At 51.2% G+C, this 57,671-nt stretch carries 44 protein-coding genes and 2 pseudogenes (2 of these 46 running past the window's edge); 22 read left to right on the top strand and 24 right to left on the bottom strand.

Annotated elements, in window-relative coordinates; genetic code table 11:
* On the top strand, positions 1-1,387 hold the 3' portion of the coding sequence (locus OGX99_RS10000; protein WP_151217782.1) for a metal-dependent hydrolase family protein. Its footprint begins 65 nt before the window's first position; 1,387 of the gene's 1,452 nt are visible here — the last part of the coding sequence; its start codon lies off the left edge, out of view; its stop codon occupies positions 1,385-1,387.
* A gap of 334 nt (positions 1,388-1,721) precedes the next feature.
* Here the strand turns inward: OGX99_RS10000 and OGX99_RS09995 are convergent, their stop codons facing one another.
* From OGX99_RS09995 to evgA, 8 genes are all read right to left on the bottom strand, one after another.
* A complete protein-coding gene (locus OGX99_RS09995) occupies positions 1,722-3,242 on the bottom strand; it encodes an EAL domain-containing protein (protein WP_286543388.1) in 1,521 nt (506 codons plus the stop codon).
* A 204-nt stretch (positions 3,243-3,446) separates the two neighbouring features.
* The gene (locus tag OGX99_RS09990) at positions 3,447-4,460 is read right to left on the bottom strand and encodes a fimbrial protein (protein WP_151217784.1); all 1,014 of its coding nucleotides are present in this window, start codon (positions 4,458-4,460) and stop codon (positions 3,447-3,449) included.
* 17 nt (positions 4,461-4,477) lie between these two features.
* On the bottom strand, positions 4,478-6,979 hold the full coding sequence (locus OGX99_RS09985) for a fimbria/pilus outer membrane usher protein (RefSeq protein WP_286543386.1): 2,502 nt from the start codon (positions 6,977-6,979) through the stop codon (positions 4,478-4,480).
* An 11-nt stretch (positions 6,980-6,990) separates the two neighbouring features.
* Entirely contained in the window at positions 6,991-7,668 is a 678-nt protein-coding gene (locus tag OGX99_RS09980) for a fimbrial biogenesis chaperone (RefSeq protein ID WP_151217785.1), read from the bottom strand.
* A gap of 45 nt (positions 7,669-7,713) precedes the next feature.
* Positions 7,714-8,232: a fimbrial protein gene (locus OGX99_RS09975; protein ID WP_151217786.1), complete on the bottom strand. Its 519-nt coding sequence runs from the start codon at positions 8,230-8,232 to the stop codon at positions 7,714-7,716.
* Positions 8,233-8,336: 104 nt separating this feature from the next.
* A complete protein-coding gene (locus tag OGX99_RS09970) occupies positions 8,337-8,855 on the bottom strand; it encodes a response regulator transcription factor (protein WP_151217787.1) in 519 nt (172 codons plus the stop codon).
* A gap of 457 nt (positions 8,856-9,312) precedes the next feature.
* Positions 9,313-12,495, bottom strand: coding sequence for a response regulator (locus OGX99_RS09965; protein WP_286543382.1), 3,183 nt, complete (start codon positions 12,493-12,495; stop codon positions 9,313-9,315).
* 2 nt (positions 12,496-12,497) lie between these two features.
* On the bottom strand, positions 12,498-13,127 hold the full coding sequence (gene evgA / locus OGX99_RS09960) for an acid-sensing system DNA-binding response regulator EvgA (RefSeq protein ID WP_151217788.1): 630 nt from the start codon (positions 13,125-13,127) through the stop codon (positions 12,498-12,500).
* 389 nt (positions 13,128-13,516) lie between these two features.
* On the opposite strand from evgA, the pseudogene OGX99_RS09955 reads away from it, so the two are divergent.
* Positions 13,517-13,661 (top strand): annotated as a pseudogene (locus OGX99_RS09955) (IS3 family transposase); the annotation flags it as partial.
* 2 nt (positions 13,662-13,663) lie between these two features.
* Here OGX99_RS09955 and OGX99_RS09950 read toward each other — a convergent pair.
* The 6 genes and pseudogenes from OGX99_RS09950 to OGX99_RS09925 form a co-directional block, all read right to left on the bottom strand.
* Positions 13,664-13,994, bottom strand: a pseudogene (locus OGX99_RS09950) (phage tail sheath subtilisin-like domain-containing protein); the annotation flags it as partial.
* Between the two features lie 109 nt (positions 13,995-14,103).
* Positions 14,104-14,427, bottom strand: a complete 324-nt coding sequence (locus OGX99_RS09945) for a DUF1889 family protein (RefSeq protein ID WP_001573898.1) — start codon at positions 14,425-14,427, stop codon at positions 14,104-14,106.
* 112 nt (positions 14,428-14,539) lie between these two features.
* Positions 14,540-16,351: a diol dehydratase reactivase subunit alpha gene (locus OGX99_RS09940; protein ID WP_286543379.1), complete on the bottom strand. Its 1,812-nt coding sequence runs from the start codon at positions 16,349-16,351 to the stop codon at positions 14,540-14,542.
* A gap of 10 nt (positions 16,352-16,361) precedes the next feature.
* The gene (locus tag OGX99_RS09935) at positions 16,362-16,790 is read right to left on the bottom strand and encodes a diol dehydratase small subunit (protein ID WP_151217790.1); all 429 of its coding nucleotides are present in this window, start codon (positions 16,788-16,790) and stop codon (positions 16,362-16,364) included.
* 2 nt (positions 16,791-16,792) lie between these two features.
* Complete coding sequence (locus tag OGX99_RS09930; RefSeq protein ID WP_151217791.1) at positions 16,793-17,377, bottom strand: propanediol/glycerol family dehydratase medium subunit; 585 nt, start codon at positions 17,375-17,377, stop codon at positions 16,793-16,795.
* Positions 17,378-17,388: 11 nt separating this feature from the next.
* Positions 17,389-19,056: a propanediol/glycerol family dehydratase large subunit gene (locus OGX99_RS09925; protein ID WP_151217792.1), complete on the bottom strand. Its 1,668-nt coding sequence runs from the start codon at positions 19,054-19,056 to the stop codon at positions 17,389-17,391.
* Between the two features lie 392 nt (positions 19,057-19,448).
* Here OGX99_RS09925 and OGX99_RS09920 point away from each other — a divergent pair, with 392 nt between their 5' ends.
* The 4 genes from OGX99_RS09920 to OGX99_RS09905 are packed head-to-tail and all read left to right on the top strand — an operon-like array spanning position 19,449 to position 21,964.
* On the top strand, positions 19,449-19,877 hold the full coding sequence (locus OGX99_RS09920) for a GlcG/HbpS family heme-binding protein (RefSeq protein WP_151217793.1): 429 nt from the start codon (positions 19,449-19,451) through the stop codon (positions 19,875-19,877).
* A gap of 22 nt (positions 19,878-19,899) precedes the next feature.
* Positions 19,900-21,063 (top strand): 1,3-propanediol dehydrogenase, encoded by a 1,164-nt coding sequence (gene dhaT, locus OGX99_RS09915; RefSeq protein ID WP_286543376.1) that lies wholly within the window; start codon positions 19,900-19,902, stop codon positions 21,061-21,063.
* 16 nt (positions 21,064-21,079) lie between these two features.
* Positions 21,080-21,433 carry a glycerol dehydratase reactivase beta/small subunit family protein gene (locus OGX99_RS09910; protein WP_286543373.1) on the top strand — a complete coding sequence of 118 codons (354 nt, stop codon included), beginning with the start codon at positions 21,080-21,082 and terminating at the stop codon, positions 21,431-21,433.
* Positions 21,434-21,964, top strand: a complete 531-nt coding sequence (locus tag OGX99_RS09905; protein ID WP_151217796.1) for a cob(I)yrinic acid a,c-diamide adenosyltransferase — start codon at positions 21,434-21,436, stop codon at positions 21,962-21,964.
* Here the strand turns inward: OGX99_RS09905 and dhaR are convergent.
* Together dhaR and OGX99_RS09895 are read right to left on the bottom strand one after the other, a co-directional pair.
* Entirely contained in the window at positions 21,942-23,867 is a 1,926-nt protein-coding gene (gene dhaR, locus OGX99_RS09900; RefSeq protein WP_151224381.1) for a dihydroxyacetone kinase operon transcriptional regulator DhaR, read from the bottom strand. The genes OGX99_RS09905 and dhaR overlap by 23 nt on opposite strands.
* 91 nt (positions 23,868-23,958) lie before the next feature.
* Positions 23,959-25,056: a glycerol dehydrogenase gene (locus OGX99_RS09895; protein WP_032940746.1), complete on the bottom strand. Its 1,098-nt coding sequence runs from the start codon at positions 25,054-25,056 to the stop codon at positions 23,959-23,961.
* A 562-nt stretch (positions 25,057-25,618) separates the two neighbouring features.
* On the opposite strand from OGX99_RS09895, the gene OGX99_RS09890 reads away from it, so the two are divergent.
* Positions 25,619-27,277: a glycerone kinase gene (locus OGX99_RS09890; RefSeq protein WP_286543370.1), complete on the top strand. Its 1,659-nt coding sequence runs from the start codon at positions 25,619-25,621 to the stop codon at positions 27,275-27,277.
* Positions 27,278-27,321: 44 nt separating this feature from the next.
* Here OGX99_RS09890 and cfa read toward each other — a convergent pair whose 3' ends face one another.
* The gene (cfa, locus tag OGX99_RS09885; protein WP_151224383.1) at positions 27,322-28,476 is read right to left on the bottom strand and encodes a cyclopropane fatty acyl phospholipid synthase; all 1,155 of its coding nucleotides are present in this window, start codon (positions 28,474-28,476) and stop codon (positions 27,322-27,324) included.
* A gap of 67 nt (positions 28,477-28,543) precedes the next feature.
* On the opposite strand from cfa, the gene OGX99_RS09880 reads away from it, so the two are divergent.
* A complete protein-coding gene (locus tag OGX99_RS09880) occupies positions 28,544-29,392 on the top strand; it encodes a helix-turn-helix domain-containing protein (RefSeq protein ID WP_210905416.1) in 849 nt (282 codons plus the stop codon).
* On the opposite strand, the gene OGX99_RS09875 is transcribed toward OGX99_RS09880, so the two are convergent.
* Complete coding sequence (locus OGX99_RS09875; protein ID WP_286543368.1) at positions 29,389-30,171, bottom strand: siderophore-interacting protein; 783 nt, start codon at positions 30,169-30,171, stop codon at positions 29,389-29,391. The genes OGX99_RS09880 and OGX99_RS09875 overlap by 4 nt on opposite strands.
* 236 nt (positions 30,172-30,407) lie before the next feature.
* Here OGX99_RS09875 and OGX99_RS09870 point away from each other — a divergent pair, with 236 nt between their 5' ends.
* Complete coding sequence (locus OGX99_RS09870; RefSeq protein WP_210905418.1) at positions 30,408-31,082, top strand: PadR family transcriptional regulator; 675 nt, start codon at positions 30,408-30,410, stop codon at positions 31,080-31,082.
* A 52-nt stretch (positions 31,083-31,134) separates the two neighbouring features.
* Here the strand turns inward: OGX99_RS09870 and OGX99_RS09865 are convergent, their stop codons facing one another.
* Positions 31,135-32,655 (bottom strand): methyl-accepting chemotaxis protein, encoded by a 1,521-nt coding sequence (locus OGX99_RS09865; RefSeq protein ID WP_286543365.1) that lies wholly within the window; start codon positions 32,653-32,655, stop codon positions 31,135-31,137.
* A 430-nt stretch (positions 32,656-33,085) separates the two neighbouring features.
* On the opposite strand from OGX99_RS09865, the gene ygjG reads away from it, so the two are divergent.
* Complete coding sequence (gene ygjG / locus OGX99_RS09860; protein ID WP_187253292.1) at positions 33,086-34,465, top strand: putrescine aminotransferase; 1,380 nt, start codon at positions 33,086-33,088, stop codon at positions 34,463-34,465.
* Between the two features lie 54 nt (positions 34,466-34,519).
* Here the strand turns inward: ygjG and OGX99_RS09855 are convergent, their stop codons facing one another.
* Entirely contained in the window at positions 34,520-34,852 is a 333-nt protein-coding gene (locus OGX99_RS09855) for a tRNA-binding protein (RefSeq protein ID WP_187253293.1), read from the bottom strand.
* Between the two features lie 209 nt (positions 34,853-35,061).
* Here OGX99_RS09855 and ebgR point away from each other — a divergent pair, with 209 nt between their 5' ends.
* From ebgR to OGX99_RS09820, 7 genes are all read left to right on the top strand, one after another.
* Positions 35,062-36,045: a transcriptional regulator EbgR gene (gene ebgR, locus OGX99_RS09850; protein WP_151217803.1), complete on the top strand. Its 984-nt coding sequence runs from the start codon at positions 35,062-35,064 to the stop codon at positions 36,043-36,045.
* 207 nt (positions 36,046-36,252) lie between these two features.
* Positions 36,253-39,345, top strand: a complete 3,093-nt coding sequence (gene ebgA / locus OGX99_RS09845) for a beta-galactosidase subunit alpha (RefSeq protein ID WP_286543363.1) — start codon at positions 36,253-36,255, stop codon at positions 39,343-39,345.
* Positions 39,342-39,791: a beta-galactosidase subunit beta gene (locus tag OGX99_RS09840; protein ID WP_286543361.1), complete on the top strand. Its 450-nt coding sequence runs from the start codon at positions 39,342-39,344 to the stop codon at positions 39,789-39,791. Before ebgA ends, OGX99_RS09840 begins: the two co-directional genes overlap by 4 nt.
* A gap of 66 nt (positions 39,792-39,857) precedes the next feature.
* Positions 39,858-41,291 (top strand): amino acid permease, encoded by a 1,434-nt coding sequence (locus OGX99_RS09835; RefSeq protein ID WP_286543359.1) that lies wholly within the window; start codon positions 39,858-39,860, stop codon positions 41,289-41,291.
* Between the two features lie 82 nt (positions 41,292-41,373).
* Positions 41,374-42,435 (top strand): protein YgjJ, encoded by a 1,062-nt coding sequence (ygjJ, locus tag OGX99_RS09830; RefSeq protein ID WP_286543357.1) that lies wholly within the window; start codon positions 41,374-41,376, stop codon positions 42,433-42,435.
* Positions 42,436-42,450: 15 nt separating this feature from the next.
* Entirely contained in the window at positions 42,451-44,802 is a 2,352-nt protein-coding gene (ygjK, locus tag OGX99_RS09825) for an alpha-glucosidase (RefSeq protein WP_286543355.1), read from the top strand.
* Between the two features lie 144 nt (positions 44,803-44,946).
* Complete coding sequence (locus tag OGX99_RS09820) at positions 44,947-46,965, top strand: oxidoreductase (RefSeq protein ID WP_286543351.1); 2,019 nt, start codon at positions 44,947-44,949, stop codon at positions 46,963-46,965.
* A 54-nt stretch (positions 46,966-47,019) separates the two neighbouring features.
* Here OGX99_RS09820 and rlmG read toward each other — a convergent pair whose 3' ends face one another.
* Positions 47,020-48,156: a 23S rRNA (guanine(1835)-N(2))-methyltransferase RlmG gene (rlmG, locus tag OGX99_RS09815; protein ID WP_151217808.1), complete on the bottom strand. Its 1,137-nt coding sequence runs from the start codon at positions 48,154-48,156 to the stop codon at positions 47,020-47,022.
* A gap of 201 nt (positions 48,157-48,357) precedes the next feature.
* Between rlmG and OGX99_RS09810 the strand changes: the two genes are divergently transcribed.
* The 4 genes from OGX99_RS09810 (at position 48,358) to sstT (ending at position 52,656) form a co-directional block, all read left to right on the top strand.
* Positions 48,358-48,861, top strand: a complete 504-nt coding sequence (locus OGX99_RS09810) for a M48 metallopeptidase family protein (protein WP_151217809.1) — start codon at positions 48,358-48,360, stop codon at positions 48,859-48,861.
* 69 nt (positions 48,862-48,930) lie between these two features.
* Entirely contained in the window at positions 48,931-49,929 is a 999-nt protein-coding gene (locus OGX99_RS09805; protein WP_286543348.1) for a Gfo/Idh/MocA family protein, read from the top strand.
* Positions 49,930-50,200: 271 nt separating this feature from the next.
* Positions 50,201-51,169 carry a TerC family protein gene (locus OGX99_RS09800; protein WP_151217811.1) on the top strand — a complete coding sequence of 323 codons (969 nt, stop codon included), beginning with the start codon at positions 50,201-50,203 and terminating at the stop codon, positions 51,167-51,169.
* A 242-nt stretch (positions 51,170-51,411) separates the two neighbouring features.
* Positions 51,412-52,656 (top strand): serine/threonine transporter SstT, encoded by a 1,245-nt coding sequence (gene sstT, locus OGX99_RS09795; RefSeq protein WP_151217812.1) that lies wholly within the window; start codon positions 51,412-51,414, stop codon positions 52,654-52,656.
* Positions 52,657-52,672: 16 nt separating this feature from the next.
* On the opposite strand, the gene OGX99_RS09790 is transcribed toward sstT, so the two are convergent.
* The 3 genes from OGX99_RS09790 to uxaC all read right to left on the bottom strand — a co-directional run bounded on the left by OGX99_RS09790 (position 52,673) and on the right by uxaC (position 56,349).
* Entirely contained in the window at positions 52,673-53,227 is a 555-nt protein-coding gene (locus tag OGX99_RS09790; RefSeq protein ID WP_210905423.1) for a YgjV family protein, read from the bottom strand.
* Between the two features lie 206 nt (positions 53,228-53,433).
* Positions 53,434-54,921 (bottom strand): UxaA family hydrolase, encoded by a 1,488-nt coding sequence (locus tag OGX99_RS09785; RefSeq protein WP_286543345.1) that lies wholly within the window; start codon positions 54,919-54,921, stop codon positions 53,434-53,436.
* A gap of 15 nt (positions 54,922-54,936) precedes the next feature.
* Positions 54,937-56,349: a glucuronate isomerase gene (gene uxaC, locus OGX99_RS09780; protein WP_151224388.1), complete on the bottom strand. Its 1,413-nt coding sequence runs from the start codon at positions 56,347-56,349 to the stop codon at positions 54,937-54,939.
* Between the two features lie 472 nt (positions 56,350-56,821).
* Between uxaC and OGX99_RS09775 the strand changes: the two genes are divergently transcribed.
* Positions 56,822-57,671 carry the 5' portion of an MFS transporter gene (locus OGX99_RS09775; RefSeq protein ID WP_151217815.1) on the top strand. The gene runs 452 nt beyond the window's last position, so only the first 850 of its 1,302 coding nucleotides appear in the window; the start codon lies at positions 56,822-56,824; its stop codon lies beyond the right edge, outside the window.

Raw genomic sequence — 57,671 nt, 5'->3', positions numbered from 1 at the left:
GGCATTCATCCGAATAAATACCATCCTGACACGTGAGGCTCGCCAGGCCCCACCGGTTTCAGCGCAGACAGTTAAAGAAGCACTTTCTATAAACGATGGTTACCTTCATGATGCGGAACCCACCTCACCCGGAGTTGTCGCGTTTACGAACATACGCCTGTTTGATGGTATTTCTGATTCACTGCGTACCGGGCTTAATATCATCGTTGAAGGAAATAAAATCAAAGCGGTCGTCCCGGCAAGATTACCTCTCCCTCCAGGCATAGAAACCATCAACGGAAATAATGGCGTGTTAATGCCAGGCCTTATTGATGCACACTGGCACGCTATTATGGCTCGCCCTTCAATGATGACTGCCATGACGGCAGATTTTAACTATATCCAGGCCCTGGCTATCGCTGAAGCAAAAGCCACGCTGCTACGCGGGTTTACCACAGTGCGCGACATGGGCGGCCCGGTATTTGGACTCAAACGAGCAATTGACGAACAGATTGCAATTGGGCCCCGTATTTATCCTTCTGGGGCATTTATTAGCCAGAGTGGTGGGCATGGTGATTTTCGAATGTTGAGCGATATTCCTCGAGCACCAAATGAAGCATTAAGTTACAGCGAGCGCGTCGGGATTACTGCTATTGCTGATGGTCAGGATCAGGTCCTGCTACGTGCCAGAGAGCAGCTTATGCGCGGTGCCTCGCAGGTAAAATTAATGGCGGGTGGTGGGGTTGCATCACAGTACGATGGTATTGATGTGACTGAAGGGTCTGTCCCGGAAATAGCGGCTGCCGTTACCGCTGCAGAAAACTGGGGTACCTACGTAACCGTTCATGCTTATACGTCCCGGGCAGTCACAATGGCGATAAGTGGTGGAGTGAAATGTATTGAACACGGGCAAATGGTTGATGAAGATACGGTAAAACTGATGGCAGAGAAGCACATCTGGTGGTGCCTGCAACCCTTTCTTGATGATGAAGATGCGGTCACTATGGCGACGCCCTCGTCGCGAGCTAAACAACTGGTTATGTGTGCAGGTACCGACACAGCCTATCAACTGGCAAAGCAATATAAGATAAAAACCGCATGGGGAACTGATACTCTCTTTGATGCTCATCTGGCAACACGTCAGGGGGCGCAACTCGCCAAACTTACACGCTGGTATAAACCCGTTGAAATCCTGAAGATGGCCACCAGTACCAATGCCGAACTGTGCGCAATGTCGGGACCAAGAAATCCATACCCACACAAACTAGGTGTAATTGAAGAAGATGCGCTGGCGGACCTGATCCTTGTTGATGGTGACCCGCTGACCGATATTCAGCTAATTGCCAACCCAGGGGAGGCTTTCAGACTTATTATGAAGGATGGCGTTATTTACAAGAACACCTTGTAAAAAGGTACAAACTACAAAAGATGGCTCTTTTAGTGTTGTCGGCGTTCCCTTCAGGTTGTGTTTCTGTTTGTACGCCGACATTCTTTAATATTGCAACGCGAAATTTTTACGAATCATCTGAATGTGGTTGAGCATTAACTCAAAAAGTAAGGTAATTTACTATTATCAATATAACTACTATGGTGAAGTGGCATTTCGACTCCAATATCATTTATTGTATCGTTAAGTTCACTTTCATCTATATTTTGATGAATACAGGATATATCATGAAAATGTACAGATAACAATTATAATATCAATTATTGCGAGCACGTATATTCACACGGAATCTTATTTATTCAACAAAAGCGCTGGAATGCTGCAACATCTCAAAGAAAACTGCAGCTTCAATAGGCCTCGAAAAGAAGTAACCTTGTAAAAAGCTGACCCCCATCGCGACCAATTTCTCACGCTGCGAGGCGCTTTCCACACCTTCCGCAATGGTCAGGCACCCCCTGTCTTTAGCAATAGCGATAATATTACGGACGATGGCTTCTTTGCCCTCGTCAGTTTCAATTTCTTGGGTAAAATGTTTATCGATTTTGATGTAGCGCGGACGAAGTTGCATTAACAGCTTATAATTGCAGTGGCCAGTACCAAAATCATCTGCTGAGAGTGTCACCCCCAGCATATCAAGTTGCTGACAAACCTCTCTGACAAACGCGGAATCCTCAACGGCGACTCTTTCGGTAATCTCCAAACCAATATGTAATGCCGTGTTCGCCGTTTTATCCCTGAACGACTGACAGGCATTTAACAAGCTATTGTCCCCAAAATCCGCAGCCGAGACGTTGAAAAATAGCGTCGTTAATGGAAGCGATTTCAAATCCAACAATTCAAAGCTTCGGATTACCGATTGGATGCCCAATTCGGTGATGCGGCTTACCAAACCATTTTTCTCAGCCAGAGGAATAAACCGATCCGGCGAAATATTGCCCCATTTCGGGTGCTGCCACCTCATCAAAATCTCACCTGCAACAATATTGCCGCTACGAGCCTCTACAATCGGTTGGATGAAAGGCTCTAGCTGGTTATTATCGATCGCTTCTCGTAACATAAAGAACATCGATTGACGATGAATAAGGTATTTTAAAAATAATATCGAGAGCCCCCCGGAAATTATAAAAATAAGTAAAATCCTGTCATGTTCACTCTGCCAGAAAGTTAGTAAACTAAGCGGTGCCAAAGGTAACGCACTGACACTATATTTAAATTGCGTCGAGGAATACGTGTCCTGTCCATCAGACAACTGATTTTTGAAAATATTTCCAGTGGCATCAAGCGAAACATCATCCACCGTCATGATGTAAGAATAACTCCCGTGATATTTTTTTAATTCATTTTGAATGTAATAATTATCTACGCCTACCATAACACTTTTTTCTCCACGAGACACATGATAGACCAGCAGTGATTTAGAAGGATTGACGGAGCTATCGCTCATTAAAAATAATGATTTAGCGGGGAAGAAATGTGCATCTGATGTAAAACTCACACCGCCAAAAACTGAAGAACAATAAAGGTTTTTCCCCTGTAGTAAATTGATGGTTGTTACATCTGGCAGTGTAGCCACCAGCTTACGTATTTCAGTCTGTACTTTATTGCCACATTGACCATTAAGCAGGTCTGTCGCACGATGACCCGCAATGCTTGCATTGCTTATAATACTGTCCAGTTTACTAATAATAGCCTGGAGATAGTTCTGGGTCAGTTTTTTTTGATTTGTTATTAATTGGTGAAAAAGAAAACTTGTGCCTCCGGCACAGAGGAGAAAAAAAAGAGTTATACTAATAATAATGCTATTGCGGTAACGCATATGGCTCCAGATGATTTCATTCAAAATGGAAGTCGTAAATAAATTTATTTAATAAGTAATGAACAACATCCCGCTATCTGTAATTGTCATAGGACAATTAAATCTGTAGGCAAAGACGTAAGTAATAATAAGCCACTGCTTATCTTAGGCGAATTTTCGACAGGGTTAGCATGAGGTACCAACTTTCCTCTGGCGTTAATATCGCTATTGATACGTCATGGTAAATGACAGCACGCCGTTAGCGGTGCCTGTAGTGATCGTATCCCCGGTCTGATAATAGCGCGCCTTGAGCGGCACGCTGAAACTACCGCCAGTTGAGGAAGTTCCAACGGAGATATCGGAACCCAACGCCATCGGCAAATTGTTATAAAGCAGCTGAATCCCCACGCCAGTCGCTGCGTTATTGCCACCGGCAGTATTGATTACTCCTCTGCTAGCATCAAAAATACTCCCTTCCATTTTCACGCTAACTTTTGTTCCGGCATTGCAGGTCATCGGCAGGATGAACGATTGTGTGTAGGTATCGCCGGGCGTGGATCCTTTGCCGCTAAATGCCTTTTTATCTACCTCTTTCATATCAACAGGTATTGATGTCGTGGTTAAATTACAGGCAGGGGTAGTCACCGTGAACGCATTGATACTGACATTCGCTTGAGGTGATTGCCACAGCAACGCGTTATTCAGCAAAACCAGTGCACCTACCGTTCTTGCGGTTATCGTTCCGGACCCCGTTTCCGTTGCCGTTTTATAAAACGTTACTGTCACGGTGCCACTCAATGTCGGGTTGACCATTCCACTGGTGTTCTCACAGAGCTTAGCGGTATTGACATCGCCCCGAATAGTATTACTTCCGGTGACTGAGGCGCTGCCGCCAGCACATATTGTCGTGGAACCCGAGATGGAATAACCAATACCGTCGACATTGGTTTTATACACTCGCCGGCCGTTCACCATCGAATCAAATGTGCCGTTCGCCATGACGCCGAAAACCTGACTAGAGATCAAACCCTGATCCGAATTGAAACAACTAAACGAGTTGATCGTCGGTGTCACAAGCTGTGTCCCGATAACCGCACCTACGGGAAGATTGCGCGAAATCGTAATATTCTGTGGTGAGACAGTAGTTGACGGTGTTGTTGTTGTGCAATCCCAAGCAAGGACCGTACGAGAAAACATCCCCAGCGCAGCGCAAATCAGGATATTTAATATAAGTTTCATTTTTCTTTCACTCCGGTTCAATGACATAGCGCATTAACGTTGTGCGTTTTGTCAGAGAGCTGTGTTATCTGATAAGTCGCACGGCAGCTTTCGCCAGCCCAGCGAACCTCAACGGTACCTTTTTCTGGTGCGCCGTTTAGCCAGACCCGTTTATGATCGTCCACAATGCCGTTCGCCACGTTATTGCGATTTTTAATAATGGCCGTCGCCCCGAACGGGATTTCACTTCCAGTCAATTGCAGCAAAACTTTGTAACCCGTTACAGTAGGATAATCTGCCAGGGCCAAAGCACCTTTTGTTGGTACTACCGTTCGCGTATCATTGAGCACATCGGTATTGTTATTCAGCGTGGCGGTATCAAGCGACAGGCTGTTCTGTCGATATGGTGTAACGTACGGCACCACCGCAAAACCTTTACTGTCGGTGTAAATACCACTATTGTTTGCCACTTTCACTCCGGCAGCGTTATCTGCTTTCACCAGCGCCAGGGTCTCGCCAAGAGGCTGAGTCGCGGCGATGCCATATGGATGAGCCACTAGCCCGCCCATCGCGCCAACGGAAAACTGGCGGTTATCACGGGAATAGCTGTAGCCCAGCTGATATTCCCCGTGGTTGCCTTTATAATTGGCGGAAGCGCTACCCATCGTGTCGGAACCTTTACTGTTATAGCCTTGCTGCACGTTCCAGCTCAGTTTGTTATCTTCCAGCGCAGTACCGGATAATCCCATCTGTGAAACGCTATCGCCTTTTTTATTGCCGTTAGCAGTAACGGTCATCCAGCTGTTTGGCAAAAAACGTGATAGCGGGATCTGCATCGTAAAAGCGACGATATGATCATTGTCGTTGCGCCATGGCCCCTTTGAGTAGCTGTAGTTCAGGCCGTAATTAATATTGTTAACGCTGGTGTTGTATCCCACGTTAACGCTACGCTCGCTATCGCCTCCCCAGTAATCCTGCTGCCAGGCTGAGAGATTCAGGTTGCCCCAGTCGCTAAGCCGTTGATTCAGTGTTATCTGGGCCTTACTGCGTTTATTTCGCTGATAGCGCCAATTGTCATCAAGCTGCATCTCATCGCTTGTAATACGAAACGGATTCACATCGCCGTTTGCTTCCTGAAAATCGCGAAAGCCCGATGAAGAATAACGATATCCGGTCAAATTCAAAGACGTTCCCGTCGTGGCGAAATCTTTGGCATACTGCGCGCGTAACGACACACCATTTTGTGTCTTTTCAGGTAGCTGCGAACGAGAAAATGTGGTGTCAAAAGAGAACGAACCAATATCCCCAAACCCCTTACCTATACCTAATGCGCCGGACCAGTAATCTTCAGAAACGATCATCCCGCCATACACCGTTGTATCCCAAGGCAAGCCATAGCCTAAGGTGCTTTGCAGGAATATCGGTTCCTTATCCTGGTAGCTTGCCGCGCGATATTTCCCCGCTGCCAGCGCATACTTGAATTGACCTTCGCGCTGCATCACCGGTACCGCAGAAAATGGCTGGATAAACTGATGCACTGAGCCGTCCGCTTCACGAATCGAGACGTCGAGGTCGCCGCTGGCGGCGGTGGGATAAAGATCGTCGATCATAAAAGGTCCCGGGGGAACATATGACTGCCAGATAATATTCCCGCCCTGACGTATGGTCACCTGAGCGTTGCTCTGCGCGATACCGCGAACCACAGGTGCAAAACCGCGGACGCTTTCCGGCAGCATAGAGTCATCTGAATAAAGCTGCACACCACGGAAATTCACGCTGTCGAAGACCCCTGCCTGGGTATAACCATCGCCAGCGCTAAATTGGCTTTTCAGCACCTTAATATCCCGCTCAAGCGAGGTGCTAATTGTGTTCCAGCGGCTTATTCCATTGCTGTTGTTATAAGTTGAATAATTTCGCAGCCGCCAGGGACCTGCATTGATACCGCTACGCAGATTTAAATAACTGTCGTTGTGCGATTCGGCATCGCCACGGTTATTCGCAGCTGAAAAGTTGTAATTTACAAACAGCATATTCAACCCGTCATCCCATTGCTCCGGCGATACGGAACCCTGAGGATCTCGCCGCAGATATTCCTGCGGAACCGAGATTTCAAGCCGCATGCCATCGAACTGAAAATGGATTAGACTCCCCGGCAGGAGCTCGCTGATATTGTTGATCGTCGCCAGTTCATCCATATCCATCCAGCCGGGCTGTGCGTTGGGTTTAACCCCCCAGCGCGAAAAATCCTCCCGTTTCAGAGTCGGTGATAAGGCACTTTCATTCCAGATGAATGAGATATCGCGTGTTTCCACATAGCTACCATTAAGATAAATTTCTACATGGTAGATTCCGGGAACCTGCCCGTTGGTTTTGCTAAAACGGGAGATATCAATGTCTCGTGGGATATTCCCGTGAGTTTCAATAAAGTCTGGTGAAAAATAATCCTCAGCCAACCCTGTTTGAACGCGTAAACATAAAAAAACGAGTAAAGATAACTTGGTTAATTTCGCAAAACCTGACACCACATTGACCTGAGACATGGATGATAAACCTAAAAATTAAATGTATGCTCAGCCGTGATGCCTCCGAAATCATTGATCGCACGCCATGATATTTCACCACCAGTTAACGCCGACTGAGATAGCGATAAGGTTTGAAATGGTAAAACCATTGGAGGTTTAGATAATTCTTTTCCATTCACTTTTACATCATAAAGCGACACACTATAAGGTGACGGATTATGCACATTCAGTTTCCCATCAGCGACTGAAAAAGTTAGCTGTTGATATGCCAGTGAAGGATCTCCTTTTAGGCCCGCAGGGCGATAAAAAACCTTCATTTTGCTTTTTACTGCTATCAGCAACTCGTTTTTAGCATCCGCCGATGATGACGGTATTGATTTAATATTTAGCCAATATATGCTTTCCCGATCCTGAGGCACAGAATTACCAATTAACATGACGCGAACCGAATTCTGGGTATTGGGATTTAGTTTAAATAAAGGCGGCGTGGTAATAAATGGACTGTCACCATCGTCACTATTTTCATTGTTACTTACCCATGACTGAATTAGATATGGTGTATTGTCCGGGTTTCTCACGCTGATTGCTGATTGACTATCGCCACTATTATAAACAAGTCGCGTGCCACCTATTTCCACACCACTAATTGCCGCCGTAGAGATAAGTAATAAACTCACGGCGATTTTTTTAAATATTTCCTGTAACATGAAGAAATCCTGAGAGAATAACAAGGGCCACAAATGGCCCTACTTTTACTGGTAAGTCACGGTAAATGATGTCGAAGAGTTTGCGGTTCCAGCACCAACAACTCCCGTTGCCATATATTTAGCAAAGTAAGTCAGTGTGTTATTAACATCTTCCAACAGATTCACCCTTGCTGAGGGAGAACCAACCGGAATCAGCGTCGTACTGTCCTGCTCATAGATGGCTACCCCAACGTTAGTTGCAGTTTGCCCGTTGGTCAGCGCCAGAATGGAAGGATTAGCGGTGTTGGTCGTGCCATCAAAGCGAATGCTGGCGCTCGAAATACTGGCCGGGCAGGATTTCAGCACAATGTTAAAACGTTTCGCCGCTGCCGTAGTGCTATTACCTCCGGCAAAGGCTGCGGTTGAAATTGTGCCGAGCTCAACTGGTTGAGCGATAGATGTTGCATCAACCACGCATGCCGTACCCGTGATATTACCGGTAAAGTTAATTACCCCATCAGCAGCATTTGCAACCTGAGAAATGGATAGAGACACAAGAGCAGAAATCAGTGCAATCTTTTTCATATATAAATTCCATATGGTTAGTTAAATTGAAAAAATAAATGTGAAGCTTTAAAAATTAATGTGAACCTTACACTCATAAAACAACAGTTAATAAAATATACTAGTCACTCATATTCATGAGTATTCTGCGTATAGAGCTCAGTGCGCGCGATATTCTGATACAGCACAACACGATTACCTTGCTGTAGTTTAAAAATCAGACTGCGGCGATGTGCATAAAATGTTTTTCTTGTCATTCCTAGTCGCTGGCTAATCTCTTTAACATCCAGCCCTTTTTGCATACAATAGAGCACTTCTTCCTCACGCTGAGAAAGTGAGTATTTCATTCTGTAATTATATTGTGAACTCTTTACCAACAAACAGGAGAGAATTTCATTCAGCCGGCACTTTTTATCAATAAAAACAAAGTCTGACATATGCTTTAAAGCATAGTAGTCAAGAACGTTACTGATAAAAATAATAACTTTTTTCCCCGGAGTTATGTTCTTACGCACCTCTGATATGCATATTGTTTCAATGTCTATGATACAATAATTTTCATCAATTAACTCTGGAGTTAACAATTCACTCATGCCGACAATAAAAAAATAATCATCAGAAAAAATGGAACCTGACAAATCCATAAATTTACCTTCCAGGCATAATCCTCTTTATTATTTAGCGTCAGTAATCCCTCTCATGTTTCATTGTGAGATTTACAGAAATTATATGTTTATAGCAGCACAAAAGTAATGGATTTCGAGCTGGGAATAAAAAACGATCGTTTCTACTATTTTTTCACCTTTCAAAGATAATTAATCCATTAGAAACCATATATTACAAATAAAAACACCAGTTAAAAATTAAGTTATAGCATTTAAAACTACCATGAAACATAGGCGCAACTTAATGATCTATAGTTGTTTGATAGCCAGAACTTGTAATAACCATCGAATTGGATTTTTCTTAGGGAATATTCTATTGTCACTTAACAAAAGATACTTCACCGGAACAGGGCTAATTTTACCTGGTTAACAGTGGAGCAACATTGGCGAGAGCTTATTATTCTGTCAGCAAGCGCCTACATACGTAGGAAAAGGGCTATTGTTGAAATTTTTCTATGGATTGGTCCAGATTATTGAGCGAGCTTTCGATTCGGTTCAAAGAGTCGAACAGTTCCGCCGCAGTAATAGCATCAGGCAATCGTTCTTCCAGCATTTGAGCAACAGTGATGACTTCATTAATGCCCAGCAATTGGGCAGTACCATTAAGGCGATGAATATGATATTTCACCGATGGATAGTCCTCGTCAAATGCGGCTGTTCTGGCTGCTTCTAAATCGTGTCGATTTTCCCGTTGCGCATCATGCAGCGCAGCGAGCATAAGCACCCGATTGTTTTGTGCTAGTACCGCCAACCGCTTCTCATCGAACATTAATTCGTTCGTCTGGCTTACTCCGGCTAACAGACGAGTGAGCTGCGCGAGGGTAATTGGCTTAAATAGACAATCGGTCATTCCTGCCGCAAGACAGCGTTCACGCTCATGCTGCTGCGCTGTAGCGGTCAGACCCCAGATAGGAAGATCACTATCAAATCGTCTCACCTCGCGAGTAAGTGCAATACCATCCATCACGGGCATGTTAAGGTCGGTAATCAATAAATCGTAACGATCCTGCTGAAGATAACGTAATGCCTCTTCGCCGTTTTCCGCTTCATCCGCAGCAATTTCCAGGGAGGCTAGCTGACGTTTTAACAGTAGACGACTGGAAGGGTGATCGTCGGCAATTAATACCCGCAGTGTCTTGCCAATAACAGGAGGTGCTGGTGACTCGGTTTCAACGACGTCAGTGAGTGCATCATACGAAATTTGTACTGGCAAATTCAGCGTCACTCTGGTCCCCTGATTAACTTCACTTTGCAAATCTATCGTGCCCCCCATCTGGTTCATCAATGCCTTTGCAATAGCCAATCCTAGCCCTGACCCGTGATGAATCTCCCCCATTTTCCCCTGACTGAACGGCATAAAAAGCGACTTTTGTTCTTCGCTACTGATACCGGGCCCCGTGTCATTCACGGAAATTACCAGCGCGTGATTCAGTCTCTTCGCTGAGACCTGAACTTCTCCATGACGTGTAAATTTCACCGCATTGCCGATAAGATTCATCAGCACCTGTTCCAACATCTGTGGATCTAGCTGCATGGCTTCTTTTGGCTCCAGATGCGAGTCATAGCCCAGCGCTATCCCTTTCTGCGCGGCAAGCGCGGTAAAAAGTAATACTTTTTCTTTGATCATCGCATCAACATGCACCCACTTCGGCATCACCTCCTGCAAACCGGATTCTATCTTCTCCAGATCGAGGATCTCACCAATCAGTTTCAACAGCGATCGCGAAGCTGTAACTGCATGATCGATAGAAGTTTTATCTTCATGACTGAAGTTTGTCGTTGAGTTTTGTAACAGTTCCAGAAATCCCACAATGGCACTTACTGGGGTGCGAATCTCATGGCTCATATGAGAGAGGAAGGCTCGTTTCTCTTCATTAGCTTTCTGTGCTTTGGTCTTTTCCTTCTCCAGTAAACGCTGCGACTCTTTTCTTCTACGCACCTGCCGTGCCAGGTAGAGCACCCAGAGGAAGGTACTCACGACAAGAAGGGTCGCGAGAGTTGCTACCAGATAGAAGGGTCGGTTATACAACTCCCAGGTATCTATTTGGACGTCCGGCAGACGTATCCATTTACCGACAATCTGTAAAATTTCCTTCTGGGGGATATCATCCAAGGCCTTATCAAGGATCTGCCTTAATTCAGGTTCTGAGCGCGGTACAGCAAAACTGATTGCTGCCGGTTGCACCTCTGGCAACGGGAGCCATGTCAGCCGATCGGGATAATAATGTTCAGTGAGATAACGAGCGGTCAGCTGATTAGAAATCGCCGCGTCAACTTTTCCCGTTGCAACAAGATTTAATGCCACACTGGAGTTTTCTACTTCTTGCCAATAGATATCCGGATGACGGGCTTTCATCTGCATTAGTAACGGATGATCGATGCTTATCGCCACGTGCGCTCCTGCCTTTAGCGCTATCGCCTGGGCATCCTCTTTTCTGACAACGGTAACAAACTGGGTGGTAATAAAGGGATGAGTGAAAGAGAGGGTGTCTTGGAGGCTCAAATCAAAGGTGGCTGCCTGTACAATATGCCAGTTGCCCTTTTTCATCTCTGAAAGCATATCTTCACGCGAGTTTACGACAACCGTTTCGTACTGCAGGCCAGTTTGCAGACTAATCAGATTAAGAATATCCCCTACAATCCCCCGAACTTCCTGATTATTGTCGGCCATGGTGTAAGGCGCAAACCACGGATTAATAATTACCCGTAGCGTTTTGTTTGTTTTTAGCCACTGTTTTTCACGAGGCGTCAGATTGAGTGGTTGAAGTAAAAAAGAGAGGTTACCTTTGTCGATCATCGACTGCGCTATTTGTCCATGCTGATTTTCATCGATTGCATTGATGGTGCTATTAATGATGCTCAGTAAACGCTCTTGTCCCGGTAAGAATAAAAAATGGCTCATTTTTTGTGGTGAAGGCCAATATTTAACCGCGCTCAAAGCCAGGCTGAACTCTTGGGAAAGCCAAGTGCTAGTAGTTAGCGAATCACCCATAAACCATCGATTCTGCCCGGTAATAATGGAGTTCAGCGCCTCCTGATAGCTGGCGTAATTGGCTATTTCGGCATTCGGAAATACCTCATGAATGAAATCAGCGCCAGGATAGCCCTCAACAACCGCAATACGAGCACTCTGCGGACTATGCAAGGGACCCATAACGTTAGAGAGCGAAGTCACCAGCACGGGCCAGGAATGTACTAGTGTCTCCGAGAGCTGAATGCCCTCCTCAGCGAAAGGAAACGTATCAAGACCAGTCAATACCGTATCAATCTCGCCCGCACGTAGCGCGCGAATTGCATCAGCGCGATTTTTATAGCTCAGTACAGCGATACGGACATTTAGCGAATTATGGATTAGCGTCAGATAGTCAGCGTTCATTCCCCTGTAGCGCCCACTGAGCGTGGTTTGCACCAACGGAGCCTGCTCAGGTTGATAAACTCCAATGCGTAGCGCTCTTTTTTGCAACAGCCAGCGCTTGTTATCCTCACTCAAGTACACAGGCACCGGAGTAATGTAACTATATCCCGACAGCTCTAGCTCAGTGGGGGAGCCATCCTGAGCATAAGCAGCACATCCGCTGAAAACCCAGAGGAGCAGGAGAAGTACAAGACGCAGTTCCATCTTCAGGTCAGCTTATTCTGATGAGCAAAAGAGAGTAGTTCGACTAGTGATTTACAGCCTAATTTTTCCATTAATCTAGTTTTATAGGTACTTACCGTTTTGCTGCTTATATACATCGCTTCGCCAATCTGCGTATTATCAAGGCCGCTTAGCATATAGCTCATTACTTTCATCTCCTGCGCGGAGAGAGATTCAAGACGCTGATTATCCGTTAGTTCTACCGACGGTTCCTCCATGAAAAAGGGAAAGTAGATATAACCATTTTTCGCCGCATTAATCGCTGCGAGAATATTTTCCATATCTTGCTTTTTACTAATAAAAGCATTCGCGCCAGCCTGCGCGCAGCGTTTACTGTAATAGCGATCATTTTTTGCTGATACTACGATTAACACACCAGTAAAACATTGTGCCCTGAGTTTCTCCACCAGCTCAACGCCATTTATGCCAGGAATTTCGACATCCACAACGACGATATCGACAGCTGTTTTCGTCAACTCCTTTAGGGCTTCCGCTCCGTTCTCAAATTCTTTGATAATGGTAATGTGCTGTTTTTCCAACATGCCGCGTATGGCCATGCGAGCCAAGGGATGGTCATCCACAATAACGGCGGTAGGGGACCGAGACTCATTCATAGGCTACCTGAAAGCTGTAATTCGTGGAAGGAAACATACTCAGGATGATAACCTAACAATACTTCAGACTGATTTAAAAATTAAAAGTTTTTTTGTACCAGCTCACATTATAGCGATCAACTAAAACACGTTATTGTTCGAGCATTTTTCCCGTTTTGATTTCTGATTTATTTAGTTGTATCCGACCATTATCATCGTGCGACCTGAGTTTTACGATTTGCCAGAAGATAGTTCTTTATGGCAACCTTTAATCAGGTTTCTGTACCAGTTTAGAGGTATGAATAGCTTCGGATTTAACAAAGATCTTAGCGTCATTTCTGAGGACTTAAAGAGGGTTACCCAGCGGTAAGGGGTATCCCGAAGAGTGTAAAGTTGAAACAGCCAAACAGATTGTTTAGCGTGGCGATTCCGTTTTTAGCGTGAGCAAAACGTCTCAATATTGCCACACAGTCTGTACGCGAGGATAAAGGAGTACGGCCGGACTCATCCACCAATAAAGAACTGTCAGATGCTCAGGCCGAGATCCGCCGACTCTAGAAGAAGTTGAAGCCATCCTTGCTCACCAGTGTCGTGACCCCGACCAGGTAGATCAGGTCGGCATCAGTGCCGGATGCCTGCAAGTCCCGAAAGACTGAGACATTGATGCCGGTGACGCCCTGTACACCGACGTTAGATTGGTTTTGTGCCAACTGGCAGTCTGGTCGATGTAAGCACGCAGCCCTGGTGCAAACGCGGTAGCGTGGCCGTCGAAATAGCGTTCACAGTGGTATCCAATGAAAGTAAATCAGGCCAGATGACCATCAGCTCACGCTGACTGAAATTCTCGCGATAAGCCATCGCTTCGGAAATGATCTTACAGCCCCATGCGGGAAATAAGGTTATATCATACGCTGCGCCAGCCTATATCGCTGGCACGCCATTAGGACGCTGCCATCAGAGATGGAAACGTCCGTTAGAGTTTGATCCTATAGTCAGCTCACACCAGTTCTTTGAGCTGCTCCTGCATATAGGTTGAAAAATACTCTGGGTTCTTGATAAGGATGCGGTTACCGGAGGCGACTTTTTCTGCCCATCCGGCTACTTTTTTCGTGAACTCGGGATTCCATCCCTCCTGCTCACCCCGTGCCATCACTACTTCCGGACTCGCTGGCACACCTAAGTCATGCAAATACTTTAAGATTCCCTTAGCGGTACTTTCATCCATTGAATGGGGTACTGACGCCGAAGTGTTCATACCACCAATAAAATCCAATGCTTTCTCAATTGCTGTTGGCATGCTCTTATCCTTAAAATTAACCACGTGAGAGACACATTCATACTATGTACCCAACTCCGCCGGGATATCAAAGAGAACATCACCTTTATTTGATTTACCCCGCAGCTAAACGCTTGCGCGACTGTTTTCTGCGCGATTAATTCGCCATTCCAGCCAAAACCAGCCCGGTCGCCACCGCATTACGCGGCCCTTCAGTACCACGGATGTTGCCCTGTCCGGCGACAACCCCGTAATGCGCCAGCGCGTCGGTTATCATCTGTGGGATTTCGAAATCCAACGAGGAACCGCCTACCAGCACCACGAAAGAGATATCGCGAATGGTTCCACCGGGAGATACCTGGCGTAACGCACGCAGGCAGTTGGTCACAAAAACCTTCTCTTTAGCCTGTCGGCGCACCAGCCGAATTTTTTCCAGCGAGATTTGGTTATCTACCGGGATCAGCTCCCCGTCTTTCAGATACACCACTTTGGCAAACACCGACGGGCTGAGCGGCTCGCGAAAAAACTCCACCACGCCGTTCTCATGGCGAATGCTGAACAGACTCTCCACTTTTGCCAGCGGGTATTTTTTAATTTCCTCTGCCAAAAACGGATCGCTTAAGCCCAGCTCTGTTTGAATCAACAGGCTAACCATATTTCCCGCACCGGCCAGATGAACCGCTTTCACTGCACCGTCGCTATTGATAATGGCGGCATCGGTAGATCCTGCGCCCAGATCGAGGATCGCCAGCGGCGCGGCGCATCCCGGCGTGGTTAACGCTCCGGCTATGGCCATGTTGGCCTCTACGCCACCGACTTCAACCGGGGTATTTAGCCGGGCGCTGAGCTCACTGGCGATGGCCTGCATCTGTAAGCGATCGGATTTCACCATCGCCGCAATGCCAACGGCGTTCTCCATTGAACACTCCCCGGCAATACCGCCCTGAACCTTGCGCGGAATGAATGTATCTACCGCCAACAGATCCTGAATGTGCACCGTGTTCATGTCATGACCGGTCAGCGAGGCCATCACCTTACGCACCCGCTCCAGCATGCCACCTGCGTGCGTACCAGCTTCACCGCGAATATCACACACGGGCGCACAGGCGCTTACCACCTGCATAATGGCCCGCGCGCCATGCGCAACGTCGGCTTCACCGCCGCGCTTTTCGCCACGGATAACGATCTTGCCCGCCGGGATCACTCTTGAACACACATCGCCCTGCGGCGTTTTCAGCACCACGGCAGAACGGTTGCCAATCAGCGCTCTGGCGATGGGGACGATAGCTTGCGTTTGCTCGGGCGTCAGGGCAAAGAAGGTCGCAATGCCGTAAGGGTTCGACAACACCCGCACCACCTGCCCCGGGGCCGCCACTTCCACCGCCGCCAACACGCCTTCCGGCACCTTCTCAATCAGGGTAACTTCATCTACCACTGGCATGGTCCGGCGCAGACGATTGTTCACCAGTACACCATCATCTTTTTTCAGGATTGCCGCCACCACATTGACACCGCGATCCAGTGCCTCATTGATAAGCCAAACCGCCTCGAGAAAATCCATCTCCTCGCCTACCAGCGGGATCCAGCCTTGAGCAAAATGATCTTCACTCACCGCCGCCAGCTTCTCCACTGTGATGGTGGTTCCTATTCCCACACCAATACCGCCGGGCGTTTGCGGGTTATGCCCAATCATCGTTGATTCGGTAATAATGGTTTCAGTGATGGTTTCCATCGCCACATCGCCGATTACCGGTGCCGCCTCGTTGATACAGATTTTCGCCACGTCCTGAAGCGACCACGGCGTGTTATTCAGCGCCTGCTGCAGGGAGGCCACCACCCCTGCAATATTATCCCGCGTCCCTTTCATGCCGGTAGTCGCGACAATACCGCTGGCGATAAACCGGCCATGCTGCGCCAGCGCCACTTCAGTGGTGGCGTTGCCGATATCAATCCCTGCAATTAGCGGCATACACCCTCCGTCATTGGCTGCCTTTACGCAGCTTATTTCTCTGCTGATACACCTCTGCCGACTCGCGAACAAACCCGGCGTTCACCGTGGCATGCCAGGTATATTCCAGTTCATCGGCAATGGCCTGTAGCTCAGCAAACGAAGAACGAAACGGGCGCAGCGCGTTGTAGATCTCCAGAATGCGGGCATCTGGGATGGTAATCAGCTCTGCCGCACGACGGAAATTACGCGCCACGGCGTGACGCTGCATCTGTTCGGCAATCTGTGCCTGGTACTCCAGCGTTTGCTGAGAAATACGCACATCCTGCGGTCCTACGCGGCCCGCCAGCACATTCTCAAGGGTAATCTCGGTTAGCGGTTTCCCGGTGGGGGTCTGAATTTTCTCCGGGCAGCGGGTCGCTAATGGGTAATCCTGCGCGGTCATGATGTTGTCGTTCATGGTCATTCCCTTACCAGTGCAATATGCAGCGTGACGGGCGCAGCATCCTGCACCACGTGTTTGGTTTCTTTGATATGAAACAGTGCGGCCTTAGCCATAAATTTAGGGCGCACCATCTGGTCATTCACCACCGGCACCGGCGAGGGCGACTCTTTACGTGCATAGCGCGCGGCGTTTTTACCAATCTGGCGATACGTTTCCAGCGTCAGTAGCGGAGCCTGAGAGAACAGCTCCAGGTTGCTCAACGGCAGCAGATCGCGCTGATGAATCACCGTGGTTCCTTTCGACTGGATACCAATCCCGATACCAGAACCACTAAGATTTGCCGCATCCCACGCCATAAAAGAAACATCCGAGGTGCGCAGGATCCTCACTACCCGCGCATGTAACCCCTCTTCTTCGATGCCAGCAACCAGCTCTTTCAAAATCGCTTTGTGCGGCATCTCAATAAGGGTTTTATGCTGATACTTATCAAAGGCCGGGCCGACGCCAATCACTACTTCATCCACGCGTTCGTCCGCTTTAGCCGCCTCGCCTTCGCTCACCTGCAAGGTAAAAACCGGTTTACGCTCAGTTGTGCATTCCACTGTCTACCGCCTTATTCGATCGCGCTGGGCTGAACCACACCCGCTATATTTTTAATTTCCGCCCAGCGTTCGGCAGAAATACGATAGCCGGTGCCGGGTCCCTGATAATCATTGATGTCATTGACGGCACTGACGACGTCGAACTGGCGATCCAGAATGGCCGACGTTTGCAGGTAATCACCGGTGACGCGCTGCCTCAGCATGTTGAGGATATTGCTGGCGATGTCTTCGAAACCGCTACAACTTAACGCGCTGACGATATCCAGTCCGGTGATATTGCGCTTCATCATCTGTTCCACAGCAGCCAGATCCTCCACCACATTGCGTGCGGGCATATCTTTGCTGCCGTGAGCGTAAGTGGCTGCCTCCACCTCTTCATCACTAATTAGCGGCAGGCCCAGTTCGCGGAACACCGCCTGAATGGCACGGGCGGCCTTATTGCGAATAGCGATGGTTTCCTCTTCCGTGACCGGTCGCAGGCCCCCGTCAACCATCAGATCGCGTTGCAGAATGTTGTAATCATCGAAGTCTTCAGCGTCGAAGTTCGATCCGGCAAACATGTTGTCGTAGTTGGGTACCGCGCTATAACCGGAGAAGATAAAGTCGGTGCCCGGCAGCATCTGCATCAGGGTACGGGCAGTACGGCGAATATCGGAATGGGAAAAGGTCTGGTCATTGGCGGAGGCCACTTCAAGGTCGAGCATTGAGGCTATCAGGTTTTCCGCCAGCACCGCGCGGATCCCTGACGGTACTGCACCAGTCATGCCGATACAGCTGACCGCGCCGTTTTGCAGCCCCTGTACGCCTGCGCCTTTGGTGATAAAAATGCAGCGCGACTCCAGGTACAGCATCGATTTACTTTCGGAATAGCCCATCAGCGCTTCCGAACCGGTGCCGGAGGTGTAGCGCATCTTCAGGCCACGCGATGCATACGCTGAGGCGAGAAACGCTTTTGACCACGGCGTGTCATCACCATCGGTAAATACCGACTCCGTACCATAGACCGACACCGTTTCGGCGTAGCTGGTCAGCCCGCGCATTCCCAGCTCCAGCTCCGTGGCCTCTTCAACGGAACATTGCGTCAGCACGCCGGGGCGACCGCACTGAGACCCCACCAGCAGCGCCAGGGCGTTAAATGGCGCATAACGGGCGATCCCGACCGTCGTTTCCTGCTCGGAAAAACCACGGATCCCCGCTTCGGCGGCGTCGGCGGCAATCTGTACCGGGTTATCTTTCAGGTTGGTCACGTGACACTGATTGGAGGGGGTGCGTCTGGCGCGCATTTTTTGCAGCGCCATCATCATCTCCACCACGTTCATTTGCGCCATCACTTCCACCGCTTTCGCCGGGGTGATGGCGGTGGTAATGGCAATAATCTCTTCCCGACTGACGTGGATATCCACCAGCATTCTGGCGATCTCCAGCGCGTCGAGCTGCATGGCGCGCTCGGCCTCAGCCACGTTAATGGCGTAGTCGGCAATGAAACGGTCAATCATGTCGAACTCGGCGCGGCTCTTACCGTCCAGCTCAACAATACGACCACATTCTACCTTCACCGATGAAGCGGGATCGTAGGGGCTTTCCATGGCGATCAGCCCCTCTTCAGGCCATTCGCCAATCAGCCCATCCTGATTTACAGGCCGTTTCGCAAGCACTTCGAATCGTTTTGATCTTCTCATGATTTATTGACTCAAAAGATAAAAAATAGGGACGCCGGGCCGCATTGCCGGGGACACAACACCCGGCATTCGCCTTTCATCAGCAATGGTCGAACTCTAAATGAGCAGAACAATAAAAAAATAAAATTAATTTCGTTCCAATTTGGCACCTGATAAAAACGCATCGTTTCATATTGAAACGCAATTCAGGAATATCCACATCAAATTGTGACGAGGTTAAATGATCATTATCAATAAACGCAAAGCCGGGAAGTTTAATTTAATATCTTTGGAATTTTCGCCCTATTGACTTAATAACGTGCGGCGAGAAAATAAGGTAAAGCCAATGATAAAAATAGCTGCTACGCGATATTTTTCGTGACCTCAGCCCTACAACATTTTCAGGAGAGACTGTGAATAAGAGCCAACAAATCGCCACCATTACGCTGGCGGCGGCAAAAAAAATGGCGCAGGCCGTCGAGGCTAAAGCGCTTGAAATTAACGTTCCGGTGGTTTTTTCCGTGGTTGATCGTGGCGGAAACACACTACTGATGCAACGCATGGACGATGCGTTTGTCACCAGCTGTGATATCTCTCTTAATAAAGCGTATACCGCCTGCTGCCTGCGACAGGGTACCCATGAAATTACCGACGCAGTACAACCGGGGGCTTCTCTGTATGGTTTGCAGCTTACTAATCAACAGCGCATTGTTATTTTCGGCGGCGGTTTACCTGTCATATTAAACGGTAAATTAATTGGTGCCGTTGGCGTTAGCGGCGGCACCGTTGAACAAGACAGATTATTAGCAGAAACCGCACTGAATTGTTTCTCTGAATTATAATTTAAATCTAAGAAGGTATATTATGAGCTATCGTATGTTTGATTACCTGGTGCCAAATGTGAACTTCTTTGGCCCCAATGCTATTTCCGTTGTCGGCGAACGCTGCAAACTGTTAGGCGGTAAAAAAGCGCTGCTGGTTACTGATAAAGGTCTGCGAGCGATTAAAGACGGCGCGGTAGATAAAACCCTCGCCCATTTACGTGAAGCGGGCATTGACGTGGTGGTTTTTGATGGCGTTGAACCTAACCCCAAAGACACCAACGTGCGTGACGGTCTGGAAGTCTTTCGCAAAGAGCATTGCGATATCATCGTTACCGTCGGTGGCGGTAGCCCGCATGACTGCGGTAAAGGCATCGGTATCGCAGCAACTCACGAAGGCGATCTCTACAGCTATGCCGGGATTGAAACCCTGACCAACCCGCTGCCGCCGATCGTTGCGGTGAATACCACTGCCGGTACCGCCAGCGAAGTCACCCGCCACTGCGTGCTGACCAATACCAAAACCAAAGTGAAGTTTGTGATTGTCAGCTGGCGCAACCTGCCGTCAGTCTCCATTAACGATCCGCTGCTGATGCTCGGCAAACCTGCGCCACTGACCGCAGCGACCGGGATGGACGCCCTGACACACGCTGTTGAGGCCTATATTTCAAAAGATGCCAACCCGGTTACCGACGCCGCCGCTATCCAGGCGATCCGCCTGATCGCACGCAACTTGCGTCAGGCCGTAGCGCTGGGCAGTAACCTGAAAGCACGTGAGAATATGGCCTACGCTTCGCTGCTGGCGGGCATGGCCTTCAACAACGCCAACCTCGGCTACGTTCACGCGATGGCGCATCAACTTGGCGGTCTGTACGACATGCCGCACGGCGTAGCGAATGCCGTACTGCTGCCGCACGTGGCACGCTATAACCTGATCGCTAACCCGGAAAAATTTGCCGACATCGCAGAGTTTATGGGCGAAAACACTGACGGACTTTCCACCATGGATGCCGCAGAACTGGCCATTCACGCCATCGCTCGCCTCTCTGCTGACATCGGCATTCCGCAGCATCTGCGCGATCTGGGCGTCAAAGAAGCCGATTTCCCCTATATGGCGGAAATGGCGCTGAAGGACGGCAATGCCTTCTCCAACCCACGCAAAGGGAACGAGAAAGAAATTGCCGGTATCTTCCGTCAGGCATTCTGATAACGCAGGGGACGCCATGTCACTTTCATCACCGGCCGTACATCTGTTTTATCACTCTCGCTGGCAGGATACTCACGTGCTTGATGAGCTGTGTTGGGGACTGGAAGAGCAAGGCGTTCCTTACCGGGCAATCTGTTGCGACGATCATGACTGCGCGCTGGCGCTGGGCCAACTGGCGGCCAAAAGTTCGACGCTACGCGTGGGGCTCGGCCTCAATTACGCGGGTGATATTGCCTTAACCCATGCCCAGTTGCCCGAGGATCGGGCGCTGGTCTGCGGGCATATCTGCGCCGGGGCTGTCCGGATCCGCATGCTCGGCGCCAATGCCGGTCAACTGGTTAAAGTGCTTCCTTTCAGCGAGATAACATAAATGTACCGCATCTACACCCGAACCGGCGATAAAGGCACCACTGCGCTATATGGCGGCAGCCGCATCGACAAAGACGACATCCGCGTTGACGCCTACGGCACCGTGGATGAACTGATTTCCCAGCTTGGCGTCTGCTATGCCAGCACGCGCCAGGCCGAGCTACGCCAGGAACTGCACGCCATACAGAAGATGCTGTTTGTACTTGGAGCAGAGCTCGCCAGTGATGAGCAAGGACTTACCCGCTTAAAGCAGCGTATTGGTGAAGAGGATACTCAGGCGCTGGAGCAGCTTATTGACCGTAATATGGCGCAAAGCGGCCCGCTCAAAGCGTTTGTTATTCCGGGGAAAAATCTGGCCTCGGCACAGCTACACGTTGCGCGAACCCTGGTGCGTCGGCTGGAGCGGATCCTGATCGCGATGGACAGAACCCTGACGTTACGCGATGAGGCCAAACGTTACATCAACCGACTGTCGGATGTGTTGTTTTCGATGGCCAGAATCGAAGAAACTACTCCAGATGTTTGCGCTTAAACTGACTGGCATCGATGTCGTACTGCTTCATCTTGCGCCACAGGGTGGTGCGACCAATATTCAGCAGCTGCGACATCTCCTGCACGCGCCCGCTAGTGACGCGGGCGGCGTGGATAATCGCCTCTTTTTCGATGGCAGTAAATGTCAGGCTGGCTGGCAGCAGTGAAGATGCCGTCTCCAGACCAGGGCGTTCGGCAAACAGATAATCCGGTAGATTGCTCAGCCGAATATGGCCGTTATCACTGCTGATGGCGATATTTTCGATAATACTGTTCAGCTCAAAGTCATTGCCCGGCCACGAATAGGCCACCAGTTGCGCCAGCGCGTCGTCGTCAATCTTCAGGCTGGTTGAAAAGCGTTTTTTCAGGCTATTCAGCCGCGTAAAAATCAGCGAGGGAATACTACTGCGCCGCGCCCGCAGCGGTGGGATGACTATCTCAAAAGAGTGCAGCGCATAATACAGCTGACGGCTAAAGCGGTTTTGTTCCACCAGATTAGCGAGATCGACCGTGGTGGTGGCAATCACTTTCACATCCACCGGAATCAGCCGCCGGGCATCCAGGCGGGTTAAAACCCCCTGCTTAATCACCTGTAGCAGCGCGGATTGCAGCTCCGGCGCTAAATACTCAATTTTTTCCAGAAACAGGGTGCCGCCATTGGCCAGTTCAAGACGACTCAACCGACCGTTCTCATCATCGGTAGGCGCGCTGCCCATAAAATCCTGACCCAGCACGCTGTTGGCATACAGCTGGCAGTTCACGGCGATATACGGCCCGCTGGCGCGTTCGCTTTCATTGTGAATAGCCTGGCTCAACAACTCTTTACCGACCCCCTCTTCCCCACACAGCAGAATCGGGAAGCTCCCCCGCGCCGCCTGACGACCGAAATGGATCAAGCGCCGGGTTTCCGGATCGTCTGTCGACATCTGCTCAAAGGTATGGCTCACCTTGCCGAGCTGGCTGGTCATCAGTTGACGCATTTGTTCAACCGGATGCAGCAACAGAATAAAGCTGTTGCCCTGCTCTTCAACAATCGGCTTCAGGGTAATGACGGCATCAACAAACTGATGCTGACTTTCAAAGGTGACTTCGACGTGATTCAGGCCGCGGGCATGTTTGATCGCCCGACGCAGCAGCATGGGCAGATTGAGCAGGTCGTTAATATTTTTCCCCTGACTGGCCTGCGCGTCGAGATGCAAAAGCAGCGCCGCGCGCGCATTAAGGAACTGCAACACACCCTGCTCGTTCCACGCCATCACGCCATCATCCATGCTTTCCAGCAGTCCGTACATTTGGTTCAGATGACGATTGGATTCAGCCAGCAGACTGTCGGTCAGTAAAGAGTTACCGACTTCTCTGGCAATCGCCAGCGTCAGGGATAAATCAGAAACGCACTCATGCTCTACCAGACAGCACAGCGAGATGGAGCCAAACAGTCGACCATGGTTATCGAATACCGGCGTCGAGCAGAACGACCACGGATGCAACGCCTGCTTAAAGTGCTGATCGCCAGAGGTTTTGGTCGGCTGACCCGGCATCGTCGCCAGCGACAGGGCACAACTGCCAATAATGCTTTCCGCACAGTAACTGCCGTCGCGAAACCCGAGCTCCGCCAGTTGTTCCACCGTCTGCGGATCGCCGCAACGGCTGAGAATACAGGCCGACTCATCCAGAATCAGCAGCGCGCACGGACGGCCGTCCATAAATTCCCAGGCATCTTCCAGCGCAGCCTGAGCAATCGTCAGCAGCGCCGTCTTGCGACGACAAATCGACTCAAAGGTCAGCCCCTGCGCCTGATGCGGCGCCTGCCAGGTTTCCCGCTGCATAAACTTGCTGCAACGATGCCATGACTGGGCAAGAACCGAAGAGACTTCCTTCCCGATGCTATGCGTGTGCGCCGTCATATCCCTTTCCGCTGTTTTACCATAGACAACCCCTCCGGCAGAGACTGTCAGAGGGGGAGAAGATGTCGGATAAAAACTTACCGACGACTGATTAACGCGCCAGCCACTGCTGTCCCAGCAGGTCTGCCGTCAGAATAGCGGCATGAACGCTTTCAGGCGTCACCGGGAACGGCATATTGTGTATGGTTTCACCTTCTGCGCAGGTCGCTTTGGCCACGGCCATAATCTTGCCGTCGATGTCATCTTTCACGCCCATTTCCGCTAACGTTACCGGCAGACCGACTTTCTGACAGAAATTCAGTACGGTTTCGATCTCTTCCATCGGGCTGTTTTGCAGCACCAACTGCGCCAGCGTACCAAAGGCGACTTTCTCACCGTGATACAAATGGTGGCACTCTTCCAGAATTGTAAATCCGTTATGAATAGCATGCGCTCCCGCAAGACCGCTGCTTTCAAAGCCGATGCCGCTGAGGTAAGTGTTCGCTTCGACAATACGTTCCAGCGCGTCGGTCACCACGCCAGCCTGCGCGGCAAAGCGTGCCTTTTCGCCTTCCGCCAGCAGGGTATCATAGCACAGGCGCGCCAGGCTCAGCGCCGCCACAGTGGACTGTCCGCCCGCCATGCTGGTCGCTCTGGCGTCATAACAGGCTTTCGCTTCAAACCAGGTCGACAGCGCATCACCCATCCCGGCCACCAGCAGACGGACCGGCGCTTTGGCAATGATTGCGGTATCCATCACCACCATATCCGGGTTTTTCGGGTAGATCAGATACTCTTCAAACTCACCAGCTTCGGTGTAGATAACGGACAGCGCGCTGGTTGGCGCATCGGTAGACGCAATAGTCGGGATCACCACCACCGGCAGCTTCTGGTAGTAACCAATCGCTTTAGCGGTATCCAGCGTTTTTCCACCGCCAATCCCAACCACGCCACGGCAACCGTGCTGTTTCAGAATGGCAATCAGGCGATTAATTTCGACATGGCTGCATTCCCCGTTGAAGCGTTCCGCATGACAGCTAATATCGTGGCTGTGCAGACCGTTGAGTACTTTCTCTCCCGCCAGCTTCATCACGAAGTCATCCGCAATCACGAAAAAGCTGTCCGCCAGATTTTTAGCATATTGACCAAATAAGGTGGAAGCGTCAGGACCCTGGAGATATTTGGCTGGAGATTGAATAACTTTTAGCATTCCTTTCATCCTCAAATAAGTACATGTTTTTACATGGTGAGCCCTGGCGTAAACCTGTTAGGCCGAATGCTGACGGCGAAAACGGGAGGTACCGGAGCGATGCAATAACTGTATGGCGAGGCGTACACAAAAAAATCTTTCGTCTTTTTGTTCTGATATGAAACAGATAAAAACCACGAACGTTCCAGATTGGAACGCTTATCCACAAAAATGATAAGGTTTGCGATCCCGATCCGTTCATTTCCCGCCAAATCTCCGGCAATCACCAATCCCACTTTCCCTTTTACTCACTTCGCTGCATTTAAAACCGACAAAAAAAGGCCGACTACACCGTATGACCTGTACTTTTGGCAGGAAAAAAAAGTCGAGCAAGCTCGCATTGCGATGATTCCCTAACTTTTTAAGTTTCATTTCGAAACAAAAAATAACGATGACGTTCCGTAATGAAACTCATTTTAGCGTTGTTTTTTTCCACGCTGAGTTCGCCAGAATCTCTCCATCGCCTCCGCACCATGGTTACACATTCGGGGGTTTGTCTTTCACTCAACCTCGAGGAGTCGTTATGTCTCAATTCTTTTTTAACCACCGTACCCATCTCGTAAGCGACGTCATCGACGGCACGATTATCGCCAGCCCGTGGAATAACCTTGCGCGTCTGGAAAGCGATCCAGCCATCCGCATCGTGATCCGTCGTGACCTCAACAAAAATAATGTGGCGGTCATTTCTGGCGGCGGTTCAGGACACGAACCCGCGCACGTTGGTTTTATCGGTAAAGGGATGCTCACCGCTGCGGTCTGCGGAGATGTGTTCGCCTCTCCGAGCGTAGATGCGGTACTGACCGCTATTCAGGCGGTGACCGGTGAGGCTGGCTGTCTGTTGATCGTGAAAAACTACACCGGTGACCGCCTTAATTTCGGTCTCGCCGCCGAGAAAGCACGTCGCCTTGGCTATAACGTTGAAATGCTGATTGTCGGCGACGACATCTCTCTGCCGGATAACAAACACCCGCGTGGCATTGCGGGAACCATCCTGGTGCATAAAATCGCAGGCTATTTCGCCGAACGCGGCTACAACCTCGCCACCGTCCTGCGTGAAGCGCAGTACGCAGCCAACAACACTTTCAGCCTGGGCGTCGCCCTTTCCAGCTGCCATCTGCCGCAAGAAACAGACGCCGCACCGCGTCATCATCCTGGTCATGCGGAGCTGGGGATGGGCATTCACGGCGAACCGGGTGCTTCGGTTATCGACACGCAAAACAGTGCGCAAGTGGTGAATTTGATGGTGGATAAACTGCTGGCGGTCCTGCCTGAAACCGGTCGTCTGGCAGTGATGATTAACAATCTTGGCGGCGTGTCCGTGGCCGAAATGGCCATCATTACCCGCGAACTGATCAGCAGCCCACTGCATCCGCGTATCGACTGGTTGATTGGCCCAGCTTCGCTGGTCACCGCGCTGGATATGAAAGGTTTTTCACTTACGGCCATCGTGCTCGAAGAGAGCATCGAAAAAGCGCTACTCACAGAGGTGGAAACCAGTAACTGGCCAACCCCGATCCCACCACGAGAAATCAGTTGCGTACCGTCATCTCAGCGCAGTGCGCGCGTGGAGTTTCAGCCTTCGGAAAACACCCTGGTAGCCGGGATTGTGGAACTTGTCACCGCAACTCTTTCCGGTCTGGAGACACATCTGAATGCGCTGGATGCCAAAGTTGGCGATGGCGATACCGGTTCGACCTTTGCCGCCGGCGCGCGTGAGATTGCCAGCCTGTTGCATCGCCAGCAGCTACCGCTGGATAACCTTGCCACGTTGTTCGCGCTGATTGGCGAACGTCTGACCGTGGTGATGGGCGGTTCCAGCGGTGTGCTGATGTCTATTTTCTTTACCGCTGCGGGGCAGAAACTGGAACAGGGAGCTAGCGTTGCCGAATCCCTGAATACGGGACTGGCGCAGATGAAGTTCTACGGCGGCGCAGATGAAGGCGATCGCACCATGATTGATGCACTGCAGCCGGCCCTGACGTCGCTGCTCGCACAGCCACAAAATATGCAGGCCGCATTCGACGCTGCGCAAGCGGGTGCCGAACGAACCTGTCTGTCGAGTAAAGCCAATGCGGGGCGCGCATCTTATCTGAACAGCGAAAGCCTGCTCGGCAATATGGACCCCGGCGCGCACGCCGTAGCGATGGTGTTTAAAGCCCTGGCGGAGGAGATGGTGAGCTAAGTTTTAATCAATGCCTGATGACACAAGCGTCATCAGGCAAAACGTTAACGGTAAACGCGAATCCCACCTTCCACGCCGCGGCTAAACAGCACCTGCCAAAGTTCGATATCTCTGGCGCGAAAAGCACCGGCGCAGGCGCATAAATAGTAATTAAACATTCTTCTGAAGGTGGCGGAATAACGTGCTGACAGCTCCGGCCATGCCTGATTAAAACGCTCGTGCCATGCCATCAGCGTTTTATCATAATCGCTGCCAAAATTATGCCAGTCTTCCATCACAAACCGTGATTCGCTGGCCTCAGCAATATGGGAGATCGCCGGTAAGCAGCCGTTCGGGAAAATGTATTTATTGATCCACGGATCGACGCTCATCCCCTTTTTATTGCTACCAATGGTATGTAACAGGAACAGCCCATCCGGTTTTAAACAACGGTCGGCGATGCTGAAATAGGTGTCGTAATTTTTCGGCCCTACATGTTCAAACATCCCCACGGAAACAATGCGATCGTAGTGTTTATCAAGGTCGCGATAGTCCTGCAGCAGAATATTAACGTCCAGCCCTTCACAGCGCTGCTGGGCCATTTTCTGCTGCTCTTTGGAGATAGTAACGCCTTCTACCGCCACGCCGTAATGACGCGCCGCATATTCCGCCAGCCCGCCCCAGCCACAACCGATGTCGAGTAAACGCATACCCGGTTTAAGTTGCAACTTCTCACAGATCATTTTTAATTTGGCATTTTGCGCATCGTCTAATGTGGTCGCGTCTTTCCAGTAACCGCAGGAATATTGCATATGCGGATCAAGCATCAACGCAAAGAGATCGTTACCAATATCGTAGTGCTCTTTGCCGACAATCCACGCGCGGCTGCGCGACTGCAAATTAAACAGGCGCGCACTGGCAATACGTAAAATATCTTTCAGATTACCCGGCATCTGCTGGTCAAGTTTTGCTTTGAGGATTTTGCAGAACAGAATATCGAGCCGCTCGCAGTCCCACCAGCCTTCCATATAGCTTTCACCAAGCCCTAACGAGCCTTGCTGCAATACTCGTTTAAAAAAACCAGCATGATGAAGTTGAATGTCCCAGGGACGGGAGCCATTAATCCTGATATCTGCTTGCGAAAGCAGCTCTTTTCCCATTCGGGTCCAGTTATCATTTGTTTCATTGACGATGACAGCATCTGAACAAAGCGAGTTCATGGTATTTACCAAAAGTGGGCTAAAAATTCTTACGCAAGATTATTATGGAAAACAGGGTGTATGTATTATGATCTGCGGACAAGATCTATCGAGCAGCGGCCACACCACCGGGAGCATTGACGATTTATTTATGGAAACTCTCGCGCAAAAACAGTGGAACTTCTTCCCGGATAACTCCATGGCGGAACTGCCGCAGGACGTGTATTTTCGCTCCTATGTATTAGAAGCCAACCACCATGTTCCGCCGCATTCACACTCTTTTATGCAGTTCCATTTCGCCCGCAAAGGCAGTATGCGTATTGATGTTGCCGGCAAGTGCTGGATAATCCCGGCGCACTATGGCATCTGGATCCCCAATAATACGGAGCATGCAGTTTGGGCTCTGGATGATGTGTATTTAGAGAACCTGGATATTAAACCGGGCTTTCTTGAAGCGCGCATTAATGAATGTAAAGTGGTCGCTATCAGTGATTTCGCCAGAGAGTTTATTCATTACGCCACCAATTTAGTTTCGGGGCATTATGATAGCCGCTCCAAAGAGGGCAGACTGGTGAGCGTGCTGGTCGACATTATTCTGCAACTCCCGGAAGTCGCTTTTGTATTACCCTGGCCGCAGGATCGCGAATTAACCAAAATATGCCGAACCATACAAGAATCCCCCGCTCTGGAGCATTCGGTTGAATACTGGGCCCATCATCTGGGTATGTCTGCCCGAACCTTTTCACGCCATTTCAAAAAAGAAACTGGATTGCCTTTCAGCGTCTGGAAACAAAAAATGCGTATTCTGGAATCCGTATTAATGCTGAAAAAAAATAAAAGCGTGACCGCCGTGGCGCTCGACGTAGGGTATTCAAGCACCGCGGCATTTAGTTATGCCTTCCGCCAGGCATTTGGCGTCCCGCCGTCTAGTTATTAATCTGCCGCTTTACGCTGATGCCAGTAGGCTGCCGCACGCACCCGTTGAGGGTCAAACGCCTCGGTTTCAAAGCGAGCACTCAGGTTTTTTACCACCTTGCCTTCACCAGTGATCCAGATGTAATAATCATCTGTGGGCACGGTTAGTCGCGATAAGCGTTCATTCACCACCTGCGCGTCATGGCCGATAAACCACTCAATAGTAAATCCGTCGAGATGGGCAAGATAATCCTGGTACGCTGCATCCTGCACGCTGACCAGCGCCGTGACGTTTGGACGTACCGCTAAGCGGCTGAGCGACTCCAGCCGTCGGCGCAGCGCGGGCATTCCTGATTCATCACACACGTAAACCTGATACGCATAATCCTCTGGCACCACCAACGAACCGCGCGGTCCGCCGATCGTCAGCTTGTCACCCTCGCCAGCATTCATCGCCCATGTGCTCGCCACTCCACCGTCATGCATATAAAAATCCAGTGCCAGCTCATGGCGCGCTTCGTCATACAACGGCGTGTAGTCACGGGAGAGCGGACGCACCCCGTCGGCCCAGACGATGCCCTCATCAGTGACTACTGGCGGCACGAAATGGCAGCCCGGTTCCGGGAAAAAGACCTTGGTGTGGTCATCAAAGCCGTGCGAGCTAAAACCGTCCAGAGCGTCACCGCCCAGTACGATGCGCTGAAAGCCCGCGCTAACACGTTCAACGCGCAGGACGGTAAGTTCACGGAAGCGCAATTCATTGCGAACGCGCTGCGGGTAGCGTGAGGTGTTTTTTGTCATTTTCTCGCCTTTAAAAAGATAATACGATATATCTAAATTTATTTTTAAATGATAATGATTGCTAATCACAAGGATTGCAAGCACTTTTTTGATATAGCCACACTCTGATTAATCACCTTCAAAGACCAAATAAAAACACCTGAAAATCAATAAATTAAAAAAAACCAAACTAATGATATTGCAAGAGCATTATTTTTAGATATAAATTAGATATATCTAAACAACATCAGGAGACGATGATGCAAAACCATCATGAAGGTTGCTGCAAACATACAGAGCACCAACACGAAGGCTGCTGCAAGGGTGAAGGACATCACCATGAAGGCCGCCACAACGAGCACCACGCAGGCTGCTGCAAAGGTGAAGAACATCGCCATGAAGGTTGTAACAAAGAACACCACCCTGAACAGGGTTGCGGACACCGCCACGGTCGCGGCGGCGGTCGTCGCCAGCGCTTCTTCGGTCACGGAGAATTACGCCTGGTGATTCTGGATATCCTGACCCGCGACGCCAGCCACGGCTATGAGCTGATAAAAGCGATTGAAACCCTGACTCAGGGTAACTACACCCCGAGCCCGGGCGTTATTTATCCGACGCTGGACTTCTTGCAGGATCAGGAGCTGATCACTATCAGCGATGAGGAAGGTGGGCGTAAACAGATTGCGATCACCACCCTGGGCCAGCAGTGGCTGGATGAAAACCGTGAGCATCTGGACCATATCCACGAACGGATTAAAGCCCGCTGCGTGGGTTTTGAATTGCGCAAGAACCCGCAGATGAAACGCGCGCTGGAGAACTTCAAAGCCGTGCTGGACCTACGGGTCAATCATGGTGATACCAGCGATGCGCAAATCAAAAAAATCATCGGTATTATCGATCGCGCTGCGCTGGATATTACCCAACTGGATTAATCTGCTCAGCAGGCGAAACCCATTCCCCTGGATTTCGCCTGCATTGTGATTCTTAGTGCAGAACCGTGACTGCGTCTTCCAGACGCCCCGCGCGATGTTTCACCATCGCAGAAATTTGGGCGCTCTCTTCAACCAGTTCGGCGTTTTTCTGCGTAATGTTGCTCAGTTCATTCACCGCGCGGGTCAGGCTGGAAAGACCATCCGACTGTTCCAGCGTTGAGTGGCTGATTTGGGCGATCAGTTGAGTCACGTTTTGCACCTGCGTCACAATATCGTCCATCGTGCGCCCTGCGGCGTGAACCTGGTCGGATCCGGACTGCACCTTATCGGCGCTGGCATCAATCAGCTTGCGGATATCATTGGCTGCACTGGCGCTGCGGCTGGCAAGATGACGCACTTCTCCCGCCACCACGGCGAATCCTTTCCCCTGCTCACCCGCCCGTGCGGCTTCAACGGCGGCGTTCAGGGCCAGAATGTTAGTCTGGAAGGCAATATCGTTAATCAGCGTGGTAATGGTACCAATCCGCTGGGTGCTGTTGGCGATGTCGTCCATGGTTTTGATGACGGTATCCATCGCCTCACCACCGTGTGTCGCCGCGCTGCTGGCGGCGATGGAGAGCTTATCTGCCGCGGCGGCGGTCTGTGAGTTTTGTTTCACCGATGCCGCCATCTGGTTCATGGTCGCCACCGTTTCCTGCACGTTCTCAACGGTCTGCTGCGTATGTTTGTTTAAATCATCGCTACCTTTCGCCAGCGTTTCGCTGTCGCTGCGCACACAACTCACCTGGCTGGAGACATCATGGATGAGCCAGCGGCACATTAGCCCCAGTTGCCCGACCGCTCTAAGCATCAGACCCAGTTCATCACTGCGGTTAAGATGCGACACGCTGTTTCGCTCACCGGTCGCCACTTTCAACGCCTGACGAGCGACATTCTCAATGGGGCGCACAATCTGCCATTCGAAAATCGCCGTTCCCAGCATCATTACCAGCGCACTCATCAGCAGTAACGGCAATTCCGCGCCCATTTGTTGCAACGTAGCCGCCAGTACAATAAACATGAACGCCATTACACTGCGCACCCGCCAGCGAATCGGCAGTGCCGGGAGCTTCCCCAGCCAGCCTTTACGTACCACCAGTCCTTTATGGATACGTCGGTTGCAACGCCCTTCATTCAGCGCCTTATATAAAGGCTCTACCGTCGCAATTTCCTCGTCAGTTGCCCGGGTACGAATCGACATATACCCGGTTACATGTCCTTCCCTCACCATCGGCACCGCATTGGCTCTCACCCAGTAGTGATCGCCATTCTTACGCCGGTTTTTCACAATCCCGCTCCATGGCTCGCCCTGTTTCAGGGTGTACCACATATCCGCAAACGCCGCTTTTGGCATGTCCGGATGACGAACCAGATTGTGCGGCTTATTGAGCAACTCATTCAGTTGATAGCCGCTGACCTGAACGAAAGTGTCGTTCGCATGGGTAATATAGCTTTGTAAATCGGTGGTCGACATGAGGGTGATATCATCATCCAGCGGTGTATTTTGCTGACTAACGTAGGGATGAGAAGACATGATTGCGTCCTGTGCAGGTTATCTGGTTGTTAACTCTTTCGGCTTATGTTATTTCGGCGATAATTTTTTTATCTTTAGTTGTTAAATTTGATTTAGATCGCAATTTGCGATTAAACCTCAAAATCTATACGCATTCTAATCCATTGATTTAAAATACTTTCAATCAGAAACTATTCCATTTCACTTCTACCAATGCACCGTCACAGTGCGAAACTTGCTCATTTTTAGCGCAGAAAAGGGAGTTTCCGATCTGTTTTCGCAGTCTGAACTTGGGCAAAATGCCAGCAAATGTTAAAAGATGGCATTAAATGTTGCACAAATAAGATGTTTCCTGGTGTTTATCCCGATTTTTGCTAAGCGCGCCGGAATGGCGCAATCCCTGCAATACTTAATTCAGTATCATGTGATACGCCAGCTCCGGGAGCATATTTTGAACAGGTTACCTTCCAGCGCATCGGCCCTGGCCTGCAGCGCACACGCACTGAATCTCATCGAAAAGCGCACGCTTGATCATGAGGAAATGAAATCATTAAACCGAGAGGTGATTGAATACTTCAAGGAGCATGTCAATCCGGGGTTCTTAGAGTATCGAAAATCTGTAACTGCAGGCGGGGATTACGGAGCCGTAGAGTGGCAAGCGGGAAGCCTGAATACGCTTGTCGACACCCAGGGACAGGAGTTCGTTGATTGCCTGGGTGGTTTTGGAATTTTCAACGTGGGGCACCGTAATCCAGTCGTGGTTTCCGCCGTACAGAATCAACTCGCGAAACAACCTCTGCATAGCCAGGAGTTACTTGACCCTCTGCGGGCCATGCTGGCAAAGACCCTTGCCGCACTGGCACCCGGTAAACTGAAATACAGTTTTTTCTGTAACAGCGGGACCGAGTCGGTTGAAGCCGCTCTGAAGCTGGCGAAAGCGTATCAATCGCCGCGCGGTAAATTTACGTTTATTGCCACCAGCGGCGCATTTCACGGCAAATCTCTGGGCGCGCTCTCTGCCACAGCGAAATCAACTTTCCGCAAACCCTTTATGCCGCTGCTGCCAGGTTTCCGTCATGTGCCGTTTGGCGATGTTAACGCGCTGCGCACTATGCTCAGTGAGTGTAAAAAAACCGGTGATGACGTTGCAGCTGTGATCCTTGAACCTATCCAGGGTGAAGGAGGCGTGATCCTGCCGCCGCAAGGGTATTTGACCACCGTTCGTAAACTTTGCGATGAGTATGGCGCGCTGATGATCCTTGACGAAGTACAAACCGGCATGGGTCGTACTGGCAAAATGTTCGCCTGCGAGCACGAAAACGTGCAGCCCGACATTATGTGCCTGGCTAAAGCGCTGGGCGGGGGCGTGATGCCGATTGGCGCAACCATTGCCACCGAAGAGGTGTTCTCGGTTCTGTTCGACAATCCTTTCTTGCATACCACCACCTTTGGCGGCAATCCGCTCGCGTGTGCGGCTGCGCTGGCCACCATTAACGTCCTGCTGGAGCAAAATTTACCGGCCCAGGCGGAGCAGAAAGGCGATATGTTGCTGGATGGTTTCCGCCAGCTTGCGCGGGAATATCCGGACCTGGTGCATGATGTACGCGGCAAGGGCATGCTGATGGCAATCGAGTTTGTCGATAATGAAATCGGCTACAACTTTGCCAGTGAGATGTTCCGCCAGCGGGTGCTGGTTGCCGGCACGCTGAATAATGCCAAGACGATCCGCATCGAACCGCCGTTAACGTTAACGATCGAACAATGCGATCTGGTATTACGATCGACGCGCAAAGCCCTGGCAGCATTACGGGTGAGCGTGGAGCAGGTGTAAAAGATGTCTGTCCGGCCTGCGTTTACAAACGTAGGCCGGATAAGGCAGCACAATTTAAACAATCCGTACGCCTGCAGGCATGAGGCGTTCTGGCGTTAACAGCACGCTTTCGCTGCCATCGTCCGTCTCAGCGCACAGCAGCATACACTCTGATGTCTCACCGCGCATTTTGGCCTTTTGCAGATTACACAGTACCACCACCGTTTTCCCCATCAGCTCCTCTTCGCTGTAATAAGGCACCAGGCTGGTCACGGTTTGCAGCGTACGTTCTCCCACATCAACCTGCACGATATACAGCTTATCGGCATTGTCATGGCGCTTTACCTGTGCGATTTTTCCAACACGTATTTCCAAGCGGGCAAAATCAGCAAATGCGACGGTATCCATTGTTTTCTCCTTTGGTAAAATTTTACTAAATACTAGCAAACTATTTTCCGGGCATTGTTCTTAAAAGCGGGAAAATGACGCACTCATCACACTCTGCAAGCCCAGTTTTACCCCGAGCATGTCAATTAAACGTGCTTTTTTTACTGAAAACAGATGAATAGATAAGCGCTTCATTTACAATGCGCAGGTAACTCAGGGAAAAGGCAAACATGGCAACACTTAAAGACATCGCAATCGAAGCTGGCGTGTCCCTGGCGACAGTGTCCCGGGTTTTAAACGATGACCCCACGCTGAATGTAAAAGAAGAGACCAAGCATCGCATTCTGGAGATCGCGGAAAAGCTGGAGTACAAAACCAGCAGCGCCCGTAAGAACCAGACCAGCGCGCTCGGCCTCCAGCATATTCTGGCGCTCTACAGCTATCAGCAGGATTTGGAAATCAACGATCCTTACTATCTCGCGATCCGCCATGGGATTGAAACCCAGTGCGAGAAGCTGGGGATTGAACTGACCAACTGCTATGAGCACAGTGGGCTGCCGGAGAACAAAAACATTACCGGCATTCTTATTGTTGGCAAGCCTTCTCCTGCGCTGCGCGAGGCGGCAACAGCGCTTACCGACAACATCTGCTTTATCGATTTTCATGAACCCGGCAGCGAATATGACGCTGTCGATATCGATCTGGCCCGCATCAGTAAAGAGAGCATCGACTACTTCATCGCCCAGGGCGTCACCCGCATTGGCTTCATCGGTGGCGAAGATCAGCCTGGCAAGGCTGATATCCGCGAAGCCGCGTTTGTCGAATACGGTCGCCTGCAGCAGGTCGTTTCTGAACAGGATATCTATCGCGGCGGCTTCTCCAGTTCATCAGGCTATGAGCTGGCCAAAAAAATGCTAGCGAAAGCCGACTATCCCAGCGCCCTGTTTGTGGCTTCTGACTCGATTGCTATTGGCGTTCTCCGCGCCATTCACGAGCGTGGTCTGAACATTCCGCAGGACATTTCGCTGATTAGCGTTAATGATATCCCGACGGCGCGCTTCACCTTTCCTCCGCTTTCCACCGTGCGCATCCATTCAGAAATGATGGGCAGTCAGGGCGTCAACCTGCTGTTTGAGAAAGCCCGCGATGGACGTGCGCTTCCTCTGCTGGTTTTTGTTCCCAGCAAGCTGAAACTGCGCGGTACTACCCGCTAAAATCCCCCATTTATCCGCCCGGTTTCAGCTGAAGCCGGGCGCGCATTGTCATGCATTCTTTTCTGCGCCCGAATTATTTTCGTGATCCAGTTAAAGTAAATCATCTCACCCGCTATATTTTAGTAAAACTTTTACTAAAATCATCATCAATTATCCTTACTCACCATTACAATGAATGGTTCCGATTTTTCTCCACCGGGAGGCCTTATGAATCGCTGGGAAAACATTCAGCTCACCCACGAAAATCGATTGGCGCCACGCGCATATTTTTTCTCTTACGACTCCGTTGCGCAGGCCCGCTCGTTTGCCCGCGAAACCAGCAGCCTCTTTCAGTTGCTGAGCGGTCAGTGGAATTTCCAGTTCTTTGAGCATCCGCTGCAGGTGCCGGAAGCCTTTACGTCGCAGTTTATGAGCGACTGGGGCAGCATCACCGTCCCCGGCATGTGGCAGATGGAAGGACACGGCAAGCTGCAGTATACCGACGAAGGTTTTCCTTTCCCGATTGATGTCCCCTACGTGCCGACCAATAACCCTACCGGCGCCTACCAGCGTATTTTCTCCCTCAGTGAAGGCTGGCAGGGCAAACAAACGCTGATTAAATTTGATGGCGTAGAAACCTACTTCGAAGTTTACGTGAATGGTCAGTACGTTGGCTTCAGCAAAGGCAGTCGCCTGACGGCCGAGTTTGATATCAGCGCAGTGGTGAAGACCGGTGACAACCTGCTGTGCGTTCGCGTTATGCAATGGGCTGATTCCACTTACATTGAAGACCAGGATATGTGGTGGTCGGCGGGAATTTTCCGCGACGTCTATCTGGTCGGTAAACAGGCGACCCATATCCAGGATTTTACCGTTCGTACCGATTTCGATGATGACTATCGCGATGCCACCCTCTCCTGCGACATCGTGCTGGAAAATATCGCCTCCACGCCAACGATGGCATCGCTCGAATACACTTTGTTTGACGGTGAGCAGACGCTGCATAACGGCGTGATTAACGCTCTGACGGTGGATAAGCTCACCCGCACCGCGTTCAATTTCAAGGTCAGCAAGCCGCACCAGTGGTCTGCGGAATCACCGTATCTCTATCATCTGGTAATGACCCTGAAAGATGCCAGCGGCAACATCCTTGAGGTTGTGCCGCAGCGCGTCGGATTCCGTGATATCAACGTTCGCGACGGTCTGTTTTACATCAATAACCGCTATGTCATGCTGCATGGTGTCAACCGTCATGACAACGATCATCTTAAGGGCCGCGCGGTTGGTATGGATCGCGTGGAAAAAGATCTGTTGTTAATGAAGCAGCACAACATCAACTCCGTACGCACCGCCCATTACCCGAACGATCCACGTTTCTATGAATTGTGCGATATCTACGGTTTGTTCGTCATGGCCGAAACCGACGTTGAATCTCACGGCTTCGCTAATATCGGCGATATCAGCCGGATCACCGACGATCCGCTGTGGGAAAATGTCTATGTTGAGCGCATCGTACGCCACGTCCACGCGCAGAAAAACCACCCGTCGATCGTCATCTGGTCGCTCGGCAATGAATCCGGCTACGGCTGTAATATTCGCGCCATGTACCACGCGGCAAAAGCACTGGATGACACGCGTCTGATCCATTACGAAGAAGATCGTGACGCCGAAGTGGTGGATATCATTTCCACCATGTACACCCGCGTACCGCTGATGAATGAGTTTGGTGAATACCCACATCCTAAACCGCGCATCATCTGCGAATATGCTCACGCAATGGGCAACGGCCCCGGCGGGCTAACGGAATATCAGAACGTCTTCTATCAGCATGATTGCATTCAGGGACACTATGTCTGGGAGTGGTGCGATCACGGGATTCAGGCCAAAGATGACGACGGTAACCTCTGGTACAAATATGGCGGTGACTACGGCGACTACCCGAACAACTACAACTTCTGCCTTGATGGCCTGATTTATTCCGATCAAACCCCAGGCCCGGGTCTGCAAGAGTACAAGCAGGTCATTGCGCCAGTAAAAGTGCGCGCGCAGGATCTGGCTCGCGGCGAGCTGCGGGTAGAAAACAAACTGTGGTTTACCACGCTTGACGACTACACCCTGCATATTGAGGTCCGCGCTGAAGGCGACACGCTTTCCAGCCAACAAATGAAACTGCGCGAGGTCGCACCCAACAGCGATACGCTGCTGCAATGCGCGCTGCCGGAGCTGGATGCGCGCGAGACGTTCCTCAACGTCACCGTGACGAAAGATTCCCGTACGTTATACAGCGAAGCCGGGCATCACATCGCGACTTATCAGTTCCCGCTGAAGGCCAGAACGGCGACTGCCGTACCGTTCAGTCTGCAAAACGCCACCCCTTTGACGCTGGAAGAGAACCGCCAGAGCTGCACCGTTCGCGGTTATAACTTCCATCTGCTCTTCTCAAAGCTGACCGGTAAACCCATTAGCTGGAACGTCAATGGTGAAGAGCTGATTACCCGCGAGCCGAAGATTAATTTCTTCAAACCAACCATAGATAACCACAAGCAAGAGTTCGAAGGCCTCTGGCAGCCAAATCATATACAGATAATGCAGGAGCATTTGCGCGACTTTACTTTTGAGCAAACCGAAGATGCGCTGCTGATAACCAGCCAGACGATTATCGCCCCGCCGGTATTTGATTTCGGTATGCGCTGCACCTACCGCTGGCGGATTGCCGCAGACGGTCAGCTGAACGTGGAGCTTTCCGGCCAGCCTTACGGCGAATACCGGGACATTATTCCGTGCATTGGCTTCACGATGGGCATCAGCGGTGATTTGGGACAGGTGGCCTGGTACGGACGTGGTCCTGGTGAAAACTATGGCGACAGTCAACAAGCCAACATCATCGATATCTGGCGCAGCAGTGTGGATGAGATGTTCGAGAATTATCCGTTCCCGCAAAACAACGGCAATCGTCAGGACGTGCGTTGGGCAACGCTAACCGATCGTCACGGCAACGGTCTGCTGGTGATTCCGCAGTGCCCTGTCAACCTGAGCGCCTGGCGCTATACGCCAGAAAATATCTTTGCTGCACAGCACTGCAATGAGCTGCAGCGCAGCGATGACATCACCCTCAATCTGGACCATCAGCTACTGGGCTTAGGGTCTAACTCGTGGGGAAGTGAGGTACTTGATTCCTGGCGAGTCTGGTTTACGTCATTCAGCTACGGCTTCACGTTGTTGCCGGTTTCCGGCAGTGAGTCTGGCGCTCAAGCCACCGCCAACCGCGCCTTTGGCACCGGGTTCTTTTCCACGAATTTGCACAGCGAGAATACAAAATGAGGATCATCGACAACTTAGAGCAGTTCCAGCAACGCTTTGCTTCGGGTCGGAAATGGCAACGTTGCGTTGAGGCCATTGAAAATATTGACAATATTCAACCTAGTGTCGCTCACTCTATCGGTGATTCTCTGAGCTACCGCGTAGAGACAGACTCTGCAACTGATGCGCTGTTTACCGGTCATCGTCGTTATTTTGAGATCCATTACTACCTGCAAGGACAGCAAAAAATAGAGTATGCCGCCAAAGAAGATCTCCAGGTGGTTGAATATTATCGCGATGAAACCGATCGCGAATATCTGAAAGGCTGCGGAAAAACCGTAGAAGTGCACGAAGGACAAATGGTTATTTGTGACAACCATGAAGCCTATCGTTTTATCTGTAATAGCGTAGTGAAGAAAGTCGTACTCAAAGTCACCATCGAAGATGGTTATTTTCATAATAAATAAAAAACACAGGCGGCGCCGACGTTGCACCGCCAGTACCCTATAATAATCAGGAATCGGAGATGTGCTATGTCTGATACCAAACGTAATACCATCGGCAAGTTCGGCTTACTTTCACTCACCTTTGCCGCGGTTTATAGTTTTAATAACGTTATCAACAATAATATTGAGCTTGGTCTGGCATCCGCACCGATGTTTTTCCTCGCGACAATTTTCTACTTTATTCCATTCTGCTTAATCATCGCCGAATTTGTTTCGCTGAATAAAAACTCCGAAGCCGGTGTCTACGCATGGGTGAAAAGCTCGCTGGGCGGGCGCTGGGCCTTTATTACCGCCTACACTTACTGGTTCGTTAACCTGTTCTTTTTCACCTCGCTTTTGCCCCGCGTTATCGCCTATGCCTCCTACGCATTTTTAGGCTACGAATACATTCTGACACCGTTCGCCACCACCGTGTTAAGTATGGTGCTGTTTGCCTTCTCGACCTGGGTTTCGACCAACGGCGCAAAAATGCTGGGGCCGATTACCTCCGTCACCTCCACGCTGATGCTGCTGCTGACGCTGTCCTACATTTTACTGGCGGGTACTGCGTTGGTGGGCGGCGTGCAGCCTGCTGACCCCATCACCGTTGATGCAATGATCCCGAATTTTAACTGGGCGTTCCTCGGTATTACCACCTGGATATTCATGGCGGCAGGCGGCGCGGAGTCCGTGGCGGTGTATGTCAACGACGTTAAGGGCGGGTCAAAATCGTTCGTGAAGGTCATTATCATTGCCGGGATTTTTATCGGCGTGCTTTATTCCATCTCCTCGGTGCTGATCAACGTCTTCGTCAGCAGCAAAGAACTGAAGTTCACTGGTGGATCGGTGCAGGTATTCCACGGTCTGGCGGCATACTTTGGCCTGCCGGAACTCATCGTTAACCGCTTTGTCGGCCTGGTCTCCTTTACCGCGATGTTCGGCTCTCTGCTGATGTGGACCGCTACGCCGGTGAAGATCTTCTTCTCTGAAATTCCGGCGGGTATTTTCGGTAAAAAAACCGTCGAACTGAATGAAAACGGCGTACCGGCCCGAGCAGCGTGGATCCAGTATCTGATCGTTATCCCACTGATGATTATACCAACGCTCGGCTCTAATACCGTGCAGGACCTGATGAACACCATCATCAACATGACCGCCGCCGCATCGATGCTGCCGCCGCTGTTTATTATGCTGGCCTACCTGAATCTACGCGCAAAACTGGACCACTTGCCGCGCGACTTCCGTATGGGTTCGCAAAAAACCGGCATTATTGTGGTATCAATGCTGATCGTCCTGTTCACCATCGGCTTTATTGCCTCTACCTTCCCGACCGGCGGGAATATCATAACCATTATTTTTTATAACGTCGGTGGAATTGTTATTTTCCTCGGTTTTGCTTGGTGGAAATACAGTAAATACATTAAAGGGTTAACCAAAGAAGAAAAAGCTATTGAGGCTGCTCCAGCTTCAAATATCAATTAATGATTAAAGCATAATAACAATAAACAATATTCGCTAAGGCTATAACAATAAAAATTATATTTTATTTGCTTAGGATCGGAGCATGAATAACATTAGCCAATATTGCAGGGCAATTATTGCCCTGCCCTTTTTCTGCGTCTCCTCTCTGGGTGCAGAAGAAGTTCGCCCTGCTGAACACGATGATACGAAAACACCTGCCATAACCTCCCCCTCATTTCGTTTTTATGGTGAATTGGGCATGGGGGGATATATGGATTTAGAAGGAAAAGATAAGCATAAATACAGCGACGGTACCTACATTGAAGGTGGTCTGGAGATAAAACACGGTTCATGGTTTGGTCTGATCTACGGCGAGGGCTGGACCGTGCAGGCCGACCATCAAGGCAATGCCTGGGTTCCTGACCATAGCTGGGGCGGATTCGAAGGCGGGATCAATCGCTTTTACGGTGGTTACCGTACCGATGCTGGAACAGAGATGATGCTCAGTCTGCGCCAGGACTCCTCGCTGGATGACCTGCAATGGTGGGGTGATTTCACGCCAGACCTGGGCTACGTTATTCCGAATACCCGAGACATTATGACCGCCATTAAGGTGCAAAACCTGACCGGCCCTTTGCGCTATAGCGTGACCGCCACCCCCACCGGACACCACGATGAAAGCAAAGCCTGGCTGCACTTTGGTAAATACGATCGCTACGACGATAAATATACCTATCCGGCCATGATGAACGGTTACATCCAGTACGACCTGACTGAAGGCGTAACCTGGATGAACGGTCTGGAGATAACGGACGGTACCGGACAGCTGTTCCTGACCGGTATCCTCACCCCCAACTTCGCTGCCCGCGCGTGGCACCACACGGGTCGCGCCGACGGGCTGGATGTATCCGGCACCGAGACCGGCTATATGATCAGCGCGATGTATGAAGCGCTAAAAGGCGTTTATCTCTCCACCGCATATAGCTACGCCAAACACCGACCGGATCGCGCCGAGGAAGAAACTACGTCCTTTATGCAGTTCGGTATCTGGTATGAATACGGCGGCGGACGTTTCGCTACCGCCTTCGACAGCCGGTTCTATATGCAGAATGCTTCTGGTGACCCGAGCGACCAAATCTTCCTGATGCAATATTTCTATTGGTAACAAGGATCGGAACCCATGAACATCAAACTTCTTCTTACGCCGCTGGCCTGTCTCCTGCTGATGAGCGTCTCTGAGCATGCCGCCAGCGCTAACGAGTTTAAAAACATCATTAATCGCACCGGTGCACCGGACTACATGCATGACTACGATCACGACGACCACCAGCGCTTTAATCCCTTTTTCGACCTCGGCTCATGGCACGGGCATCTGTTGCCAGATGGCCCGGATACCATGGGCGGCTTTCCTGGCGTCGCACTGCTGACCGAAGAGTACATCAACTTCATGGCCAATAATTTTGACCGGCTGACAGTGTACCAGCAGGGTAAAAAGGTCAATTTCACCCTCGAGGCTTACAGCATTCCAGGGGCGCTGGTACAGAAATTGTCATCAAAAGATGTACAGATAGAGATGACGCTACGCTTCGCCAGTCCGCGCACCTCGCTGCTGGAAACCAAAATCATCAGCAACTCGCCGCTGGATCTGGTGTGGGATGGCGAGCTTCTGGAAAAAGTGGAGGCAAAAGACGGGCAGCCGACATCAACCAAAACCGTCGATGAAGAGTATCCTGATTATCAGCGCAAAATCACCGCCACCCACGACGGTCTGAAAGTCACGTTCGGCAAAGTGCGTTCAACCTGGGATTTGCTCACCTCCGGCGAATCAGAATATCAGGTGCATAAGTCGCTGCCGATGAAAACAGCCGTCGACGGTCTTCGCTTCACCAGCAAAGCGCATATCAACAGCTCTACCACGTTCTACACCACCTATTCACACTTATTGACCGCGCGGGAAGTCAGCAAAGAGCAGCCGCAGATCCGCGATATTTTGGCACGTCCTTCTTCCTACATGCTCGCTTCGCAGCAGCGCTGGGACGACTATCTCAAGAAAGGCTTAAATAACCCGGATGCCACGCCAGAACAAACCCGAGTGGCGGTGAAGGCGATCGAGACGCTGAATGGTAACTGGCGCTCGCCGGGCGGCGCGGTAAAACACAATACTGTGACGCCGTCCGTTACCGCTCGCTGGTTCTCCGGCAACCAGACCTGGCCGTGGGACACCTGGAAACAAGCCTTCGCCATGGCGCACTTTAACCCGGAGATCGCTAAAGAGAACATTCGTGCCGTCTTTTCATGGCAGATAAAACCCGGCGATCCCGTTCGCGCGCAGGACGCCGGATTCATTCCCGACCTGATTGCCTGGAACCTCAGCCCCGAGCGCGGCGGCGACGGCGGCAACTGGAACGAACGCAACACCAAGCCAAGCCTGGCGGCCTGGTCGGTGATGGAGGTCTACAACGTCACCAAGGACAAGGCCTGGCTCGAAGAGATGTATCCGAAGCTGGTTGCATATCACGACTGGTGGCTACGAAACCGCGATCATAACGGCAACGGCGTACCTGAATATGGTGCAACGCGCGATAAAGCTCACAATACCGACAGCGGTGAAATGCTGTTCACGGTGAAAAAAGGCGACAAAGAAGAGACCCTCTCCGGGCTGAAAAACTACGCCAATATCATCAGTAAAGGCCAGTATGACAGCCTCGAGATCCCAGCACAGGTTGCCGCCTCCTGGGAATCCGGGCGTGACGATGCGGCAGTCTTCGGTTTTATCGACAAAGAGCAACTGGATAAATACGTCGCTAAGGGTGGGAAACGCAGCGACTGGGTGGTGAAATTTGCCGATAATCGCAGTAACGACGGGAGGTTACTGGGTTACTCGCTGCTGCAGGAATCGGTCGATCAGGCCAGCTACATGTATAGCGATAATCACTATCTGGCAGAAATGGCGACAATTCTCGGCAAAGCCGACGATGCCAAACGCTACCAGGCGCTGGCGAAAAAACTCGCCGATTACATCAATACCTGTATGTTCGACCCGGTAACACACTTCTATTACGACATTCGTATTGAAGATAAACCGCTGGCTAATGGCTGTGCGGGCAAACCAATCGTCGAACGCGGCAAAGGGCCGGAAGGCTGGTCGCCGCTGTTTAACGGGGCGGCAACGCAGCCCCATGCGGACGCGGTGGTTAAGGTGATGCTCGATCCCAAAGAGTTCAACACCTTTGTCCCGCTTGGTACGGCAGCGCTGACCAACCCGGCCTTCGGTGCAGACATTTACTGGCGTGGGCGTGTGTGGGTGGATCAGTTCTGGTTCGGGCTAAAAGGGATGGAGCGTTATGGCTATCGCGATGAAGCGTTAAAACTGGCAGATACCTTCTTCAGCCACGCCAAAGGCCTTACCGCAGACGGTCCGATTCAGGAGAACTATAACCCGCTAACCGGTGCGCAACAGGGCGCGCCGAACTTCTCCTGGAGCGCAGCGCATCTTTATATGCTGTATAACGATTTTCTAAAACAGCAGTAACGTCAATTGGCTCTCCTGTAAAGGAGAGCCTCTTTTTTGAATCCCATCACAATCACGGCATTCCCCTTTTCCCTTTTACGCCACGACGGCTAAATTAGAACTCATCCGACCACATAACAATAATTTTACATACTGGACACCTTTATGAGCTATCCGTCGCTGTTCGCCCCGCTCGATTTAGGCTTCACTACGCTTAAAAACCGCGTGCTGATGGGGTCAATGCATACCGGGTTGGAAGAGTACCCTGATGGCGCTGAACGGCTGGCCGCGTTCTACGCCGAACGTGCCCGTCACGGGGTCGCGTTAATTGTGAGCGGAGGTATTGCGCCTGCGCTTTCCGGCGTGGGGATGGAAGGCGGCGCGATGTTGAACGACAGCAGCCAGCTCGCACACCATCGCGTCATTACCGATGCCGTGCATGACGAAGGTGGCAAAATCGCCCTGCAAATCCTGCATACCGGGCGTTACAGCTATCAGCCGCATCTGGTGGCGCCTTCCGCTATTCAGGCGCCAATCAACCGTTTTACGCCACATGAACTGACGCATGATGAAGTGCTGCAACTGATTGAAGATTTTGCCCATTGCGCCCAACTGGCGCGGGAAGCAGGCTACGATGGCGTTGAAGTGATGGGATCCGAAGGGTATCTCATCAATGAATTCCTGACTCTGCGCACCAATCAGCGCAATGATCAATGGGGCGGCGAGTATGCCAATCGCATGCGTTTTGCCGTTGAGGTGGTACGGGCAGTACGCCAGCGTGCGGGCCATGACTTCATAATCATCTTCCGTCTGTCGATGCTCGATCTGGTGGAAAACGGTGGAACCTTCGACGAAACCGTCCAGCTGGCACAAGCGATAGAAGCCGCAGGCGCCACCATTATTAACACCGGTATTGGCTGGCATGAGGCACGTATTCCCACTATCGCGACCCCGGTACCGCGCGGCGCGTTTAGTTGGGTGACACGTAAGCTGAAAGGGCACGTGACAATCCCACTGGTCACCACCAACCGTATTAACGATCCCCAGGTCGCCGATGACATTCTGGCCCGTGGCGATGCCGATATGGTGTCGATGGCCCGTCCGTTCCTCGCCGATGCCGAACTGCTGTCAAAAGCGCAAACCGGACGAGCGGATGAGATCAACACCTGTATCGGCTGTAACCAGGCCTGCCTGGATCAGATCTTCGTCGGCAAAGTTACCTCTTGCCTGGTGAATCCTCGCGCCTGCCATGAAACCAAAATGCCGATCGTTGCGACCACTCAGCCGAAAAATCTGGCGGTGGTTGGCGCGGGCCCTGCGGGCCTCGCCTTCGCCATTAATGCCGCTGCGCGCGGGCATCACGTGACGCTGTTTGACGCACATGGCGAGATTGGCGGGCAGTTTAATATCGCCAAACAGATCCCCGGCAAAGAAGAATTCTATGAAACCCTGCGCTACTACCGCCGGATGATCGACGTGACTGGCGTGACACTGAAGCTGAATCATTTTGTCAGCGCACGCGATCTGCACATCTTCGACGAAGTGATCCTTGCCAGCGGGATCGAGCCTCGCATGCCACCGATCGAGGGGATCGACCACCCTAAAGTACTGAGCTATCTTGACGTCCTGCGCGATAAAACGCCGGTGGGCAAACGCGTGGCGATCGTTGGCTGCGGCGGGATAGGATTCGATACTGCCATGTACCTGAGCCAATCAGGCGATCCCACCAGCCAGAACATTGCGGAGTTCTGCGTGGAATGGGGAATCGACACCAGCCTGCAACAGCCTGGCGGCTTACGCCCGGAAGGTCCGCATTTATCCCGCAGCCCACGCCAGATAGTGATGCTGCAACGCAAAGCCAGCAAACCGGGGCAAGGTTTAGGTAAAACGACAGGCTGGATCCATCGCGCCACCTTACTCTCACGCGGTGTGAAAATGATCCCGGCGGTCAGTTATCAGAAAATTGATGATGATGGCTTACACGTTGTGCTGAACGGCGAACCGGTGATCTTTAACGTGGATCACGTGGTGATTTGCGCCGGACAAGAGCCGCGCCGTGAGCTGGTCGATCCGCTCCACGCAGCGGGTAAAACGGTGCATCTGATCGGCGGCTGCGACGTGGCGATGGAACTGGATGCCCGACGCGCTATTGCGCAAGGGACGAGGCTGGCGCTGGAGATTTAACAAATTGTATCCCGGTGGCCGGATAAGGCGTTAGCCGCTATCCGGCACAAGGACTTAACGACGACGACCGGTTTTGACCGCTTTCAGCACCACGAATTTATTATTGGTGGCGATGGTCACGCAGTTGCCAAAAATCTTCTTCAGCTTGTGGAAGTAGTCGAGATGACGGTTAGCCACAATGTACAGCTCGCCGTTGATTTTCAGACAGCGGCGGGCGTGGTGGAACATCTCCCAGGCAATGTTATCCGTCAGCGCGTGCTTCTGGTGGAACGGCGGATTACACAATACGGCGTTAAAGCGGAACGGTTCGACACCAGACAGCGCGTTGTTGATCATAAACTCACAGCGATCCATCGCTTCCGGCATGTTACTTTCCACGTTCAAACGGCTAGAAGCCACCGCCATGGGCGATTCATCAACAAATACCACGCTGGCTTCTGGGTTCTTCGCCAGCAGTGTCATACCGATGACGCCGTTACCACAGCCGAGGTCAACAATCTCCCCTTCGAGGTTTTCCGGCAAATGCTCGATAAAAAAGCGCGCGCCGATATCCAGTCCGGTACGGGAGAAAACATTGGCGTGGTTATGGATAGTCCAGTCAGTGCCTTCCAGCTTCCAGCTCAGCGTTTGCGAGGCAGTGGCCAGCTCAGGTTTGCTGAATGTGCAGTTGATCAGACGGGCTTTTTTCCACGCCAGCGTCGTGGTGGTTGGCCCCAACACTTTTTCGAACAGCTCCAGCGTCGAGGTATGCACATCGCGCGCCTTCGCGCCCGCGATGATGCGCGTTTGCGGCGTCACCACTTCACGCAGCGCGCGCAGCTGCTGTTCGAGCAGCGCCATGGTTTTTGGCAGCTTAATCAGCACCACGCCCGGTGCCTGCGGATATTCAGCGGTACTGTCGAGGAATTTGACGCTCGACTCGGCAATATCGTTGTGACGCAGGTTCTCGCGGGTGGCAAGCTCACTTAAGTAGGAATCGCCGATGCTGTACGGCGTATGTTCCGCCAGCGCACAGCCCAGCGCACCAAAGGTATCATTCAGGATCAGCACCGGGCCGCTAATCTCGGTATCGTCCAGCTGTTGCAGCAGATATTCATCTGCTGCTTCCCACGCCAGCAGCGGGTTAACGTCATCCGTTTCCGGGAAACGTTTAAGTGACAGCGAACGGAAACCGTTGTCTATGTGGCTCATCGGCCCTCCTGAATGGTAAAATTTCGGCGTATCCCTGAAAAGGGTGCGTGAGTATACAACATTTTGAATACACAAAATCATTCAAGTTGCGTCAAGGCGGCAAGTGAGTGAATCCCCAGGAGCGTACATAAGTACGTGACTGGAGTGCGCGAACGCAGCCAACACAGAGGCAGCTTGAAGGATGAAGTGGATGGGACATGAATGAACCAACTAACTTACCTCCAGGGCTACCCGGAACATTTGCTTTCTCAGGTGAGAACGCTGATTGCTGAACAGCGTCTGGGCGCAGTGCTGGAGAAGCGCTATCCGGGTACGCATGATTTCGCGACCGACAAAGCGCTCTGGCAATATACTCAGGATCTGAAAAATCAGTTTCTGCGTAACGCCCCACCACTGAATAAAGTCATGTATGACAGTAAGATCCACGTTCTGAAAAATGCGCTGGGCCTGCATACCGCCGTCTCTCGTGTGCAGGGTGGTAAGCTAAAGGCTAAAGCAGAAATCCGCGTCGCCACCGTGTTTCGCAATGCCCCTGAGCCCTTTTTACGCATGATCGTCGTGCATGAGCTGGCGCATCTGAAAGAAAAAGAGCACGACAAAGCGTTTTACCAGCTGTGCTGCCATATGGAGCCTCAGTATCATCAACTGGAGTTCGATACCCGCCTGTGGTTAACGCAACATTCGTTAAAGCAAACTGCGCCGTAGCGCACTGGCTTTGTCTTCAGGGCATGCTAAATTGACGAAAGAATCCCTTTCCACAGCCTGAAGGCCTTTATGATACGTTTCGCAGTAATTGGCACAAACTGGATCACCCGCCAGTTTGTCGATGCCGCCCATGAAACCGGCAAATGTAAGTTAACCGCAGTCTATTCCCGTAGCCTTGAGCAGGCGCAGACCTTCGCCAACGATTACCCCGTTGAGCATCTGTTTACCTCACTGGAAGCGATGGCGCAAAGCGAGGCGATTGACGCCGTCTACATCGCCAGTCCAAACTCTCTGCATTTCCCGCAGACAGAGCTGTTTTTGCGGCACAAAAAGCATGTTATTTGCGAAAAACCGCTGGCCTCAAACCTGGCACAAGCCGAAGCCGCTATCGCCTGCGCGCGCGAAAACCAGGTGGTACTGTTTGAAGCATTTAAGACCGCCAGCCTGCCTAACTTCCTGTTATTGCAGCAATCGCTCCCCAAAGTTGGAAGAATCAGAAAAGCATTTATCAATTACTGCCAGTACTCCTCACGTTACCAGCGCTATCTGGACGGTGAAAATCCAAATACGTTTAATCCAGCGTTCTCAAATGGCTCGATTATGGATATTGGTTTTTACTGCCTGGCCTCAGCGGTTGCGCTATGGGGTGAGCCGCAGAGCGTTCAGGCCAGCGCCAGCCTGCTGGAGAGCGGCGTGGACGCCCACGGCGTGGTGGTGCTGAATTACGGTGACTTTAGCGTCACGCTTCAGCACTCAAAAGTCAGCGACTCGGTATTAGCCAGTGAAATTCAGGGCGAGTCAGGATCGCTGGTGATCGAGCACATCTCCGAATGTCAAAAAGTGTGCTTCGTTCCGCGCGGGGGGAAAACACAGGATCTGACGACGCCTCAGCACATCAATACTATGCTGTATGAGGCAGAGGCGTTTGCTCATTTGGTTGAATCCGGCGAAGTGGATCACCCGGCACTGGCCGTCAGCCGTATCACCGCTAAACTGCAAACGGAGATTCGCCGCCAGACCGGCGTGGTTTTCCCGGCAGACGAAACGGTAACCTCGCTGACTGCGTAAAAGTGTGTAAATGGAATGTTGCAGGCCATTGACTGAAAGCATGGCCTGTAATATTTTGTAACCCGCAAAGGGGAGTAACTTCGTTGTCGGTTGATCGTCATTACGATGTGTGAAAAACCACATCCGGTCACCGGGCGATAACAAAGGAATACGCCATCGTATTCCTTTGTTGTTGTAAGTGAGACCTTGCCGAATGGCAAGGTCTATGCATAAAAAGCAGCGGCTAACGTCATTCGGCGTTGGCCGTTTTTTTTATGCATGGGGAAATACAATGAATACTGTTGGCACACCGTTGTTATGGGGTGGCTTCGCTGTCGTGGTGGTAATTATGCTGGCCATCGACCTGCTGTTGCAGGGGCGTCGTGGTGCGCATACGATGTCGATGAAGCAGGCTGCGGCCTGGTCCATCGTCTGGGTAACGTTGTCGTTACTGTTTAACGCCGCCTTCTGGTGGTATCTGGCGCAAACCCAGGGCCGAGCCGTTGCTGACCCGCAGGCACTGGCGTTCCTTACCGGCTATTTAATTGAAAAATCGCTGGCTGTAGATAACGTCTTCGTCTGGTTGATGCTGTTCAGTTACTTCTCCGTACCACCTGCATTGCAGCGTCGGGTGCTGGTGTATGGTGTGCTGGGAGCCATTGTTCTGCGTACGATCATGATCTTCGCTGGCACCTGGCTTATCACCCAGTTTGAATGGCTGCTGTACGTGTTCGGCGCGTTCCTGCTGTTTACCGGGGTGAAAATGGCGCTGGCAAAAGAGGATGAATCAGGCATTGGCGACAAACCGCTGGTACGCTGGCTACGTAGCCATTTGCGCATGACCGATACCATCGAAAACGAGCACTTCTTCGTGCGTAAGAACGGGCTGCTGTTTGTCACGCCGCTGATGCTGGTATTGATTCTGGTTGAGTTGAGCGACGTGATTTTTGCCGTCGACAGTATTCCGGCAATCTTCGCCGTCACTACCGACCCGTTCATCGTGTTGACCTCGAACCTGTTTGCTATTTTGGGTCTGCGCGCGATGTACTTCCTGCTGGCGGGCGTGGCGGAGCGTTTCTCCATGCTGAAGTACGGTCTGGCGGTCATTCTGGTGTTTATCGGTATTAAGATGCTGATCGTCGATTTCTACCATATCCCGATCGCTATCTCGCTAGGCGTGGTATTTGGCATCCTGTTTGTGACATTGATTGTCAACGCGTGGGTCAACCACCAGCACGATAAAAAGCAGCAAATACAGTAACTTTATCTGCTAGCTGAAAAGCCCGACGGCACACTGCGTGCGTTGGGCTTTTTGTTTATCATGTCAAAACAATGTTAACTCAAAGTTATAAAATATGATCTCAACGTGGAATCCAGCATATTTCTCTTCCCGAAGCTTTATCTTTCCTTATACTCAACCAGGCAAACACTTTGTTACATCCAGAAAGATGCGTCCTGAGAACGCACGATGGATGAGCAACAACACAATGAAAGGATCACGACATGACTACGCAACGTTCATCGGGGCTACTCTCGCGTTTGGCGCAAGGGAGCCTGGTTAAACAAATTTTGATCGGCTTGGTACTGGGGATTTTACTTGCACTGGTGTCAAAACCTGCGGCAGAAGCCGTTGGTCTGCTGGGTACGCTATTCGTCGGCGCATTAAAAGCCGTCGCGCCAATTCTGGTTCTGATGCTGGTAATGGCCTCTATCGCCAACCACCAGCACGGGCAAAAAACCAACATCCGCCCGATTCTGTTCCTCTACCTGCTCGGAACGTTTTCAGCCGCGTTAGCGGCCGTCGTCTTCAGCTTCGCCTTCCCGTCTACACTGCATCTTTCCAGCAGCGCCAGCGATATCGTGCCGCCATCCGGTATTGTTGAAGTGATGCGTGGACTGCTGATGAGCATGGTTTCCAACCCAATTGATGCCCTGCTTAACGCCAACTATATCGGTATTCTGGTATGGGCCGTTGGTCTGGGCTTTGCGCTGCGCCATGGTAATGAAACGACCAAAAACCTGGTCAATGATATGTCCAACGCCGTCACCTTTATGGTGAAGCTGGTGATCCGTTTTGCCCCGATCGGTATCTTCGGCCTGGTCTCTTCTACCCTGGCAACCACCGGTTTTGCCACGCTGTGGGGCTATGCTCATCTGCTGACCGTGCTGGTAGGCTGTATGCTGCTAGTGGCGCTGGTGGTCAACCCGCTGCTGGTATTCTGGAAAATTCGTCGTAACCCATATCCGCTGGTGCTGGCCTGTCTGCGCGAAAGCGGCGTATACGCTTTCTTTACCCGCAGCTCTGCCGCCAACATTCCGGTGAATATGGCACTGTGTGAGAAGCTGAATCTGGACCGTGATACCTACTCGGTGTCTATCCCGCTTGGCGCCACCATCAATATGGCGGGCGCGGCGATCACCATTACCGTACTGACGCTGGCGGCGGTGAATACACTGGGAATTCCGGTCGATTTACCGACGGCGCTGTTACTGAGCGTGGTGGCGTCGCTGTGCGCCTGTGGCGCATCGGGCGTGGCAGGTGGCTCCCTGCTGCTGATCCCGCTGGCATGCAATATGTTTGGTATCCCAAATGACATCGCCATGCAGGTGGTAGCCGTTGGCTTCATCATCGGCGTACTGCAGGATTCCTGTGAAACGGCGCTGAACTCTTCTACTGACGTTCTGTTTACCGCGGCAGCCTGCCAGGCTGAAGACGAACGTCTGGCAAATAACGCTCTGCGCGGCTAATCCCTGCGCCCCTCCGTTATCGGGCGGAGGGGCTCTTTTCTTGTACGCTTTTTTCAATTTTGAACGGATCAATTCCGCGTTTTTGCATCCGCCGGAAGCGAATAATGTTCAGGCCATTCATCACCAGAAAGCTGCCTTCGATCATCGTCCCGCCAATCGATCCCAACCAGAAATTATGAATAACCCAGCAGGCGGTTGCGCACCACATCACGCAGCGCACGGTTAACCCCTGGCAGCGAAACAGCGCCCAGGTGCTGGCCAGCGTGCCGATTATCGGCAACAGCTCCATCGCATGCTGTAACTTTGCCAGCCCGAGAACCAGGGTGAGAAGAATAAAAACGGCCATTACCCACAGTTTGCGGGTATGCATTGAGACGAGCGTGCGGATGGTGTTGAGCTCGGCGCTCATTCCCGCAGGCCAGGCGCCCATCAAAAAAAAATGCACGCCAATGGTGGCGCTGTAAACGGCCAGTTGCAGCCGGAACCGGCGCTCATCACGATTGAAAAAGGTGGTAATGCCGATCAGAAAGGCGATGACACCTACGCCCTGGGCCAGCCAATACGCGGTCATGAATGATCCTTATCAGGTAATGCAAAAACAAACGGCGTTCCAAATGATGAAACGCCGTTTTTTAAATCCACTCCATTTCGATTACCCAATCGATTTCGTGCCACAGCAAGGCGGCAAGTTCGCTCATCCCCGGGAGCTTACTGAAGTAAGTGACCGGGGTGAATGAACGCAGTCAACGCAGCTGCCGCGCGAAAGATGAAGGGTAATTACAACGTTACGCCGCTTTTAAATATTGCCAGTTCCCGGAAATCGTTGCGCTCATTGCAGGTCTGCTTGCCGTTGGCGAACTCAACGATGGTATCAACAAACTCACTCAGCAGTTGCGGCATCGCTTTACCGTGGATCAGCTGTCCGGCGTCAAAATCGATCCAGTGTTTTTTCTTCGCCGCCAGCTCGCTATTGGTGGCGATTTTCACTGTCGGCACAAAACCACCGTACGGTGTTCCACGTCCGGTACTAAATAGCACCATGTGGCAGCCCGCGCCCGCCAGCGCGCTGGTGGCGACCGCGTCGTTACCCGGCGCGCTCAGCAGGTTCAGGCCGCGCGTCTTCAGGCGTTCGCCGTAGCGCAGAACGTCAACCACTTTGCTGGACCCCGCTTTCTGGGTGCAGCCGAGCGATTTATCTTCCAGGGTGGTAATACCGCCCGCTTTGTTACCCGGCGATGGGTTCTCGTAGATCGGCTGGTCATGGGCAATGAAGTACTGCTTGAAGTCATTGACCATCGTAACCAGCTTGCCAAAAGTTTCTTCGTCACGACAGTGGTCCATCAACAACTGCTCGGCGCCGAACATTTCCGGCACTTCGGTCAGCACCGTGGTGCCGCCGTTCGCAATCACGTAGTCAGAGAAACGCCCCAGCATCGGGTTGGCGGTAATACCGGACAAGCCGTCAGAGCCGCCGCATTCCAGACCAAACTTCAGCTCGCCCAGTTTACCCGGCTCACGCTTATCATTACGCATCGCGTTGTATAACTGATGGAGATGTTCAATCCCCGCTTCCACTTCGTCTTCCTGATGCTGGCAGACCATAAAGTGAACGCGCTCAGGATCGAACTCACCTAAAGTTTCGCGGAAGGCATCCACCTGGTTGTTTTCACAGCCCAGACCAACGACCAACACCGCCCCCGCATTCGGATGGCGCACCATGTTTTGCAGCATGGTGCGGGTGTTAATGTGGTCGTCACCCAGCTGTGAACAGCCGTAGGTGTGGCTGAAGAGATGCACGCCGTCGATACCTTCGGCGTCGTTGGTCTCTTTCAAAAAGCGGTTCTGCATCTGACGCGCCATCGCGTTAACGCAGCCTACCGTTGGCAGGATCCACAGTTCGTTACGCACCCCAACGTCACCGTTCGCGCGGCGATAAATCTGCACATCGCGATCGGCAGGCTGCGCGACTTCGGCCTGGAAATCCGGTTGGTAGCGATACGTGTCCAAGTCGCTCAGATTAGTGCGGGTGTTATGGGCATGTATATGCTCACCCACCGCAACGTCCACCAGCGTATGGCCGATTGGCAAACCGTATTTGATGACGTTTTCGCCCTTCGCAATATCGCGTAAAGCGAATTTATGGCCACGAGAGACTGCCTGACGCAGGATTACCGCCTGACCGTCGACGATGACTTCGGTTCCTTCAGCCAAATCAGCAAGCGCAACTGCGACGTTATCCAGCGCATGGATCTTGATGTATTGCATACCGTCACCCAGACCTTAGTTCAGTTCAATGGCGAAGTAATCACGCGCATTGTTGAAGCAAATATTTCTCACCATTTCACCCAGCAGCTGGATGTCGGCAGGCGCTTCACCTGCGGCAACCCAACGACCAATCATCTGACACAGGATGCGACGGAAGTATTCATGGCGGGTGTAAGACAGGAAGCTACGGCTATCAGTCAGCATGCCGACGAAACGGCTCAGCAGGCCGAGCTGCGCCAGCTGCGTCATCTGACGTTCCATCCCGTCTTTCTGGTCGTTGAACCACCAGCCGGAACCGAACTGCATTTTCCCCGGCATGCCTTCGCCCTGGAAGTTACCGATCATCGTCCCCAGCACTTCGTTATCACGCGGGTTCAGGCAGTACAGAATGGTTTTCGGCAGCAGGTTTTGTTCATTCTGCTTGCTCAGCAGTTTGGACAGTTCTTCCGCCATCGGACGGTCATTGATGGAGTCAAAGCCAACATCCGCGCCCAGCAGCTTGAACTGGCGCAGGTTGTTATTACGCAGCGCACCGATGTGGTACTGCTGCACCCATTCGCGACGCGCGTATTCTGCGCCGAGGAACACCAGAACGGCGGTTTTGAACTGCGCCACTTCATGCTCGCTCAGGGTTTCACCAGCCAGGCGACGGGCCAGAATGCTGTCCAGCTCCGATTCGTTAGATTCGGCAAACAGCACCACGTCCAGCGCATGGTCAGAGACTTTGCAGCCGTGCGCCGCGAAGTGATCCAGACGTTTGGTCAGTGCAACCTGCAGGTCGCTGAAGCGACGGATATCGGTATCTGACACTTCACCGAGTTTCGCCATATAGTCATTAAAGGTCGCCAGCTCAATGTTAAAGGCTTTATCCGGACGCCAGCTCGGCAACACTTTCACATCAAAGCTTCCGTCTTTAGCAACGGCCGCATGGTGCTCCAGAGAGTCAATCGGGTCATCGGTGGTACCGACCATTTTCACATTCATCTGCTGCATGATGCCGCGCGCGGAGAATTTATCCTGCGCCAGCAGTTCGTTGCACTGGTTCCAGATTTCGTCAGCCGTTGCCGGAGACAGCAACTTACCTGTAATACCAAACGGGCGACGTAATTCGAGATGGGTCCAGTGGTACAGCGGGTTACCGATAGTGTGCGGAACTGTGGCGGCCCACGCGTCAAATTTTTCACGATCGGACGCATCGCCAGTACAGAGGCGTTCAGCAACGCCGTTGGTACGCATCGCACGCCACTTATAGTGGTCGCCCTTCAGCCAGATGTCATACAGGTTATTGAAACGGTAGTTTTCCGCGATTTGTTGCGGTGGTAAATGGCAGTGGTAATCGAAGATCGGCTGGTCTTTAGCGTAATCATGATACAGACGGCGGGCAAATTCGGTATCCAGCAGGAAATCTTCAGTCATAAACGGGGTCATTATCGTCTTCCTCTCAGCGAGTGCGTCAGATTGCTTATGTTGCGATGCTGACAAAGTTATCACACCAATTTCCATGCACTGAAGATATTTTCGTGAGCTAGATCAACAAACGATGACAAAAAAATTACTCTCAAAGAGGTAAATCACACGTTAAACCGCGCCAGTACTGGCTTTGCTGAATCGAAATAATGACCACACGAAGATTCACACTTTTGTGATGGCACTCACCTTTTAAAGCTGTATGACAAGTTATCTTTTGGCCGTCGCGATACATAAGCCGACGGAATGCAAATTACCGATGTATCACCATCGGATTGACCGGTACGGAAACCGAATTAGCACAAATATTGACATGGCAATGTTCGGGGAGTACCGGCTTTTTTTTCGGTTACCCCCTCGTAAAAAACATCCTCCGCTCTGGACTGGAAGATGACCGCTCGTTCGCGGACATAACAAAACGATGAGGTTTTACATGCGTAAAATTAAAGGGTTACGTTGGTATATGATTGCACTGGTGACGCTTGGCACCGTGCTGGGTTACCTGACGCGTAACACTGTGGCGGCAGCTGCGCCAACTCTGATGGAAGAGTTACACATCTCCACTCAACAGTATTCCTATATCATCGCAGCCTATTCTGCTGCATACACCGTAATGCAACCCGTTGCCGGTTACGTACTCGATGTGCTCGGCACAAAAGTAGGTTACGCGATGTTCGCCGTTCTTTGGGCTGTTTTCTGTGGTGCGACCGCGCTGGCTGGAAGTTGGGGCGGGTTGGCACTGGCGCGAGGTGCTGTAGGTGCTGCCGAAGCCGCGATGATCCCTGCGGGCCTGAAAGCCAGTTCTGAATGGTTCCCGGCAAAAGAACGTTCAATTGCCGTAGGTTACTTTAACGTTGGTTCTTCTATCGGCGCGATGATCGCTCCACCGCTGGTCGTCTGGGCTATCGTCATGCACAGCTGGCAGATGGCATTTATTATTTCAGGTGCCCTGAGCTTCATCTGGGCCATGTGCTGGTTGGTATTTTACAAACACCCACGCGACCAGAAAAAACTGTCTGATGAAGAACGTGATTACATTCTGAATGGTCAGGAATCTCAGCATAAAAACAGCACCGCGAAGAAAATGTCGCTCGGTCAGATCCTGCGTAACCGCCAGTTCTGGGGAATTGCGCTGCCGCGTTTCCTGGCAGAACCGGCGTGGGGAACGTTCAACGCCTGGATTCCGCTGTTCATGTTCAAAGTTTACGGCTTTAACCTGAAAGAGATTGCGATGTTTGCCTGGATGCCTATGCTGTTTGCTGACCTGGGCTGTATCGTTGGGG

Origin of the sequence: Citrobacter sp. Cu096 (genome assembly GCF_030332285.1) — a bacterium.
In the GTDB taxonomy this organism is placed as follows: Bacteria; Pseudomonadota; Gammaproteobacteria; order Enterobacterales; family Enterobacteriaceae; genus Citrobacter; species Citrobacter meridianamericanus.
Note: the sequence above shows the minus strand (reverse complement) of the source record. Positions and strands in the feature narration are given on the sequence as shown.

Coding starts and splice junctions, on each gene's coding strand:
- OGX99_RS09840 (WP_286543361.1), top strand. CDS start 39,342: ATGAGGATCATCGACAACTTAGAGCAGTTCCAGCAACGCTTTGCTTCG.
- OGX99_RS09865 (WP_286543365.1), bottom strand. CDS start 32,655: ATGTCTTCTCATCCCTACGTTAGTCAGCAAAATACACCGCTGGATGAT.
- OGX99_RS09910 (WP_286543373.1), top strand. CDS start 21,080: ATGTCACTTTCATCACCGGCCGTACATCTGTTTTATCACTCTCGCTGG.
- OGX99_RS09785 (WP_286543345.1), bottom strand. CDS start 54,921: ATGCAATACATCAAGATCCATGCGCTGGATAACGTCGCAGTTGCGCTT.
- rlmG (WP_151217808.1), bottom strand. CDS start 48,156: ATGAGCCACATAGACAACGGTTTCCGTTCGCTGTCACTTAAACGTTTC.
- OGX99_RS09870 (WP_210905418.1), top strand. CDS start 30,408: ATGATGCAAAACCATCATGAAGGTTGCTGCAAACATACAGAGCACCAA.
- dhaR (WP_151224381.1), bottom strand. CDS start 23,867: ATGACGGCGCACACGCATAGCATCGGGAAGGAAGTCTCTTCGGTTCTT.
- evgA (WP_151217788.1), bottom strand. CDS start 13,127: ATGAATGAGTCTCGGTCCCCTACCGCCGTTATTGTGGATGACCATCCC.
- OGX99_RS09835 (WP_286543359.1), top strand. CDS start 39,858: ATGTCTGATACCAAACGTAATACCATCGGCAAGTTCGGCTTACTTTCA.
- OGX99_RS09880 (WP_210905416.1), top strand. CDS start 28,544: ATGATCTGCGGACAAGATCTATCGAGCAGCGGCCACACCACCGGGAGC.
- OGX99_RS09985 (WP_286543386.1), bottom strand. CDS start 6,979: ATGTCTCAGGTCAATGTGGTGTCAGGTTTTGCGAAATTAACCAAGTTA.
- OGX99_RS09810 (WP_151217809.1), top strand. CDS start 48,358: ATGAACCAACTAACTTACCTCCAGGGCTACCCGGAACATTTGCTTTCT.
- OGX99_RS09925 (WP_151217792.1), bottom strand. CDS start 19,056: ATGAGAAGATCAAAACGATTCGAAGTGCTTGCGAAACGGCCTGTAAAT.
- sstT (WP_151217812.1), top strand. CDS start 51,412: ATGACTACGCAACGTTCATCGGGGCTACTCTCGCGTTTGGCGCAAGGG.
- ebgR (WP_151217803.1), top strand. CDS start 35,062: ATGGCAACACTTAAAGACATCGCAATCGAAGCTGGCGTGTCCCTGGCG.
- OGX99_RS09940 (WP_286543379.1), bottom strand. CDS start 16,351: ATGCCGCTAATTGCAGGGATTGATATCGGCAACGCCACCACTGAAGTG.
- ebgA (WP_286543363.1), top strand. CDS start 36,253: ATGAATCGCTGGGAAAACATTCAGCTCACCCACGAAAATCGATTGGCG.
- OGX99_RS09970 (WP_151217787.1), bottom strand. CDS start 8,855: ATGGATTTGTCAGGTTCCATTTTTTCTGATGATTATTTTTTTATTGTC.
- OGX99_RS09800 (WP_151217811.1), top strand. CDS start 50,201: ATGAATACTGTTGGCACACCGTTGTTATGGGGTGGCTTCGCTGTCGTG.
- OGX99_RS09975 (WP_151217786.1), bottom strand. CDS start 8,232: ATGAAAAAGATTGCACTGATTTCTGCTCTTGTGTCTCTATCCATTTCT.
- ygjK (WP_286543355.1), top strand. CDS start 42,451: ATGAACATCAAACTTCTTCTTACGCCGCTGGCCTGTCTCCTGCTGATG.
- ygjJ (WP_286543357.1), top strand. CDS start 41,374: ATGAATAACATTAGCCAATATTGCAGGGCAATTATTGCCCTGCCCTTT.
- OGX99_RS09895 (WP_032940746.1), bottom strand. CDS start 25,056: ATGCTAAAAGTTATTCAATCTCCAGCCAAATATCTCCAGGGTCCTGAC.
- OGX99_RS09990 (WP_151217784.1), bottom strand. CDS start 4,460: ATGAAACTTATATTAAATATCCTGATTTGCGCTGCGCTGGGGATGTTT.
- OGX99_RS09905 (WP_151217796.1), top strand. CDS start 21,434: ATGTACCGCATCTACACCCGAACCGGCGATAAAGGCACCACTGCGCTA.
- OGX99_RS09890 (WP_286543370.1), top strand. CDS start 25,619: ATGTCTCAATTCTTTTTTAACCACCGTACCCATCTCGTAAGCGACGTC.
- OGX99_RS09935 (WP_151217790.1), bottom strand. CDS start 16,790: ATGAACGACAACATCATGACCGCGCAGGATTACCCATTAGCGACCCGC.
- OGX99_RS09855 (WP_187253293.1), bottom strand. CDS start 34,852: ATGGATACCGTCGCATTTGCTGATTTTGCCCGCTTGGAAATACGTGTT.
- dhaT (WP_286543376.1), top strand. CDS start 19,900: ATGAGCTATCGTATGTTTGATTACCTGGTGCCAAATGTGAACTTCTTT.
- OGX99_RS09965 (WP_286543382.1), bottom strand. CDS start 12,495: ATGGAACTGCGTCTTGTACTTCTCCTGCTCCTCTGGGTTTTCAGCGGA.
- OGX99_RS09980 (WP_151217785.1), bottom strand. CDS start 7,668: ATGTTACAGGAAATATTTAAAAAAATCGCCGTGAGTTTATTACTTATC.
- OGX99_RS09805 (WP_286543348.1), top strand. CDS start 48,931: ATGATACGTTTCGCAGTAATTGGCACAAACTGGATCACCCGCCAGTTT.
- uxaC (WP_151224388.1), bottom strand. CDS start 56,349: ATGACCCCGTTTATGACTGAAGATTTCCTGCTGGATACCGAATTTGCC.
- OGX99_RS09995 (WP_286543388.1), bottom strand. CDS start 3,242: ATGCGTTACCGCAATAGCATTATTATTAGTATAACTCTTTTTTTTCTC.
- cfa (WP_151224383.1), bottom strand. CDS start 28,476: ATGAACTCGCTTTGTTCAGATGCTGTCATCGTCAATGAAACAAATGAT.
- OGX99_RS09790 (WP_210905423.1), bottom strand. CDS start 53,227: ATGACCGCGTATTGGCTGGCCCAGGGCGTAGGTGTCATCGCCTTTCTG.
- OGX99_RS09875 (WP_286543368.1), bottom strand. CDS start 30,171: ATGACAAAAAACACCTCACGCTACCCGCAGCGCGTTCGCAATGAATTG.
- OGX99_RS09820 (WP_286543351.1), top strand. CDS start 44,947: ATGAGCTATCCGTCGCTGTTCGCCCCGCTCGATTTAGGCTTCACTACG.